The sequence below is a fragment of the Polaromonas sp. DSP2-3-2b2 genome (assembly GCF_049895905.1).
Classification (GTDB): domain Bacteria; phylum Pseudomonadota; class Gammaproteobacteria; order Burkholderiales; family Burkholderiaceae_C; genus Polaromonas.
In genome coordinates this window covers 55616-112178 of the sequence record NZ_JAFCTH010000005.1, presented here as the reverse complement: position 1 = coordinate 112178, position 56563 = coordinate 55616, and the positions used below count along the sequence as shown (strand labels likewise).

Annotated in this window: 57 protein-coding genes and 1 tRNA gene (2 of these 58 cut by a window edge); 7 read left to right on the top strand and 51 right to left on the bottom strand. The window is 60.8% G+C overall.

The features are described from left to right. Nucleotides 1-734 carry the 3' portion of a glutamate 5-kinase gene (proB, locus tag ACP7AD_RS06535; RefSeq protein WP_426145693.1) on the top strand. The gene continues 403 nt to the left of window position 1, outside the view, so the window shows 734 of its 1137 coding nt (coding positions 404-1137); the start codon falls outside the window, past its left edge; its stop codon occupies nt 732-734. Nucleotides 735-777: 43 nt separating this feature from the next. Here proB and ACP7AD_RS06530 read toward each other — a convergent pair whose 3' ends face one another. After that, nucleotides 778-1290, bottom strand: coding sequence for a CNP1-like family protein (locus ACP7AD_RS06530; RefSeq protein WP_426145691.1), 513 nt, complete (start codon nt 1288-1290; stop codon nt 778-780). Continuing rightward, a complete protein-coding gene (locus ACP7AD_RS06525) occupies nt 1287-1994 on the bottom strand; it encodes an RNA pyrophosphohydrolase (protein WP_426145689.1) in 708 nt (235 codons plus the stop codon). The genes ACP7AD_RS06530 and ACP7AD_RS06525 overlap by 4 nt, the downstream gene beginning before the upstream one ends. 102 nt (nt 1995-2096) lie before the next feature. On the opposite strand from ACP7AD_RS06525, the gene ACP7AD_RS06520 reads away from it, so the two are divergent. Then, nucleotides 2097-3839, top strand: coding sequence for a proline--tRNA ligase (locus ACP7AD_RS06520; RefSeq protein ID WP_426145688.1), 1743 nt, complete (start codon nt 2097-2099; stop codon nt 3837-3839). A gap of 27 nt (nt 3840-3866) precedes the next feature. Then, complete coding sequence (locus ACP7AD_RS06515; protein ID WP_426145687.1) at nt 3867-4526, top strand: lytic transglycosylase domain-containing protein; 660 nt, start codon at nt 3867-3869, stop codon at nt 4524-4526. Nucleotides 4527-4547: 21 nt separating this feature from the next. Here the strand turns inward: ACP7AD_RS06515 and ACP7AD_RS06510 are convergent, their stop codons facing one another. The 5 genes from ACP7AD_RS06510 to secA all read right to left on the bottom strand — a co-directional run bounded on the left by ACP7AD_RS06510 (nt 4548) and on the right by secA (nt 11445). Then, nucleotides 4548-5888, bottom strand: coding sequence for a hemolysin family protein (locus tag ACP7AD_RS06510; protein WP_426145686.1), 1341 nt, complete (start codon nt 5886-5888; stop codon nt 4548-4550). 119 nt (nt 5889-6007) lie between these two features. After that, nucleotides 6008-6457: an NUDIX domain-containing protein gene (locus ACP7AD_RS06505; RefSeq protein ID WP_426145820.1), complete on the bottom strand. Its 450-nt coding sequence runs from the start codon at nt 6455-6457 to the stop codon at nt 6008-6010. A 14-nt stretch (nt 6458-6471) separates the two neighbouring features. After that, complete coding sequence (locus ACP7AD_RS06500) at nt 6472-7353, bottom strand: ATP-binding protein (protein ID WP_426145684.1); 882 nt, start codon at nt 7351-7353, stop codon at nt 6472-6474. An 18-nt stretch (nt 7354-7371) separates the two neighbouring features. Then, nucleotides 7372-8613: a bifunctional glutamate N-acetyltransferase/amino-acid acetyltransferase ArgJ gene (gene argJ, locus ACP7AD_RS06495; protein ID WP_426145683.1), complete on the bottom strand. Its 1242-nt coding sequence runs from the start codon at nt 8611-8613 to the stop codon at nt 7372-7374. A gap of 69 nt (nt 8614-8682) precedes the next feature. After that, nucleotides 8683-11445, bottom strand: coding sequence for a preprotein translocase subunit SecA (gene secA, locus ACP7AD_RS06490; RefSeq protein ID WP_426145682.1), 2763 nt, complete (start codon nt 11443-11445; stop codon nt 8683-8685). Between the two features lie 420 nt (nt 11446-11865). On the opposite strand from secA, the gene ACP7AD_RS06485 reads away from it, so the two are divergent. Continuing rightward, entirely contained in the window at nt 11866-12174 is a 309-nt protein-coding gene (locus ACP7AD_RS06485) for a hypothetical protein (protein WP_426145680.1), read from the top strand. A gap of 124 nt (nt 12175-12298) precedes the next feature. Here ACP7AD_RS06485 and ACP7AD_RS06480 read toward each other — a convergent pair. The 6 genes from ACP7AD_RS06480 to petA form a co-directional block, all read right to left on the bottom strand. Further along, a tRNA-Thr gene (locus ACP7AD_RS06480) sits at nt 12299-12374 on the bottom strand. 12 nt (nt 12375-12386) lie between these two features. Next, nucleotides 12387-12938: a ClpXP protease specificity-enhancing factor gene (locus tag ACP7AD_RS06475; RefSeq protein WP_426145819.1), complete on the bottom strand. Its 552-nt coding sequence runs from the start codon at nt 12936-12938 to the stop codon at nt 12387-12389. A 43-nt stretch (nt 12939-12981) separates the two neighbouring features. After that, nucleotides 12982-13593: a glutathione S-transferase N-terminal domain-containing protein gene (locus tag ACP7AD_RS06470; protein ID WP_036806026.1), complete on the bottom strand. Its 612-nt coding sequence runs from the start codon at nt 13591-13593 to the stop codon at nt 12982-12984. 119 nt (nt 13594-13712) lie between these two features. Then, nucleotides 13713-14468, bottom strand: a complete 756-nt coding sequence (locus tag ACP7AD_RS06465; protein ID WP_426145678.1) for a cytochrome c1 — start codon at nt 14466-14468, stop codon at nt 13713-13715. A gap of 16 nt (nt 14469-14484) precedes the next feature. Beyond that, entirely contained in the window at nt 14485-15894 is a 1410-nt protein-coding gene (locus ACP7AD_RS06460) for a cytochrome b (RefSeq protein ID WP_426145677.1), read from the bottom strand. A 107-nt stretch (nt 15895-16001) separates the two neighbouring features. Next, the gene (petA, locus tag ACP7AD_RS06455) at nt 16002-16628 is read right to left on the bottom strand and encodes a ubiquinol-cytochrome c reductase iron-sulfur subunit (protein ID WP_426145676.1); all 627 of its coding nucleotides are present in this window, start codon (nt 16626-16628) and stop codon (nt 16002-16004) included. A gap of 261 nt (nt 16629-16889) precedes the next feature. On the opposite strand from petA, the gene mscL reads away from it, so the two are divergent. Beyond that, the gene (mscL, locus tag ACP7AD_RS06450; protein ID WP_426145674.1) at nt 16890-17306 is read left to right on the top strand and encodes a large conductance mechanosensitive channel protein MscL; all 417 of its coding nucleotides are present in this window, start codon (nt 16890-16892) and stop codon (nt 17304-17306) included. A gap of 71 nt (nt 17307-17377) precedes the next feature. Here the strand turns inward: mscL and pdxA are convergent, their stop codons facing one another. After that, nucleotides 17378-18430: a 4-hydroxythreonine-4-phosphate dehydrogenase PdxA gene (pdxA, locus tag ACP7AD_RS06445; protein WP_426145672.1), complete on the bottom strand. Its 1053-nt coding sequence runs from the start codon at nt 18428-18430 to the stop codon at nt 17378-17380. Next, entirely contained in the window at nt 18427-19191 is a 765-nt protein-coding gene (locus tag ACP7AD_RS06440; RefSeq protein WP_426145671.1) for a Nif3-like dinuclear metal center hexameric protein, read from the bottom strand. The genes pdxA and ACP7AD_RS06440 overlap by 4 nt, the downstream gene beginning before the upstream one ends. Before the next feature lie 193 nt (nt 19192-19384). Between ACP7AD_RS06440 and ACP7AD_RS06435 the strand changes: the two genes are divergently transcribed. After that, a complete protein-coding gene (locus ACP7AD_RS06435) occupies nt 19385-20551 on the top strand; it encodes a S1C family serine protease (protein WP_426145670.1) in 1167 nt (388 codons plus the stop codon). 139 nt (nt 20552-20690) lie between these two features. Here ACP7AD_RS06435 and tatC read toward each other — a convergent pair whose 3' ends face one another. From tatC to ACP7AD_RS06255, 36 genes are all read right to left on the bottom strand, one after another. Beyond that, complete coding sequence (gene tatC / locus ACP7AD_RS06430) at nt 20691-21494, bottom strand: twin-arginine translocase subunit TatC (protein ID WP_426145668.1); 804 nt, start codon at nt 21492-21494, stop codon at nt 20691-20693. 64 nt (nt 21495-21558) lie between these two features. Then, nucleotides 21559-22026, bottom strand: coding sequence for a Sec-independent protein translocase protein TatB (gene tatB / locus ACP7AD_RS06425; protein ID WP_426145667.1), 468 nt, complete (start codon nt 22024-22026; stop codon nt 21559-21561). Nucleotides 22027-22082: 56 nt separating this feature from the next. After that, nucleotides 22083-22337, bottom strand: a complete 255-nt coding sequence (gene tatA / locus ACP7AD_RS06420) for a Sec-independent protein translocase subunit TatA (RefSeq protein ID WP_426145665.1) — start codon at nt 22335-22337, stop codon at nt 22083-22085. Nucleotides 22338-22463: 126 nt separating this feature from the next. Continuing rightward, entirely contained in the window at nt 22464-22823 is a 360-nt protein-coding gene (locus ACP7AD_RS06415) for a histidine triad nucleotide-binding protein (protein ID WP_426145663.1), read from the bottom strand. Continuing rightward, a complete protein-coding gene (locus ACP7AD_RS06410; RefSeq protein WP_426145661.1) occupies nt 22820-23200 on the bottom strand; it encodes a DUF4870 family protein in 381 nt (126 codons plus the stop codon). Before ACP7AD_RS06410 ends, ACP7AD_RS06415 begins: the two co-directional genes overlap by 4 nt. A 15-nt stretch (nt 23201-23215) precedes the next feature. Then, nucleotides 23216-23596: a phosphoribosyl-ATP diphosphatase gene (locus ACP7AD_RS06405; protein ID WP_426145659.1), complete on the bottom strand. Its 381-nt coding sequence runs from the start codon at nt 23594-23596 to the stop codon at nt 23216-23218. A gap of 15 nt (nt 23597-23611) precedes the next feature. Then, nucleotides 23612-24001 carry a phosphoribosyl-AMP cyclohydrolase gene (gene hisI / locus ACP7AD_RS06400; RefSeq protein ID WP_426145657.1) on the bottom strand — a complete coding sequence of 130 codons (390 nt, stop codon included), beginning with the start codon at nt 23999-24001 and terminating at the stop codon, nt 23612-23614. A gap of 109 nt (nt 24002-24110) precedes the next feature. Continuing rightward, entirely contained in the window at nt 24111-24890 is a 780-nt protein-coding gene (gene hisF, locus ACP7AD_RS06395; RefSeq protein ID WP_426145655.1) for an imidazole glycerol phosphate synthase subunit HisF, read from the bottom strand. A 149-nt stretch (nt 24891-25039) separates the two neighbouring features. Continuing rightward, complete coding sequence (hisA, locus tag ACP7AD_RS06390) at nt 25040-25780, bottom strand: 1-(5-phosphoribosyl)-5-[(5-phosphoribosylamino)methylideneamino]imidazole-4-carboxamide isomerase (RefSeq protein ID WP_426145654.1); 741 nt, start codon at nt 25778-25780, stop codon at nt 25040-25042. Between the two features lie 81 nt (nt 25781-25861). Continuing rightward, the gene (hisH, locus tag ACP7AD_RS06385) at nt 25862-26542 is read right to left on the bottom strand and encodes an imidazole glycerol phosphate synthase subunit HisH (RefSeq protein WP_426145652.1); all 681 of its coding nucleotides are present in this window, start codon (nt 26540-26542) and stop codon (nt 25862-25864) included. A gap of 102 nt (nt 26543-26644) precedes the next feature. After that, on the bottom strand, nt 26645-27283 hold the full coding sequence (gene hisB / locus ACP7AD_RS06380) for an imidazoleglycerol-phosphate dehydratase HisB (RefSeq protein WP_426145651.1): 639 nt from the start codon (nt 27281-27283) through the stop codon (nt 26645-26647). Next, nucleotides 27280-28377, bottom strand: coding sequence for a histidinol-phosphate transaminase (gene hisC, locus ACP7AD_RS06375; RefSeq protein ID WP_426145649.1), 1098 nt, complete (start codon nt 28375-28377; stop codon nt 27280-27282). Before hisC ends, hisB begins: the two co-directional genes overlap by 4 nt. Further along, complete coding sequence (gene hisD, locus ACP7AD_RS06370; protein ID WP_426145647.1) at nt 28374-29720, bottom strand: histidinol dehydrogenase; 1347 nt, start codon at nt 29718-29720, stop codon at nt 28374-28376. Before hisD ends, hisC begins: the two co-directional genes overlap by 4 nt. Before the next feature lie 13 nt (nt 29721-29733). Then, on the bottom strand, nt 29734-30387 hold the full coding sequence (hisG, locus tag ACP7AD_RS06365; protein WP_426145645.1) for an ATP phosphoribosyltransferase: 654 nt from the start codon (nt 30385-30387) through the stop codon (nt 29734-29736). Next, nucleotides 30384-31658, bottom strand: a complete 1275-nt coding sequence (gene murA, locus ACP7AD_RS06360; protein WP_426145644.1) for a UDP-N-acetylglucosamine 1-carboxyvinyltransferase — start codon at nt 31656-31658, stop codon at nt 30384-30386. Before murA ends, hisG begins: the two co-directional genes overlap by 4 nt. A 10-nt stretch (nt 31659-31668) precedes the next feature. Continuing rightward, nucleotides 31669-31914 (bottom strand): BolA family protein, encoded by a 246-nt coding sequence (locus tag ACP7AD_RS06355; RefSeq protein ID WP_426145642.1) that lies wholly within the window; start codon nt 31912-31914, stop codon nt 31669-31671. Between the two features lie 142 nt (nt 31915-32056). Continuing rightward, nucleotides 32057-32812 carry an ABC transporter permease gene (locus ACP7AD_RS06350; RefSeq protein ID WP_426145641.1) on the bottom strand — a complete coding sequence of 252 codons (756 nt, stop codon included), beginning with the start codon at nt 32810-32812 and terminating at the stop codon, nt 32057-32059. Beyond that, on the bottom strand, nt 32809-33738 hold the full coding sequence (locus tag ACP7AD_RS06345; RefSeq protein ID WP_426145639.1) for an ABC transporter ATP-binding protein: 930 nt from the start codon (nt 33736-33738) through the stop codon (nt 32809-32811). Before ACP7AD_RS06345 ends, ACP7AD_RS06350 begins: the two co-directional genes overlap by 4 nt. Nucleotides 33739-33828: 90 nt before the next feature. Further along, nucleotides 33829-34122: an STAS domain-containing protein gene (locus ACP7AD_RS06340; RefSeq protein WP_426145637.1), complete on the bottom strand. Its 294-nt coding sequence runs from the start codon at nt 34120-34122 to the stop codon at nt 33829-33831. Nucleotides 34123-34136: 14 nt separating this feature from the next. Beyond that, nucleotides 34137-34772 (bottom strand): MlaC/ttg2D family ABC transporter substrate-binding protein, encoded by a 636-nt coding sequence (locus tag ACP7AD_RS06335; RefSeq protein ID WP_426145635.1) that lies wholly within the window; start codon nt 34770-34772, stop codon nt 34137-34139. Between the two features lie 161 nt (nt 34773-34933). Further along, nucleotides 34934-35704, bottom strand: a complete 771-nt coding sequence (locus ACP7AD_RS06330) for an MlaA family lipoprotein (RefSeq protein WP_426145633.1) — start codon at nt 35702-35704, stop codon at nt 34934-34936. Then, nucleotides 35701-36210: an outer membrane lipid asymmetry maintenance protein MlaD gene (mlaD, locus tag ACP7AD_RS06325; RefSeq protein WP_426145631.1), complete on the bottom strand. Its 510-nt coding sequence runs from the start codon at nt 36208-36210 to the stop codon at nt 35701-35703. The genes ACP7AD_RS06330 and mlaD overlap by 4 nt, the downstream gene beginning before the upstream one ends. 86 nt (nt 36211-36296) lie before the next feature. Then, a complete protein-coding gene (gene mlaE / locus ACP7AD_RS06320) occupies nt 36297-37079 on the bottom strand; it encodes a lipid asymmetry maintenance ABC transporter permease subunit MlaE (protein ID WP_426145630.1) in 783 nt (260 codons plus the stop codon). Next, nucleotides 37076-37921 (bottom strand): ABC transporter ATP-binding protein, encoded by an 846-nt coding sequence (locus ACP7AD_RS06315; protein ID WP_426145628.1) that lies wholly within the window; start codon nt 37919-37921, stop codon nt 37076-37078. Before ACP7AD_RS06315 ends, mlaE begins: the two co-directional genes overlap by 4 nt. A gap of 54 nt (nt 37922-37975) precedes the next feature. Next, complete coding sequence (locus ACP7AD_RS06310) at nt 37976-39442, bottom strand: glutamate synthase subunit beta (RefSeq protein WP_426145626.1); 1467 nt, start codon at nt 39440-39442, stop codon at nt 37976-37978. Between the two features lie 120 nt (nt 39443-39562). Continuing rightward, a complete protein-coding gene (locus ACP7AD_RS06305; protein WP_426145624.1) occupies nt 39563-44305 on the bottom strand; it encodes a glutamate synthase-related protein in 4743 nt (1580 codons plus the stop codon). A gap of 231 nt (nt 44306-44536) precedes the next feature. Then, nucleotides 44537-45235 (bottom strand): transposase, encoded by a 699-nt coding sequence (locus tag ACP7AD_RS06300; protein ID WP_426145623.1) that lies wholly within the window; start codon nt 45233-45235, stop codon nt 44537-44539. A 188-nt stretch (nt 45236-45423) separates the two neighbouring features. Then, nucleotides 45424-46623 (bottom strand): deoxyguanosinetriphosphate triphosphohydrolase, encoded by a 1200-nt coding sequence (locus tag ACP7AD_RS06295; protein WP_426145621.1) that lies wholly within the window; start codon nt 46621-46623, stop codon nt 45424-45426. Nucleotides 46624-46708: 85 nt separating this feature from the next. Further along, on the bottom strand, nt 46709-47830 hold the full coding sequence (gene aroB, locus ACP7AD_RS06290) for a 3-dehydroquinate synthase (RefSeq protein WP_426145619.1): 1122 nt from the start codon (nt 47828-47830) through the stop codon (nt 46709-46711). An 89-nt stretch (nt 47831-47919) separates the two neighbouring features. Next, on the bottom strand, nt 47920-48447 hold the full coding sequence (locus ACP7AD_RS06285; RefSeq protein ID WP_426145618.1) for a shikimate kinase: 528 nt from the start codon (nt 48445-48447) through the stop codon (nt 47920-47922). Between the two features lie 4 nt (nt 48448-48451). Next, complete coding sequence (locus tag ACP7AD_RS06280) at nt 48452-50212, bottom strand: hypothetical protein (protein ID WP_426145616.1); 1761 nt, start codon at nt 50210-50212, stop codon at nt 48452-48454. A 36-nt stretch (nt 50213-50248) separates the two neighbouring features. Then, entirely contained in the window at nt 50249-52387 is a 2139-nt protein-coding gene (gene pilQ, locus ACP7AD_RS06275) for a type IV pilus secretin PilQ (RefSeq protein WP_426145614.1), read from the bottom strand. Then, entirely contained in the window at nt 52384-52935 is a 552-nt protein-coding gene (locus tag ACP7AD_RS06270) for a pilus assembly protein PilP (RefSeq protein ID WP_426145612.1), read from the bottom strand. Before ACP7AD_RS06270 ends, pilQ begins: the two co-directional genes overlap by 4 nt. Further along, nucleotides 52932-53609 carry a type 4a pilus biogenesis protein PilO gene (locus tag ACP7AD_RS06265; RefSeq protein WP_426145611.1) on the bottom strand — a complete coding sequence of 226 codons (678 nt, stop codon included), beginning with the start codon at nt 53607-53609 and terminating at the stop codon, nt 52932-52934. Before ACP7AD_RS06265 ends, ACP7AD_RS06270 begins: the two co-directional genes overlap by 4 nt. 21 nt (nt 53610-53630) lie before the next feature. Continuing rightward, a complete protein-coding gene (locus ACP7AD_RS06260) occupies nt 53631-54239 on the bottom strand; it encodes a PilN domain-containing protein (protein ID WP_426145609.1) in 609 nt (202 codons plus the stop codon). Beyond that, nucleotides 54236-55315 carry a pilus assembly protein PilM gene (locus ACP7AD_RS06255; protein WP_426145607.1) on the bottom strand — a complete coding sequence of 360 codons (1080 nt, stop codon included), beginning with the start codon at nt 55313-55315 and terminating at the stop codon, nt 54236-54238. The genes ACP7AD_RS06260 and ACP7AD_RS06255 overlap by 4 nt, the downstream gene beginning before the upstream one ends. A gap of 260 nt (nt 55316-55575) precedes the next feature. Between ACP7AD_RS06255 and ACP7AD_RS06250 the strand changes: the two genes are divergently transcribed. Further along, nucleotides 55576-56563: the 5' portion of a penicillin-binding protein 1A gene (locus ACP7AD_RS06250; protein WP_426145606.1), read on the top strand. Its footprint extends 1430 nt past the window's final position; the window shows 988 of its 2418 coding nt (coding positions 1-988); its start codon is at nt 55576-55578; the stop codon falls past the right edge of the window.

Here is a 56563-nt window from a genome sequence, read left to right as displayed (position 1 = left end):
AGCTCGGCGTGGTGCCGGTGATCAACGAGAACGACACCGTCGTCAATGACGAGATCAAGTTTGGCGATAACGACACCCTGGGCGCGCTGGTGGCCAACCTGGTCGAAGCCGATGCGCTCATCATCCTGACCGACCAGAAGGGCCTGTACACCGCCGATCCGCGCAAAGACCCTGCGGCGCAGTTCGTGCATGAAGCCAAGGCCGGCGATGTGGCGCTCGAAGCCATGGCGGGCGGCGCCGGCTCCAGCATTGGCAGCGGCGGCATGATCACCAAGATTCTGGCGGCCAAGCGCGCGGCGGGCTCAGGCGCCTCGACGGTGATTGCCTGGGGCCGCGAACCGCAAGCCTTGATCCGGCTGACCCGGGGAGAGGCGATTGGCACGCTGCTGGTCGCCCAGACCCAGAAAATGCAGGCGCGCAAGCAATGGATGGCCGATCACCTGCAATTGCGCGGTTCGGTCACGGTGGACCCGGGCGCTGCCCGCATGGTGCAGATCGGCGGCAAGAGCCTGCTGCCTATTGGCATGACCGGCGTTCAGGGTGATTTTTCACGCGGCGACGTGATTGCCATCAAGGATGCCGATGGAACTGAAATCGCGCGCGGCCTTGCCAACTACTCCAGTTCGGAAGCCCGGCTGATTTGCCGCAAGGTTTCGTCGGAATTCGAACGGTTGCTGGGTTACACAGGCGAATCCGAAATGGTTCACCGCACCAACCTGATCCTCAGCCGTTAAGCGGGGCGCACGCACTGCCAGCACGGGCTGGCTGCCCCCTGGCTTATGGCGTTACCCTGGAGTTCGGGTTTTTCAGCCGGCTCACTATCTCCTTGACCGAGCTTGCCGGCGCGGCGTTGTCGCACGCGCCGGCCTTCGCCAAACGCAAGGGATGTTTTGACGGCATATTGCCAAACATCGAGCGCCATTGCGGATCGCTGACCATGCTCCACTTCCCGTCGGCAGAGTAGCGGGCATACGTCTTGAATTCGCCAGTCGAGCAGCGTATGCCTTCGTACATCACGTTGCGCGCCCCGCTGGCACTGGTTGCCACCATCACATAACGCACTACGCCGTCGCTTTGGGTGATGCTGATGGACGCAGGGTCGACGCCGTAAGCCAGCAACGAATTGGGGGATACCTCCAGGCCGACCAGTTTACTGGCATCAAAAGCGGGCGGCGGCGGTATCGCGGATTCTTTCCAGTCGGGTTCGTCGGCGGCGAACTGTGACCAGACCGAAGTGCTCAAACCCAGTAGGAGCACACTGGCAAATATCGAAGCTGACTTGAATTTCATGCTTTTTTCGTGGGTGCATTCAGGCCGAAACTGGTCTGCGGATCAGGCTCGAAAGTGGCGCCCGGGGGCAATTCAAAAGGAACTCCCGGCCGGCTGGCGAAAGAAGGAATCCCGCCCCCTGCGAGAAAAGTTGCCGACTCCGCAGGCTGGCCAGCCATCAGGTCCCGCTGGTGCAGGCCGCCGCGCAAAAAGCGGTTGCGCTGCTCCGGACGCGCATCAAAGCGGAATTCGCAACGCGGCACGAACCGGGACAACTCGGTCAGCGCCATTTCGTACACACCGCGCTTGAACTCGACCACGACATCGAGCGGCACCCAATAGTCATTCCAGCGCCAGGCATCAAACTCGGGATGGTTGGTGGCGCGCAGGTTTAAATCCCAGTCATGGCCGACGAGTTGAAGCAGGAACCAGATTTGCTTCTGGCCTTTGTAATGTCCGCGCGCATCGCGCCGGATGAATCGGTCAGGCACCTCATAGCGCAACCAGTCTCGGGTACGGGCCAGCACCTGAACGTGCTGCGGGTGCAGTCCGACCTCTTCATGCAACTCGCGGAACATGGCTTGCTCGGGGTTTTCGCCCCGATCAATGCCACCCTGCGGGAATTGCCATGAGTGGGTACGGATGCGTTTGCCCCAAAATACCTGACTTCTCTGGTTGAGCAAGATGATGCCGACGTTGGGCCGAAATCCGTCCCTGTCAAGCATAATCAAACCTCAAATTTTTAAACTGAGTCCATTATGCACAGCGAAGGCGCACCCGCCAAGCGCCCGGCCGGACGACAGTCTCCAAACCCAGAAAAATAGCCCATGAAAGCCTCCCAGTTCTTCATTTCCACCCTCAAGGAAGCTCCCGCCGACGCCGAAATCGTCAGCCACCAACTGATGATGCGCGCCGGGCTGATCAAAAAACTGGGCGCCGGCATCTACAACTACATGCCCATGGGCCTGCGCGTGATCCGCAAGGTGGAAGCGATTGTCCGGGAGGAAATGAACCGCGCCGGCGCGATTGAAATGAGCATGCCGGTGATCCAGCCCGCCGAACTCTGGCAGGAAACCGGCCGCTTCGAAAGCATGGGGCCTGAACTGCTGCGCATCAAGGATCGCCACGGCCGCGATTTCGTGGTGCAGCCAACCAGCGAGGAAGTCGTCACCGATGTGATGCGCCAGGACATCCGCAGCTACAAGCAATTGCCGAAGAACCTCTACCAGATCCAGACCAAGTTCCGCGACGAGCGCCGTCCGCGTTTCGGCCTGATGCGCGGCCGCGAATTCATCATGAAGGACGCCTACAGCTTTGACCGCGATGCCACCGCCGCCAAGGTCAGCTACCAGAACATGGCGCAGGCCTACCGCAAGATTTTTGACCGCTTCGGCCTGACCTACCGCGCTGTGGCGGCCGACAGCGGCGCCATCGGCGGCGACCTGAGCGAGGAATTCCAGGTGATTGCCGCCACCGGCGAGGACGCCATCGTCTATTGCCCGACCAGCGACTACGCAGCCAACATGGAAAAGGCCGAAGCACTGGCCCCCGCCGGCCCGTGCCCGGCTGCCTCGCGAGACATGGTCAAAACGCCAACGCCCGGCAAGGCGACCTGTGCCGATGTCGCCGAACTGCTCGGCATCCCGCTGGAAACAACCGTCAAATCGCTGGTGCTTGCCACAGACCAGACCATTGACGCCGGCGAAGTCGTCAAGACACAGGTCTGGCTGCTGCTGCTGCGCGGCGACCACAACATGAACGAGATCAAGGTTGGCAAGGTGGCCGGACTGGAGGGCTTTCGCTTCGCCACCCTGGCCGAGATCGACGAGCACTTTGGCTGCGAGCCGGGCTACCTCGGCCCGCTGGGCCTGAAAAAACCGGTCAAGCTGGTGGTGGACCGCGAGGTCGCCGTGCTGGCCGACTGGGTCTGCGGCGCCAATGAAGCTGACTTTCACATCACTGGCGTCAACTGGGGCCGGGATTTGCCCCAGCCCGACCTGATTGCGGACATCCGCAACGTGGTGGCAGGCGACCTGTCGCCCGACGGCCAGGGCATGCTGGCCATCGAGCGCGGCATCGAGGTCGGCCATGTGTTCTACCTCGGCACCAAATACAGCCGGGCCATGAACGCCACCTTCCTGGGCGAGAACGGCAAGCCGCAGTTCCTGGAAATGGGCTGCTACGGCATCGGCATCACCCGCTTGCCGGCCGCAGCCATCGAGCAGAACCATGACGAGCGCGGCATCATCTGGCCGGACGCGATTGCTCCGTTCACGCTGGTGATCTGCCCGATCAGCCCGGACCGCTTTCCCGATGTCAAGTCGGTTGCCGATAAGCTCCATGCGGAGTTGTTGGCAGCCGGTGTCGATGTGATGCTGGACGACCGCAACGAGCGGCCAGGCGCCATGTTTGCCGACTGGGAACTGATCGGCGTGCCGCACCGCATCACCATTGGCGACCGGGGCCTGAAGGAAGGCCACATCGAGTACCAGCACCGCCGCGACACGGTTGCCAGCAAGATTAATGCGACGAACGTGTTCGACTTCCTCAAGGACAAACTGGCTTTGTGAAGGCTGGCATACCGTCTTGATCTGCGCATGTCCGTGCCCACCACAGAAACCCCAGTGACTTTTTCAAGAAGAAAATGGCTTTTCCGCATATCCGGTGGGGGGTTTTCGCTATTATTTTCGCAGCAATCCAGTGCCGGAGGGCAGCTGGAGGAACCGCTGATGGACTCGGTGCGCACGGCACTGGGCTCGGCCATTGCCAACCAGGCACCGCCCGTTCCCGAATTCGCAAGCACCGACAGCAAGCTGGCGTATCTGCGCTGGCTGGGCTCCATGAGCGAGCGCCTGAAACGCAAAATTCCCGAATTGCAGATTCGCCAGGAGTTTTTGCAAACGGTCTGGTACGAAAGCAAGCGCGCCGGGCTAGACGTGACCCTGGTCATGGGCCTGATCCAGGTCGAAAGCAACTTCCGCAAGTTTGCCGTCAGCAGCGTCGGCGCGCGCGGCTTCATGCAGGTCATGCCCTTCTGGACACGCGTGATTGGCGATGGCGACCCGGGCAAGCTGTTTCACATGCAGACCAACCTGCGCTTCGGCTGCGTGATTCTTCGCCATTACCTGGACCGCGAGCGCGGCAACCCTTTTCTGGGCCTGGGCCGCTACAACGGCAGCCGGGGCCGGGCGCCCTACCCCGAAGCGGTGTTTGCCGCGCAGCGCAGCTGGCTGCCAGGGGACCGCGCCGTCGGCTGAAGCCCACAAGCTGCCAGCGCGTCAGGACGAAGCCGGACCGGCATCCGCAGCAGCCAGAGCCGTGCCCGCAGCGCCCTCGGCCAGCCGCGACACCATGACTTGGTCGATACGGTAGCTGTCAACGTCGAGCACCTCGAACTTGAAACCGCCCCAGCTCACGCTGTCGGTGCGCCGGGGCACGCGGCGCAGCATCACCATCAGGAAGCCGGCCAGGGTTTCGTAATCCTCGGCATGCGGCAGATGGTCGAGCCCCAGTGTGCGCAGCACGTCCTCGATAGGCGTGACGCCGTCGATCAGCCAGGAATTCTCGTCGCGCCGCACGATCAGTTCTTCATCAAAAGGCGACACCAGGTCGCCCATCACCGTGCTCATCACGTCGTTGAGCGTGACCACGCCGACCACCATGCTGTATTCGTTGACGATGACCGCAAAGTCCTCATGGACCTGCCGGAACTGCTCCAGCACTTCGGACAGCGTCAGCCGGTCGGGAACGATCAGCACCTTGCGCACCAGGCTGTCGTCGGCCAGGGAAATCGGCTGGCTGTTGAGCACGCGCTGGAACAGGTCCTTGGCATCGACATAGCCGACCACATGGTCAATGTCGCCCTCGCACACCGGATAGGTCGAAAACGGTTCGGCCGCGATGCGCAGCCGGATCACCGAGTCCAGGTCATCGCGCAAAAAGAAGGCGATCCGGTCGCGCGGCGACATGGCGCTGCCCACCGTGCGGGTGTCGAGTTCAAACACATTCGTGATCACCTGCTGCTCGCGCGCGGCCAGCACACCGGCCACCGCGCCGGCTTCCATCATGGCCAGGATATCGTCCGAAGTGATGCGGTCGTCGCGCAGCGAGGACAGGCCGAACAGGCGAAACAGGGCATCGGCCAGGCGGCTGTAAAACCACACCAGGGGTCGCATCAGCATCATGCAGACCGTCATAGGCTGCGACACGCGAATCGCCAGCAGCTCGGGCGTGGCCATGCCCAGGCGCTTGGGAAACAGGTCGGCGAACACAATGAACAGCGACGTGACGATGAGGAAGGAGCTGAGAAAGCCCAGGGTCTGTGCTGTGGGAATTGCCAGCCATAGTTCAAAAAAGGCGCTGAAATGCGGGCTCAGCGCGCCCTCGCCCACAATGCCGCCCAAAATAGCCACGGCATTCTGGCCGATCTGCACCACGGTGAAATAGTCGCCCGGCTGCTCCTGGATGCGCAGCACACGCTCGGCCTGCAGGTTGCCATCATCGGCCATCTGGCGCAGGCGCAGGCGGCGCGAAGCCGCCAAAGAAATTTCCGACACGGAAAAAAACGCGCTGGCCGCGATCAGCAGGCCAATCACAAAAAGGCTTTGGTAAAGGGTCATGGAACGTCCATCATGGGCCTCAAGGCAGTCGGACTGTTTTTTGCTACTGAATTTATAGCTACTTATGTAGACCAACCGTGCGCCATAGGCCTATTTGATGCTGAAAATTCGTTGGCGGATTAAAACGCGGCTGTCTGAGTATCACGCTCCTGCGCAAACCACGCCAGAACCGGAACCGTTCCCGGGAGCACAGGCGCGACCTGCACCGGCAGGGACTGCCATGAAAACATCTGGCCTTCGTGCATCTGCAACTCGCCCTGCCAGTCGAAGACTTTGCAGAAGTTCAGGCGGACCAGCGCATGCGGGTAATCGACCATTTCGACCTTCCAGGGATGGACGGCGCCGATGGTGATGCCGATTTCTTCCTGAAGCTCGCGTCGCAGCGCTTCTTCAACGCTCTCGCCAGATTCCAGTTTGCCCCCGGGAAATTCCCAATAGCCGGCATAGACCTTGCCGGGCGGGCGCGAGGTGAGCAAAAACTGGCCATCGGGCTGGATCAATACGCCCACTGCCACCTCGACCACCTTGCGGTTGACGCCGCCTTCGCGAGGCGCGGCCGCATCCGCCATCAGCACTGATGTAGTCAATGAACCGGGGCCGCATGCTGGCCGGCATAGTCGCGCGCGAACTGGTAGGCCACGCGGCCGCTGCGCGAGCCGCGCTCCAGCGCCCAGACCAGCGAGGCCGGGCGTGCCGCTGCGATGGCCTCGGCACCCACGCCAAACGACGACAGCCACTGGGCCACGATGGTCAGGTATTCGTCCTGGCTGAACGGGTAGAAACTGACCCACAGGCCAAAACGCTCGGACAGGGAAATCTTTTCTTCCACGACCTCGCCCGGATGGACTTCACCATCCTCGGTGTGCGTGTAGGTCAGGTTTTCCATCATGTACTCGGGCAGCAGGTGGCGGCGATTGCTGGTGGCGTAGATCAGCACGTTCGGCGTGGCGGCGGCAATCGAGCCGTCCAGAATGGACTTCAGCGCCTTGTAGCCGGGCTCGCCTTCTTCAAAGCTGAGATCATCGCAAAAGACAATGAACTTCTCGGGCACGCCGGACACCACATCGACGATGTCGGGCAAGTCGGTCAGGTCGACCTTGTCCACCTCGATCAGGCGCAGGCCACGGGCCGAATATTCGTTCAGGCAGGCCTTGATCAACGACGATTTTCCGGTGCCGCGCGAGCCGGTCAGCAACACGTTGTTGGCGGGCTGGCTGCTAACGAACTGCTCGGTGTTGCGCCGGATTTTTTCCTTCTGGCCGTCGATTTCCTTCAGGTCGGCAAACTGCAAAGTGCCCAGGTGCCGGACCGGCTCCAGCGACGCATGGCCGGAACCGCGCTTGCGGTAGCGGTAGGCCACGGAAACGCTCCAGTCGGGCGCGGACAAGGGCTGCGGCAGGACGGACTCGATGCGCGCCATCAGCGACTCGGCCCGCGCCATCAGGCGTTCAAACTGTTCGTTCATGCGCAATCACCTGGTGGTTCAGCTGCGGTAGTCCGCGTTGATCTTGACGTAGTCATAGGACAGGTCGCAGGTCCAGACGGTGTCAACCGCTTCGCCCCGGCCGAGCACGACGCGCACCATGATCTCGCTTTGCTTCATCACGCGCTGGCCGTCGGCCTCGGCATAGTCGGGGTGCCGGCCGCCGTTCTTGGCCACCAGCACGTCGTCCAGGAACAGGTCGATCTTTGTCTGGTCCAGGTCGGCAATGCCGGCATAACCAACCGCTGCCAGAATACGGCCCAGATTCGGGTCACTGGCGAAAAATGCCGTCTTGACCAGCGGCGAATGGGCGATGGCATAGCCGACCTGGCGGCATTCCTCGCCGGTTTTGCCGCCTTCGACCCGGATGGTGATGAACTTGGTCGCGCCTTCGCCGTCGCGCACGATGGCCTGCGCCAGTTGCTGCGCGATGCCCATCATGGCCGAGCGCAATATCTGCCCTTCCGCGCTGTCGAGCGACGTGATGGGCGCGTGCGCGGCCTGGTTGCTGGCAATGACCACGAACGAGTCGTTGGTCGAGGTATCGCCGTCAATCGTGATGCGGTTGAACGACGCATCGGCCAGCTCTTTGGCCAGTTGCGCCATCAAGGCCTGCGACACGCACGCATCGGTGGCCAGGAAGCCCAGCATGGTCGCCATGTTGGGGCGGATCATGCCCGCGCCCTTGCTGATGCCGGTGATGGTGACTGTAGCGCCGCCCAGCTTGACGCGGGTCGAGAACGCCTTGGGCACCGTGTCGGTGGTCATGATGGCTTCGGCGGCGCTGGCCCAGTTGTCGGCCCTAGCATCGGCCAGCGCGGCGGGAATGCCCGCCCCGATCCGGTCATGCGGCAGGGGTTCCATGATGACGCCGGTTGAAAACGGCAGGATCTGCTCGGGCGACAGGTTCAGCGCGCGGGCCAGTTCGATGCAGGTGGACTGCGCGCGGATCAAGCCGTCGTGGCCGGTGCCGGCGTTGGCATTGCCGGTGTTGATCAGCATCGCCCGGATGCCGTGGTTCTGGCCTGCATTGGCAGCCAGATGCTCGCGGCAGATTTGCACCGGAGCGGCGCAAAACCGGTTCTGGGTAAAGACCGCGCCGACCGACGCGCCCTCGTCCAGCAGCAGCACAGCCAGGTCCTTGCGGTTGGCCTTGCGGATGCCAGCTTCGGCAATGCCCCAGCGCACGCCGGGCACGGGATAAAGGTCGGCGGCGGGCGTGGCCATCAGGTTGACAGGCATGGATTGACTCCAGTAAGACAGGGTTGGGACGCCGCGGGCGCCCATGAAATGCTCAAGTCGTGCAGGCGATCAGCTCAGCTTGCCGTGGCAGAGCTTGTATTTTTTACCTGAGCCGCAAGGGCACGGATCATTGCGACCGACACGCGGCATGGAGGTAGCAGGAATGGCCTGCCGCCGCCGCGTCGCTTCATCGACTGTTGTTTCCGTTTCGCCCGTTTCAGTCGGTGCGGTGTAGGTCACGTTGCTGATGTTTTCCGCCCGACTTTCGAGCGCTTCGGCCGCCTGACCCAGTTGCTCGCTCGACTGGACCTGGACCGTCATCAAGGTCTTGGTGACCTCGTTCTTCACGCTGTCGAGCAGTTGCCCAAACAGCTCGAAGGCTTCGCGCTTGTATTCCTGCTTGGGCTGCTTCTGGGCATAGCCGCGCAGATGAATGCCCTGGCGCAGATAGTCCAGCGCGCTCAGGTGCTCACGCCAATGGCTGTCGATGCTTTGCAGCAGCACCACGCGTTCGAACTGCGTGAAATTTTCCTTACCAATCTTTTCGAGTTTTTCGGCAAAGGCGGCTTCAGCGGCGGCGCTGACTTTTTCCAGCACTTGCTCGTCGGTGATGGCCGTGGCGGCTTCGATTTCCTGGCGCAGCGCCAGTTCGATATGCCAGTCGTCGCGCAACGTTTTTTCGAGGCCCGCCACGTCCCACTGCTCTTCGACGCTTTCCACCGGCACATACTGCCGCGTCAGGTCGGTGAAACAACCTTCACGCAGCGAAGCGATTTGCGGCTGCAGGTCGCTGGCGTCCATGATGTCGTTGCGCTGCTGGTAAATCACCTTGCGCTGGTCGTTGGACACATCGTCATATTCGAGCAGCTGCTTGCGGATGTCGAAGTTGCGCGCCTCGACCTTGCGCTGCGCCGATTCGATGCTGCGCGTGACGATGCCCGCTTCGATCGCCTCGCCATCGGGCATCTTGAGGCGCTCCATGATGGACCGGACCCGGTCGCCGGCAAAAATCCGCATCAAGGGGTCGTCCAGGCTCAGGTAAAAGCGCGACGAACCCGGATCGCCCTGGCGGCCTGAACGGCCTCGCAGCTGGTTGTCGATGCGGCGCGACTCATGGCGTTCGGTAGCAATGATGCGCAAGCCGCCCAGCGCCTTGACCTGCTCGTTTTCCTGCTTGCACTCGGCCTGCGACTGGACAATCCTGGCTGCCTTGACGGAGACATCGAGCGACTCGTCCGCTTCGACCGCTTCAATCAGTTTTTCCACGTTGCCGCCCAGCACGATGTCGGTGCCGCGTCCGGCCATGTTGGTGGCGATGGTGATCATCTTCAGCCGGCCGGCCTGCGCGACGATGTCGGCTTCGCGTGCATGTTGCTTGGCGTTCAGCACCTGATGCGGCAGGTTTTCCTTGATCAGCAACTCGTCGATGATTTCGGAATTTTCGATCGAAGTCGTTCCGACCAGTACCGGCTGGCCGCGCTCGTAACATTCGCGAATGTCCTTGATCGCCGCTTCGTATTTCTCGCGCGTGGTCTTGTACACGCGGTCCAGCTGGTCTTCGCGCTTGCTGATGCGGTTGGGCGGAATCACGGTAGTCTCTAAACCGTAGATTTCCTGGAACTCGTAGGCTTCGGTGTCAGCGGTGCCGGTCATGCCGGACAGCTTGCCGTACAGGCGGAAATAATTCTGGAAGGTGATCGAGGCCAGGGTCTGGTTCTCGGCCTGGATCTGCACGCCTTCCTTGGCTTCCACCGCCTGGTGCAGGCCATCGCTCCAGCGGCGGCCTGACATCAGGCGGCCGGTGAACTCGTCCACGATCACGACTTCACCGTCCTGCACCACATAGTGCTGGTCGCGGTGGTACAGCAGGTTGCCGCGCAATGCTGCATACAGGTGATGCATCAGCGAAATGTTGGCCGGGTCGTAGAGCGTGGCGCCTTCCGGAATCAGGCCCAGATCGAACAGGATCCGTTCGGCGCTTTCATGGCCTTGTTCGGTCAGGAACACCTGGTGCGTCTTTTCATCAATCGTGTAGTCGCCGGGCTTGGTCACACCCTCGCCCGTTCGCGGATCGGCTTCGCCTTCCTGGCGCGTCAGCGAGGGAACGACCTTGTTGATCGCCAGGTACATCTCGGTGTGGTCTTCGGCCTGGCCGCTGATGATGAGCGGCGTTCGCGCCTCGTCAATCAGGATCGAGTCCACCTCATCGACGATGGCAAAGTTCAGTCCGCGCTGGACGCGGTCGCCGACTTCATACACCATGTTGTCGCGCAGGTAGTCAAAGCCGAACTCGTTGTTGGTGCCGTAGGTAATGTCGGAGTTGTAGGCCGCCTGCTTTTCCTCGCGCGACATGTTGGGCAGGTTGATGCCGACACTCATGCCCAGAAAGTTGTACAGCTTGCCCATCCAGCGCGCATCGCGACTGGCCAGATAGTCATTGACCGTGACCACATGCACGCCCTTGCCAGTCAGGGCATTGAGGTACACCGGCAGCGTGGCGGTCAGGGTCTTGCCTTCACCGGTGCGCATTTCGGAAATCTTGCCGTTGTGCAGCGACATGCCGCCGAGCAACTGAACGTCGAAATGGCGCATCTTCATGATGCGTTTGCTGCCTTCACGCACGATGGCAAAAGCCTCGGGAAGCAAGGCATCCAGGGCTTCGCCAGCGGCTACCCGATCCCTGAACTCCTGCGTCTTGCCGCGCAACTGCTCATCGTCAAGCTTTTCGTACTGCGTTTCCAGCGCATTGATTTGGTCTACGGTTTTGCGGTAGGTCTTGAGCAGCCGATCGTTGCGGCTGCCGAAAATTTTGGTCAGGATATTGGAAGCCATAAATGCGAAGCCGCTATTGGCCGCTCCCCTGAGCTGGCAATGCGGCCAAAATCCCTTATTGAGTACGGAACTTAGGTGTGGGCACAAACAGTTAGTTCAACCGTGCGCAAACCGCAGATTTTAGCGCTGCCAGGAAAACAGCTATTCGTGTGCGCCAAACGGACAAGGTATCTGGGCCGCAAGGTGAAAAATTTCAAACGCATGAATATTGACAGTCGCTTGAAAACAATGACGATGGGTCAATTCGGCAGTAGTCCTTGCGAGGCTGAACCCTTTTTTTAGCTGGCTTTCGCCGAGCCTCCTGCTGGAATATCGGGGCTTGCCTCAATTGGGAAGCTGATCATTGCCTTCGAGAGAAAAACCAAGATTTGGCATCCACGATAATCAAATCGCCATGTTTAAATCCTTCAATAACTGACCATGCACAGACGCCTGCAATCCGCAGTAAGTTTGCACCAGGCCGCTGGCAACTCGCCGTCCCTCGCGCGGCTCGCTGATTTGGTCCGGGAATCCAACCAACGATTGAAAGCCGTTGAAACGCTGATTCCAGTCGCTCTGCGATCAGCCGTCAAGGCTGGGCCAATTGATGGTGAAAACTGGTGTCTTTTGGTGAATGGCAATGCAGCTTCGGCAAAAGTCCGGCAACTGGTCCCGCTCATCCAGTCGAGCCTGCTGCGCCAAGGCTGGAAGGTCAAGTCGATCCGATTGAAAATATTGATCGCCAGGTAACCTTGACGGTGACCCGATACAGCGAGGTCTGGATGCGATATTGCTGCGTTAAGCTATAGTATCTATAGCAATAAACAGTTGACCAGCATGCGCTTGCCGGGATTTTTACTCACAAACTGTTGAATGGTGCCGCTTGTCGGAATCGAACTGACGACCTACCGCTTACAAGGCGGTTGCTCTACCAACTGAGCTAAAGCGGCACAAATCGTATTCTACTTCACGCGCTTGAGTGACGGCCGTGGCCGTGTTGGCGGTTTTGGAGGCTCAGGCGCATCAGTTTTTTTCTGCTTGCCTTTGCCGCCAACCTGCATGTCCGGTACGTTTTCCACCAGTTGCATGATCTTGCTGTCCGGCGTTTCCGAAGAGGAGTGGACATTTTCAAGAGCGTTATGAACCGGCGCAACAACGCGTGATTCAGAGGTGCCACCGGCTCCATTGGAAGGAATTTCCAGAGGAAAAGCCATGCCCTGCCCATTTTCCCGGGCATAGATGGCGACCACATGGCTGATAGGCACCAGGATTTCTCGCGCGCTTCCGCCAAAACGAGCCTTGAATTCAATAAACTCGTTTCCCAGGGTCAGAGAACTGGTGGCATCAAACCCGATGTTCAGCACGATCTCGTTATTCTTCACATATTCACGTGGCACTTGCACGGTGTTGTCCACCGATACGGCCACATAAGGGGTAAAACCGTTGTCGGTGCACCATTCGTACAATGCACGAATCAGGTAAGGACGGGTTGACGTGGCGTTCGGTGCGTTCATGAATTCGGCCAAGTTGCTGATTCCGTTCAATTCGATGCGGCAGTTACTTGCGCATCACTTTCTCGGAAGGCGTCAATGCTTCAATATAGGCGGGACGGGAAAAGATACGCTCGGCATACTTGAGCAGCGGTGCCGCATTTTTTGACAGGTCGATGCCGTAATAATCTAGGCGCCAAAGCAAGGGTGCAATGGCCACGTCAAGCATCGAGAAGTTATCCCCCAGCATGAACTTGTTCTTCAGGAAAATGGGGGCTAGCTGCGTCAGACGGTCGCGGATATGGGCGCGTGATTTTTCCAGTGCTTTTTCGTTCCCCTTGGAAGCACGGGATTCGAGGGCGCTGACATGAACAAACAGCTCTTTTTCAAAGTTCAGCAGGAACAGCCGAACCCGCGCCCGGTCAACCGGGTCGCCGGGCATGAGTTGCGGATGCGGGAAACGCTCGTCAATGTATTCATTGATGATGTTCGACTCGTACAGGATCAGGTCGCGCTCGACCAGAATCGGTACCTGGCCGTAGGGGTTCATCACATTGATGTCTTCAGGCTTGTTGTACAGGTCTACGTCACGAATTTCAAAATCCATGCCCTTTTCAAACAATACGAAACGGCAGCGATGCGAGAAAGGGCAGGTTGTACCTGAATAAAGGACCATCATGATTCGGAACTCCTAAAAGCAAAAGAGTGGAAGGCTAAGATTCAAACCTTAGAACCGTCCACTCCGAAGGTGCCAATGTGCACCAGGGCAGGCCCTGGGAACATTAATCGGCACAAAAACTATTTGACGTCTTTCCAGAACGCCGCGTTGAGGCGCCAGGCCACAAAGGTCAGGCCAAGCAGAAACAGCAGCACCCATACGCCGATGCGAACACGGGTATTTTGCACAGGCTCTGCCATCCACTGGAGATAGCCGACAAGATCGCCCATGGCCTGGTCATATTGCAACGGGGTCATCGAACCCGGAGTGACCTGTTCCCAGCCCTTGAAAGTGGCAACCTTGTGGCCGTGTTCTTCTTTATTTTCATACACAGGCTTGCGCACGCCCTGCAGATCCCAAAGCACATGCGGCATTGCCACGTTAGGGAAAGCAAGATTGTTCCAGCCCGTAGCCTTGGTTTCGTCACGGTAGAAAGTACGCATGTACGTGTACAGATAGTCTGCACCCGAGCCGCCAGCACCGGCGCGTGAACGGGCGATCACGGTCAGATCGGGCGGGGTTCCGCCAAACCAGTCCTTGGCCTGTTTCGGATCAATCGCCGACTTCATGGTTTCGCCGACCTTTTCAGTCGTGAACAACAAGTTGTCCTTGATCTGCTGGTCGGTCAGGCCAATGTCTTTCAGGCGATTGAAGCGCATGAAGGCGGCCGAGTGGCAGTTCAGGCAGTAGTTGACGAAAAGCTTGGCGCCGTTTTGCAGCGCCGCCATGTCGTTGGTCTTGTTGGGCGCCTTGTCCCAGGCAAGACCACCGGTTGCAGCTTGCGCACCAGTTACCAAACCGACCGCTGTGATCAAAGCGAAAAAGATTTTTTTCATGGTGATGGTTTCCTGCTCAGTGGGCCGCAAAAGTAACGCGATCGGGAACGCGCTTGAAGGTGCCCAACCGACTCCACCACGGCATCAGCAGGAAGAAACCGAAGTAAAACAGGGTTCCGACCTGCGAAACACGTTCGCCGATGGCTGAGGGTGGTTGAACACCCAGGTAGCCCAGGATCAGGAAGTTGATCACAAAGATACCGTAGAGGTATTTGTTCCAGCTTGGACGGTAGCGGATCGACTTGACTTCACTGTTGTCCAGCCACGGCAGGAAAAACAGGATGACGACGGCCCCGCCCATGACCACGACGCCCCAGAATTTGGCATCAATCAACAGCATTGCACCGACCAGCGCCACGGCTGCGCCGACGATGATGAGCTTGAACAAGTTGGCGATTTTGGCTTTGAGCACGCCCAGCACTGCACCGGCCAGCACGCAGGCAATGAGGGCATACATCATTTCGCCAGTGATGGCGCGCAGCATCGAGTAGTAAGGCGTGAAGTACCAGACCGGGGCGATGTGCAGCGGCGTCTTCAGCGGGTCGGCGGGAATGAAGTTGTTGTACTCCAGGAAGTAACCGCCAAACTCGGGCGCGAAGAAAATGATGGCGCTGAAAATCATCAGGAAGATGCTGACGCCAAAAATATCGTGCACCGTGTAGTACGGGTGGAAGGGGATGGCATCCAGCGGATGGCCATTGGCATCGCGCGGCGCGTTAGGACCCTTGACCTCAACACCATCGGGGTTGTTCGAGCCGACTTCGTGCAGTGCAATGATGTGCGCCACGACCAAACCGAGCAGCACCAGCGGCACGGCAATCACGTGGAAGGCGAAGAAGCGGTTCAGCGTTGCATCGCCAACCACATAGTCGCCACGGATCAGCAGCGCCAGGTCAGGGCCGATGAACGGGATGGCGGCAAACAGGTTCACGATGACCTGGGCGCCCCAGTAGCTCATCTGCCCCCAGGGCAGCAGATAGCCCATGAAGGCTTCGGCCATCAGCGCCAGGAAAATCGCACAGCCGAACACCCAGATCAGTTCGCGCGGCTTGCGATAGCTGCCATAGATCAGTCCACGGAACATATGAAGATAAACCACGACGAAAAAGGCCGAAGCGCCAGTGGAGTGCATGTAGCGGATCAGCCAGCCCCAGGGCACGTCGCGCATGATGTATTCGACCGAAGCGAAGGCGAGCGACGCCTCGGGCTTGTAATTCATCGTCAGGAAGATGCCAGTGACGATCTGGATGACCAGCACCAGCAGGGCCAGCGCGCCAAAAACATACCAGAAGTTGAAGTTTTTGGGCGCGTAGTACTCGCTCATGTGCTCTTTGAAGAGCTTGCTGGCGGGAAAACGGTTGTCGACCCAAGTCATCGCCTTATCGGCGAACGGGGCATCAGGGGAAATTTCTTTGAATACAGCCATGACTGATCCTGGTTCGGTGAGTTTCTTTAGCCTTGGATTGATACGGTGCGGAACGGCAGGGTTTCAAGCGCAGGCGGCAGGGTCTTTTGAAAAGAGGTAGCGGGCCTTCAGGCCTTCTTGTCTTCACCAATTAGCAGCTTTGCATCCGACAGGTACATATGGGGGGGCACTTCAAGGTTGTCGGGCGAAGGCTTGTTCTTGTACACGCGGCCAGCCAGGTCAAACGTCGACCCATGACAAGGGCACAGGAAGCCGCCGTGCCAGTCATCGGGTAGCGATGGCTGCGCGCCGGTCTGGAACTTGTCGGAAGGCGAGCAGCCGAGGTGCGGGCAAATGCCCACCACGACCAGGGTGTCGGCCTTGATGGAACGGGTTTCATTGCGCGCGTATTCAGGCGTCCATTCGGGCAGCTTGCGCTCGGACTTTGGATCTGCCAGCATGCCGTCAACCTGGGCCAGGGCGGCCAGTTGCTCGGGCGTGCGTTTGACGATCCAGACCGGTTTACCACGCCACTCCACAGTCATCTTCTCGCCTGGCTTCAAGGCGGAAATATCGACCTCGACCGCAGCACCTGTAGCCTTGGCTCGTTCAGACGGCTGGAAAGTGCTCACGAACGGCACAGCCACTGCGGCAACGCCCGCTCCGCCTACGGCACAGGTGGCGACGATCCAGTTTCTTTTATCTTTATCGACAGGCGCGCCGTGCGGCGCGCCCATTACGCTTGCTTGGGTCATGAAAGTCCTTCAAGAACTGGCTTGAAAAAGGAATAGTGGGGGGTCAACCCGCGATTGTAGCGGAGCAGGAAGTGATATTTGAAGGCTTCGCAATGGTTTGAGGTCATCCTGGCCCACCCCTTTGCGATTGAAGTGCCAGCATGATTTGTTGCAAGACAGCCTCTAAAGCAACTTGTCAATTCATGCCAACACAGCATAATTATTTGCCGTAGGCCGCCTTGCGGTGCAGGCATAACAACCACAAGAAACCGGAGTAAAACCATGGGAGTGATTCAGGAATTCAGGGAATTTGCCGTCAAGGGCAATGTGATGGACCTGGCCGTCGGCGTAATCATTGGCGGGGCTTTCGGCAAAATCGTCGATTCCATCGTCGGCGACCTGATCATGCCCCTGGTCAGCAAGATTTTTGGCGGGCTTGACTTCTCAAATTACTATGTTGCCCTGGCCGGGCAGGCCGCCGGACTACCGCTGGTCGAGGCCAAGAAGGCTGGCGCCGTCTTCGCCTACGGTAACTTCATCACGGTGGCGCTGAACTTCATCATCCTGGCCTTCATTATCTTCATGATGATCAAGCAGATGAACCGCATCAGGAAACCCCGCCCGCTTGCCGCTCCAGCACCGGCGGAAGACATTGTGCTGTTGCGTGAAATCCGCGACAGCCTGAAGCACCAAGCTTGATTACCGTCATCAGTGGGTGTGAATCAGCGCAGAGCTGATTCGGCGACAAGCAAAATTCCCCTCAACATTGGCTACGCAGCCTGCTGGCGCGCCATCCGGATCGCGGCCAGCAGGCTGGACGCGTCTGCGCGGCCGGTGCCGGCGATGTCGAAAGCCGTGCCATGGTCCGGACTGGTGCGCACCAGCGGCAACCCGAGCGTGACGTTGACACCCTGCTCCACTCCCAGGTATTTCACCGGAATCAGGCCCTGGTCGTGGTGCATCGCCACCACCACGTCAAACTCGCCGGGCTTCGATGCAGTGTTGCGCGCCCGCATGAACACGGTGTCCGGGGCAAAGGGGCCCCGCACATCCAGGCCTTCGCGCAAGGCGGCGGCGATGGCCGGCGCAATGATCAATTGCTCCTCCGTGCCAAACAGTCCGCCTTCGCCGGCATGCGGATTCAGGCCCGCCACGGCGATGCGCGGGGGCCGTCCCAGCCCGGCACTGAGGGCCTGGTGCGCAATGCGCAGGGTCAGCAGCACGTTGTCAAAGGTCACGGCGTCAATTGCATGCCTGAGGGACATGTGGATGCTCACCAGCACGGTCCTGAGTTCGTCATTGGCCAGCATCATGCGCACCGGAACTTCGTTCACCGGTTTGCCCAGGAACGAGGCGGCTTCGGCCTGCAGCATTTCGGTATGGCCCGGGAAACGCGCAGCCCAGCCACCGGCGGCGAACAAGGCTTCCTTGTGGATCGGCGCAGTGACCATTGCGGCAGCCTCGCCCGCCAGCACCGCACGGGCAGCCCAGACGATGCACTCTGCCGCTCCCCTGCCGGCCAGGCCACTGATCTGTCCATAGGGAACCAGACCAGGCAGTGCGCACTTCTGCAGCACGCCGATGCAGTTCGGCGGCACTGCCGCCAGATCGGCCAGCGAATCAAGTTCGGCCACCGGCATCGCCGGATTTCCGGATGACGTAGCAACCAACGCGGCAGCGCGGCGCAGCGTCGGCACGTCGCCGACCACCACGCAGCCCGCCAGTTCCTGCGATGACTGGGCAAAAGCCTTGGCGATGATTTCAGGGCCGATGCCGGCGGCATCGCCCATGGTGATGAGGAAAGGGCCGGATTGGGTGGTCATGCAGGGTTGTCGATATCAATGAACTGGTGATGAATGCCGAATTGCGCCGCGACATGCGATGCAACGGCCGGCGCGCCGTAGCGCTCCGAGGCATGGTGGCCGCAGGCGATGAACGCCACGCCCATTTCGCGCGCATGGTGCGCCTGCGGCTCGGAAATCTCGCCGGTGATGAAGGCATCGGCGCCGGCGGCAATGGCAGACTCGAAATAGCTTTGCGCGCCGCCACTGCACCACGCTATTTTTTTAATAGCTGTGTACGCAGGTCCCACATGCGTGACAGGCCTTTTTAACGTATTTTCAATGAGCCGGGCCAGATCGCTGGCCGTGGCAAAGCTGCCGCCATCACTTCGCCCGCCCAAAAACCCCAGACCCTGCTCGCCGAAGCAGCTACTGGCCGTCAAGCCCAGTTGCCGCCCCAACTGCGCATTGTTGCCCAGCTCAAGATGCGCATCGAGCGGCAGGTGATAGGCAAACAGGCTGATGTCGTGGGCCAGCAGCAGCGCCAGCCGCTGCTTCATCCAGCCTGTCACGCAGCCATCCTGGCCGCGCCAGAACAGGCCGTGGTGCACAAAGATGGCGTCGGCCTGCGCGCCAATAGCTGCTTCAATCAGCGCCCGGCTGGCGGTGACCCCGGAAACGATCCGGCGCACCTGCGTTTTTCCCTCGACCTGAAGGCCGTTGGGGCCGTAGTCCTTGAAGCGCGCCGGCTGCAAAAGCGTGTCGAACGCTGCCAGCAGGTCCTGTCTCGTTGTGCTGTTCATGCCCGGATTGTCTCAGGCAAGTCCTGCCTGACGCGTATTTTGGATTTTTTTCCAGCCTTGACGACTTTCCAGTGGCATCCGTCCCGCGCAGAGGCGCCGCGCATCAAGCACAATACGTCAAGAGCGGCCTGCAGACGGACTGCTTCGCACACCCCCGTTCTTATTCCACGCCAGCCAACTCCTTTTTTGACCCATGAAGCGCACCTGGCTCCTGTTTTCCCAAACCGTCACTGTTTTGGTGGCGGCCTATTTCGTCGTCGCCACGCTCCAGCCGCAGTGGTTGAACAGACGCGCCACGATTGGCGGTGTTTCAGTCATCGAGGCGCCCGCCAGCAGCCTGCCGCGTGCCGTCGGTACGGCCAGCACCAGTGGCAGCTTTGCGCAGGCAGCAAAAATTGCGTCGGCGGCCGTGGTGAGCATCAACACCAGTAAGGCCGCCGTCAATAACCCGCAAATGAACGACCCGTGGTTCCGGTTTTTCTTTGGCGACCAGAACCCGGGCGAAGCACAGGCAGGCCTGGGCAGCGGCGTGATCGTGAGCTCAAGCGGCTACATCCTGACCAACAACCATGTGGTCGAAGGTGCCGATGAAATCGAGGTCGTTCTCAACGACACCCGCAAGACCCGGGCGAAGGTGATTGGCACCGATCCCGACACCGACCTGGCCATTCTCAAGATCGATCTGGACAAGCTGCCGGTGATTGTCTTGGGCAACTCGGACGAGCTTCAGGTGGGCGATCCGGTGCTGGCCATCGGCAATCCGTTTGGCGTGGGCCAGACCGTGACCGGCGGCATCGTCAGCGCCTTGGGGCGCAACCAGCTGGGCATCAACACCTTCGAAAATTTCATCCAGACCGACGCGGCGATCAACCCCGGCAATTCCGGCGGCGCGCTGGTCGATGTCAATGGCAACCTGCTGGGCATCAACACCGCCATCTATTCGCGCTCGGGCGGCTCCATGGGCATCGGTTTTGCCATTCCCGTGTCCACTGCCAAGCAGGTGCTCGAAGGCATCGTGACCGAAGGCCAGGTGACGCGCGGCTGGATTGGCGTGGAGCCGCAGGAACTCAATGCCGAACTGATCGAGGCCTTCAAGCTCAAGCCGGAAGCGGCCAAGGCCGGAGGCGTGATCATCACGGGCGTGCTGCAGAACGGCCCCGCCGCCCTGGGCGGCATCCGGCCGGGTGACGTGATCATGGCCGTCGATGGCCAGCCGGTCCGCAATGTCAGCCAGTTGCTGACGGCGGTTGCCGCGCTCAAGCCCGGCACGCCCGCGCCGCTAAAGGTGCTGCGCGGCGACAGTCCCGTGGATATTTCGGTGACACCGGCCCAGCGCCAGCGGCCCAGAGTGCAGCGCTGAAGGCGCGCTGTTTGTTCATGGCGACGGCTCGGGTCTGAGCCTGTCGCATTGAATACCCGTCATTTGCCATCAAATCAATAGCTACAAGTGCTTACGGCAGTTGCGCAAACGGCCATATTTATTCGAAACTGGCCAGACTTCAGGATTTGGCGACTTCCGAGTCGGTGTCGGGCGCCTTGGTGCTCTTGAGGAACATCTGCGCGGCCAGGATGCCCACTTCGTACAGCCCGCCCACCACCGCCAGCAGCATGATCATCGACCCTGCATCCGGCGGCGTGACCAGCGCGGTGCCAATGGCGGCAGCCACCCAGAAGTAGCCGCGGTATTCGCGCAGCTGGGCCACCGTCAGCACGCCCATGCGCACCAGCAAAATGACCGCGATCGGCACTTCGAAAGCCAGCCCGAAGGCCAGGAACATGCCGAGCACGAAGTTCAGGTATTCCTCGATATCCGGCGCTGCGGTGATCGACTTGGGCGCAAAACTCTGGATGAACCTGAACACCTGCCCGAACACCACGTAGTAGGAAAACGCCACACCGATGAAAAACAGCAGCGTGCTGGACACCACCAGCGGCATCACCAGCTTTTTTTCGTGCGAATACAGGCCAGGCGCTACGAAAGCCCACACCTGGTAAAGGACCACCGGCAGTGCGATCATGAAGGCCGCCATGAAGAGAATCTTGATCGGCACGACAAATGGCGACACGACGTTGGTGGCGATCAGGGTCGCGCCCTTGGGCAGGCTGGCCACCAGCGGCGCGGCCATCAGGTCGTACAGCGCGCCCGGCCCGGGAAAGATGGCCAGGATGCCCGCCGCAATGCCGATGGCAATCACGGCCTTGATCATCCGGTCGCGCAGCTCCATGAGGTGCTGCACGAAAGGCTGCTCGGTGCCTGCGAGCTCGTCGGGCTTGTCGCCGCCGGTGGGGTTGGGATCGCTCATGAAGGAAGTTTGCGCTGTGTGAATTGCGCCGGTCTGCGCGCAAAGAAAAATTCAGGGGAATGCTTCATGCCTTGCGGCTGGGCTGCGGACGAAATCGTGCCACCCGGGCCGCGCCGGACTGGGCTTTGGTGCGAACGCCCGAGCGGGCCTTGAACCATTGCGGCGTGGCGCCGCGCTTGAGCCGCCACTTCTTTTTCGGATGCCGGTATTCGGGAAAGACTTCGAAGCCGGACAAGTTGTCGGGCGAGGTGGATGTCGCCGTGTCTGACCATGATTTTTCAAAATCAGTGGCGCCGGTACGGATCGAGCCCTCGACATCGCGGGCCGCTTCCTCGACGGTTTCCTTCATTTTGCGGAACTCGTCGAGTTCCATGGAACGGTTCACTTCCTGCTTGACGTCGTTGACATAGCGCTGCGCCTTGCCCAGCAAGGTGCCTATGGTACGCGCCAGGCGCGGCAGTTTTTCAGGCCCGATGACGATCAGCGCAACAGCGCCGATCAGGGCGATTTTTGAGATGCCGAGGTCAATCACGGCAGATCAGCACCGGGAAGCATTGAACGCGGAAAAAAAGAAAGTTCCAGCATGCATCAGGGCTTTTGCCGGGCTTCGACGTCAATCGTGTTGCGCTCCGACGTGGCCTTGGCCTGGGCATTGGTCACCTGGCTGGCGGGGACCACCGGCTTTTCATCCTCGGGCGACTGGCCGCCATCCTTCATGCCATCCTTGAAACCCTTGACAGCGCCGCCCAGGTCACCGCCCATGTTCCGGAGTTTTTTGGTGCCAAATACCATCACCACGATCAACAGCACGATCAACCAGTGCCATATGGAAAATCCACCCATGTCCATCTCCTAATCTGAAAACAGTCGATTGACTGCCATGTTTACAACAAAGCCTGATTCTAAAGGCGCCATGTGACAGCGCCTATGACCCTGCAAGCCTGCAGGGTAGTTAACAAGCCAGCCCGTTCAGCCCCGGAGCCACGGTCGGGGGCCGCCCATGACGTGCAGGTGCAGGTGCTGCACTTCCTGGCCGCCTTCGGCACCGGTGTTGGTGACGATACGAAAACCGCCTTCAGGGTAGGGGTTGCAGCCCTGTTCAATCGCCAGTCGCGGCGCCAGCACCATCATGCGCCCCAGCAGCGCCGCATGCTCCGGACCGACCTGCGCCATCGACGCAACATGCGTCTTGGGAATGATCAGGAAATGCACCGGCGCCCAGGGATGGATGTCGTGAAAGGCGAACAGCTCATCGTCCTCGTACACCTTGCGGCTCGGAATGGCGCCGGCGGCGATCTTGCAGAAAATGCAGTGGTCCGGATGGCTCATGCGGCCTCCACCGAGCGGCCGGCGTTCATGCGCACCATGCCCTTGACGATGCGGTACAGGAACCAGACCGAGATCAGGCCCCAGGCGATCCAGCCGGGCACGATGAACAGCAGCCAGAGCCAGGAGGTCAGCAGGTAGAGCACGCCGGCCCAGATTACGGAGCGAATCCGCCAGCTGAAGTGCGATGCCTGCCAAGTGTTGTCTGCATCGCCGCGCTTGACCAGGTCAATAACCAGCGCCACCACCAGCAGGGCGATCGAGACCTGTGCACCCGGCAGCACGGCGGCCACCGCGACAACAAGGTGAAGCAGGTAGCTGACCCAGCCCCAGGTTTTCAGCCCTTCGTCGGGCTCTATCGTCACGATGTCATTGTTCACGGGTAGCTCCCTTTCTCAGTCGTTGGTGGCTTCACGGTGCTGCGCCTTGCGCAGTGCCTTTTCCTCGATGCCGCTGGTGCCTTCGCGGCGCTCCAGTTCGGCCAGCACATCGGCAGGGCGCAGGTTGTAGTGCGCCAGAGCGATCAGCGAATGAAACCACAAATCGGCCACTTCGCCGACCAGCTTGCCGTTCAGTTCGGGCGTGGGGCCGCCGTGGTCGATGTCCTTGGCGGCCATCACGGTCTCGGTGGCTTCCTCGCCGATTTTCTTCAGGAAAGCATCGGGGCCCTTGTGCAGCAGGCGCGCCACATAGCTCTTGTCAGGGTCGCCGCCTTGTCCAGGCTTGCGGGTTTCGATGATGCGCGCCAAGCGCTCAAGGGTTTCATTGGAATTCATGATGTGCATTACAGGCTATTTATAGATACTGGCAGGGTCTTTCAAGACCGGCTCCGTCGCAACCCACTGTCCGTCCTGGTAAAGACTGAAAAAGCAGCTGTGGCGGCCGGTGTGGCAGGCTATTCCCGGCGCATGGCCGAGCTGCGTGATCTTGAGCAGCACCACGTCGCTGTCGCAGTCGAGCCGGATTTCATGCACCACCTGGAAATGGCCGGACTCCTCGCCCTTGTGCCACAAACGATTGCGAGAGCGGCTGAAATACACCGCCTGGCCGAGCTCGGCAGTTTTTTCGAGCGCCTCGCGGTTCATCCAGGCAAACATCAGCACGTCGCCGCTGCCGGCTTCCTGCGCAATGACGGGCACCAGGCCCTTTTCGTCCCAACGGACCGTGTCTAACCAATTCATGGGGATATTGTCCGCGATGCTGACGCGCCGAAGCGCACTAAAATTACTATGAAATCAATAGCTGTTTGCGCCCGTCCAGCATGCGCAAACAGCCAAAAAGACTTGAAAACTAGAGCCGGACGGGAATCCCGCGCCCGGCCATGTGCCGCTTGGCCTGCCCGACGGTGAATTCGCCGTAGTGAAAGATGCTGGCCGCCAGCACCGCATCGGCGCCACCCAGCTGCACGCCATCGGCCAAGTGGTCGAGGTTGCCGACGCCGCCGGAGGCGATCACCGGCACGCTGACGGCATCGCTCACGGCGCGCGTGAGTTCCAGGTCGAAGCCCGACTTGGTGCCGTCGCGGTTCATGCTGGTCAGCAGAATTTCGCCCGCGCCGCGCCGCGCCATGTCAACAGCCCAGGCCACGGCGTCCAGCCCGGTGTTCTTGCGGCCGCCGTGGCTGTAGACATCCCAGCCCGCGCCGCGCACCAGGGCGTCTTCGTCGCTGCGGCGCTTGGCATCAATCGCCACGACGATGCACTGGGCGCCGTATTTGGCCGAGGCGTCGGTGATGACCTGCGGATTGGCCAGCGCAGCCGAGTTGAAGCTGGTCTTGTCGGCGCCGGCGTTGAGCAGGCGGCGAACGTCCTCGACGGTGCGCACCCCGCCACCGACTGTCAGCGGGATGAACACCTGCGACGCCACGGCCTCGATGATGTGCAGGATCAGGTCACGCCCGTCGCTGGTGGCGGTGATGTCGAGAAACGTGAGTTCGTCGGCGCCCTGGTCGTTGTAGCGCGCGGCAATTTCCACCGGGTCGCCGGCATCGCGCAGTTCCAGGAAGTTGACGCCCTTGACAACCCGGCCGCCGGTCACATCAAGGCAGGGAATTATTCTTTTAGCAAGCATGTTGGTATGGCGCCGCTAAGACAAGATAAATGCAAGGGGCGGCTCTGCAATGAGCAAGGGCCACGGAACCGGCTTCGCCGGGCCGTAGGCGCAGCGGCCCCCTCGGGGGGCAGGAAGCCACACGCAGTGGGCGACCGTGGGGGCAACATTCATCCGTTCAACTCGTCGGCGCGGTCTTGCGCCGCTTCAAAATCCAGGTCGCCGCTGTAGATCGAGCGGCCGCAGATCACGCCCTGGACACCCTCGTCCTCGACGGCGCACAGTGCTTCGATGTCGGCCATGTTCGACAGGCCGCCCGAGGCAATCACCGGAATCGTCAGCGCCTGCGCTAGCCTGACGGTGGCTTCCATGTTGATGCCGCTGAGCATGCCATCGCGGCCGATGTCGGTGTAGATGATGGATTCGACGCCATAGTCCTGGAATTTCTTGGCCAGATCGACCACTTCATGGCCGGTCAGCTTGCTCCAGCCGTCGGTGGCGACCTTGCCGTCCCTGGCATCCAGGCCGACGATGATGTGGCCGCCAAACGCCGTGCAGGCATCCTGCAGAAAACCCGGATTCTTCACGGCGGCGGTGCCGATGATGACGTAGCGCAAGCCGGCATCGAGGTAGCGCTCTATGGTGTCGAGGTCGCGAATGCCGCCGCCCAGCTGTACGTCGATTTCGCTGCCCACCTCGGCCAGAATGCGCTTGATGGCGGCTTCATTCTTGGGCTTGCCCGCGAAGGCGCCGTTCAGGTCCACCAAGTGCAGACGGCGCGCGCCCTTGCTGACCCAGTTGCGCGCCATGGCCGCCGGGTCTTCGCTGAAAATGGTGGACTGGTCCATGTCGCCTTGTTTCAGACGGACGCAGTGACCGTCTTTGAGGTCAATCGCGGGGATGAGGAGCATGTTGGGCTAAGAAAAAGCAGTTAGTGAGGTTAAAAATAGATGCGCCCTTGCATGAGCGCATCCGGGGAAGCAAAAAGCGGTTCAGGGGTTCCAGTGCAGGAAATTGCGGTACAGCGCCAGCCCCTGGTCGGCGCTCTTCTCGGGGTGGAACTGGGTAGCAAAAATATTATCGCGCGCTATCGCCGCTGCAAAGCGCCCGCCGTAGTCTGCCTCGCCCGCGATGTGGCGCTTATCAGACGGACAGGCGTAAAAGCTGTGTACAAAATAGAAATACGAGCCGTCGGGCACGCCGTCCCAGACCGGGTGGGCTTTGGCGCCGTCAGGATGCGCCTGGTACACCTGGTTCCAGCCCATCTGCGGCACCTTGTAGCGGCTGCCGTCGGGCTGCAGTTGTCCGGCCAGGTCGAACTTGACGACCTCGCCGTGGATCAGCCCCAGGCCAGGCGTGGGAGCGCCGTCCAAGCCTTCATGGCTGTTGTCCAGCAGCATCTGCATGCCGACGCACACGCCGAACAGCGGCTTGCTGGCGGCGGCATGCAGCACGGCGCCGAGCATGCCCGAGCGTTCGAGCGCGAGCATGCAGTCATGCATCGCGCCCTGGCCGGGCAACACGACGCGCTCGGCATTGAGCACATCCTGCGGGTGGGACGTGACCAGCACCTCGTAGCCCGTGCCCTGCACCACATGCCGGACCGCCTGCGAGACCGAACGCAGGTTGCCCGAACCGTAATCGACCACTGCCACCGTTTTCAATTTGGACATTCGGGGGAAACTTATATTGCTATTGATTGAATAGCTGCTTACGCAAGCCAGACGTGCGCAAAAGGCCTAAAACATGCCTGAACAGCAGTGAAATCGTGTGGGTTACAGCGAGCCCTTGGTCGAAGGAATCACGCCGACCGAGCGCGGATCGATTTCCAGCGCCATTCGCAGGGCCCTGGCAAAGGCCTTGAACACGGTTTCAGCCTGATGGTGGGCGTTTTCGCCCTTGAGGTTGTCGATGTGCAGCGTGACGAACGCATGGTTGACGAAGCCCTGAAAGAATTCGTAGGCCAGCTGGCTGTCAAAAGTGCCGATCATTCCGCTCTTGAACGGCACGTTCATCACCAGCCCCGGACGGCCTGAAAAATCGATGACCACGCGCGATAGCGCCTCATCAAGCGGCACATAGGCGTGGCCGTAGCGGCGCAGTCCCTTTTTGTCACCGACGGCCTGCGCCACGGCCTGCCCGAGCGTGATGCCGACATCCTCGACCGTGTGGTGGCCGTCGATGTGCAGGTCGCCCACGGCGTGAATGTCGAGGTCAATCAACCCGTGGCGGGCGATCTGGTCGAGCATGTGATCAAAAAAGCCGATGCCGGTTGACAGTTTGGCCCGGCCGGTGCCGTCCAGGTTGACCTTGACGGTGATCTTGGTTTCGGCGGTGTTGCGCGACACCTCGGCGGTGCGCGGCAAGGGCAAGGGCAAGGGCAAGGGCAAGGAGGCAGTAGTGGAAGTCGTCATAGGGATTGTTCAAGCGCGGCCAGCAACTGCGCGTTTTCATCAAAGGTGCCGACGGTCAGGCGCAGGCAGTTGGCTAGCAAGGGATGCATTTTAGAAATATTTTTAACCAGAACCTTGCGATTTCGCAAGCCGTCGAAGGTGCGCGCCGCGTCAGGCACACGGATCAGGATCATGTTGGCGTCGCTACGCCAGGCCTTGACGCCCGGCAAGGCGCCGAGCGCGTCGAACAGCAGGCCGCGCTGGCTGATCAGTTCCTGCGCCTGGGCTTCAAACACCTCCCGGTGTTCGAGCGCGAACAGTGCGCATTCGTAGTTCAGCACGCTGATGTTGTAGGGCGGGCGCACCTTGTCGATCTCGGCAATCAGTGCTTTCGGCCCGATCATGTAGCCGAGGCGAACGCCGGCCAGGCCGAACTTGCTCAGCGTGCGCATCAGCAATACATGGCCGTGCCGGGTCATGCGGCTGGCGTAGCTCTTGCCGGCGAACGGCTGGTAGGCCTCGTCCATCACGACCAGGCCGCCCTGCTCGCCGACGGCTTCAATGATTTTCTCGATCACCGCGTCGTCCCACAGGTTGGCCGTCGGGTTGTTCGGATAGGCCAGGTAGGTGATGGACGGCTTGTGCGCGGCAATGGCAGCGAGCATCGCCGCTTCGTCGAGTTCAAAGTCAGGGGTCAGATCGACACCGATGAACTTCAGGCCCTGCAACTGCGCGCTCATGGCGTACATCACGAAACCGGGCAGTGGCGCCAGCACCGAACCACCGGGCACGTCGCAGGCCAGCGCCAGCAGCGCGATCAGCTCGTCCGAGCCATTGCCCAGCATGATGTCGAAGCCCTCGGGCATCTGCGCATAGTCGGCCAGCGCCTTGCGCAAGTCGTTGACGCGGCCATCCGGGTAGCGGTTCAGGGCCAGCGCGCCCAGGCGCTGGCCCAGGTGCGCCTGCAGGGCGGCGGGCAGCCGGTGCGGATTTTCCATGGCGTCGAGCTTGACCATGCCGCTGGATTCCTGGATGGCGTAGGCGTGCATCGACTGCACATCCTGGCGAATTAATTTTTTCAGTTTCGGATCGAGGGTGGAATCAGGCGCGGTCATTTATTGGCTTTTCTCATGGCGGGCACGGTATTCAGGCGCAGTTCGGCGGCGCGGGCATGCGCCTGCAGGCCTTCGCCATAGGCAAGTTCGGCGGCAATGGGGCCGAGGACTTGCGCGCCGGCCTGGCTGACCTCGATCAGGCTGGAGCGCTTCTGGAAGTCATACACCCCCAGCGGGCTGGAAAAGCGCGCGGTTCCGCTGGTCGGCAGCACATGGTTGGGGCCGGCACAGTAGTCGCCCAGGCTTTCGCTGGTGTAGGCGCCGAGGAAGATCGCGCCGGCGTGGCGCAGCAGCGGCTCCCAGCGGTGCGGGTCGCGGCTGGAGACTTCCAGATGCTCGGGCGCGATGCGGTTGCTGATCTCGCAGGCTTCTTCCATGCTGCGGGTCAGGATCAGCGCGCCCCGGTCGCTGAGCGATTTGGCGATGATGGCGGCGCGCGGCATCAAGGGCAGCAAGCGATTGATGGCTTCCTGCACCGCGTCGATGTAGGCGGCGTCGGGGCACAGCAGGATGCTTTGCGCCAGCTCGTCATGCTCGGCCTGGCTGAACAGGTCCATCGCCACCCAGTCGGCAGGCGTCGTGCCGTCGGCCAGCACCAGGATTTCAGACGGGCCGGCGATCATGTCGATGCCCACCGTGCCGAACACGCGTTTCTTGGCGCTAGCCACATAGGCATTGCCGGGGCCGGTGATCTTGTCCACCTTGGGAACCGTCGCCGTGCCGTAGGCCAGCGCGGCCACAGCTTGCGCGCCGCCGATGGTGAAGGCGCGGGTGACGCCGGCCACATAGGCTGCGGCCAGCACCAAGGCGTTTTTCTCGCCCTTGGGCGTGGGCACGACCATGATGATTTCAGCCACGCCGGCGACATGCGCGGGAATGGCGTTCATCAGCACCGACGACGGATACGCCGCCTTGCCGCCCGGCACGTAGATGCCGACGCGGTCGAGCGGCGTGACCTTCTGGCCCAGCAGCGTGCCGTCCTCGTCGCGGTAGCTCCAGCTTTCGCCGCTGGCCTTCTTCTGCGCCTCGTGATAGGTACGCACGCGGCGGGCAGCGGCCTGCAGGGCATCGCGCTGGGCGGCGGGAATCGACTCGAACGCGGCCTTCAGCTCGGCCTGCGTGAGTTCGAGTTCGGCCATCGACGCGGCGCTCAGGCCGTCGAAGCGCGCGGTGCACTCCAGCACGGCGGCATCGCCGCGCTCCAGCACGTCGGCCAGGATGTCGGCGACGCGCTGCTCGATGGCGGCGTCGGTATCGGCCGACCAGTGCAGCCTGGCCTTGAATTGAGCCTCAAAAGTGGCTTGTGCGCATGACAGTCGGGCGGGAGTAGCTAGTAAATTCATAGCGTTTTAAATTTTACTGTTGTAGAGCAGCCAGCGCGCAGGCCGAGGAGAAAGCATCAATCAGCTTGCGGATCGGCGCCTGCTTGAGCTTGAGCGCGGTCTGGTTCACGACCAGGTGCGAGCTGATGTCCATGATGCGTTCGACCTCGACCAGATGGTTGGCCTTGAGCGTGTTGCCGGTCGAGACCAGGTCGACAATCGCGTCGGCCAGCCCGGTCAGCGGCGCCAGCTCCATGCTGCCGTAGAGCTTGATCAGGTCAACGTGCACGCCCTTGGTGGCAAAGAAGTCGCGCGAAATCTCGACGTATTTCGTCGCCACCTTCAGGCGCGAACCCTGTTTGACAGCAGCCGCATAGTCGAATCCCTCGCGCACCGCCACGCTGATGCGGCATTTGGCGATCTGCAGGTCCAGCGGCTGGTACAGGCCCTGGCTGCCGGATTCGAGCAGCGTGTCCTTGCCGACCACGCCGATGTCGGCGCCGCCGTACTGCACATAGGTCGGCACGTCGGTAGCGCGTACCAGCACCACGCGCAGGTCGGGCTGGTTGGTGTCCAAAATGAGCTTGCGGGACTTTTCCGGATCGTCGAGCACCTCGATGCCGGCGGACCTGAGCAGTGGCAGGATGTCGTCGAAGATACGGCCTTTGGATAGAGCGAGCGTGATCATGCCTTCAGTCTTTCAATGTCAGCGCCAATGCCGCGCAATTTCATTTCCATCTGGTCATAACCCCGGTCGAGGTGGTAGATGCGTTCGACAAAGGTTTCGCCGCTGGCGACCAGGCCGGCAATCACCAGGCTGGCCGAGGCGCGCAGGTCGGTGGCCATGACGGTGGCGCCCGACAGCCTTTCAACCCCTTCGATGACACAGACCTTGCCTTCGATCTGGATTTTGGCGCCCAGCCGAACCATTTCATTGACGTGCATGAAGCGGTTTTCAAAGATCGTCTCGGTCACCGTGCTGGTGCCCAGCGCGATGGCGTTGAGCGCCATGAACTGCGCCTGCATGTCGGTCGGGAAACCCGGGTATTCGGTGGTGCGGAAGGACTGCGCCTTCATGCGGCCGCTGGCCTGAATGCGGATGAAGCCCTCGCCCGCCGTGATGGTGGCGCCGGCTTCGCGCAGCTTTTCAATCACCACGTCGAGGTGGTCGGCGCGGCCATGGTTGAGCACCACGTCGCCGCCCGCCGCCGCCACCGCGCACAAGAATGTGCCGGTCTCGATGCGGTCAGCCACCACCTGATGCGTGCAGCCATGAAGGCGCTCGACGCCCTGGATGCGGATTCGGCGCGTGCCGTGGCCTTCGATGTTTGCGCCCATCTTGATCAGCATCTCGGCCAGGTCGCCGATTTCGGGCTCCTGCGCGGCGTTTTCAAGAATGGTTTCGCCGTCGGCCAGCGTGGCGGCCATGAGGAAATTCTCGGTGCCGGTCACCGTCACCATATCGGTGGTGAGGTTCGCGCCCTTCAGGCGTGTCTGGCCCTTGGGCAGCTTGGCCAGCATGTAGCCGTGCTCGACGGTGATGTCGGCGCCCATGGCCTGCAGGCCCTTGATGTGCTGGTCCACCGGCCGCGAACCGATGGCGCAGCCGCCGGGCAGCGACACCGTGGCTTCGCCAAAGCGCGCCAGCAGCGGCCCCAGCGCCAGCACCGAGGCGCGCATCGTCTTGACCAGTTCGTAAGGTGCTTCGGGGGAACTCAGCGGGCCGGCATTGAGGGTGACGGTGCCGGGAACGCTTGCGCTGCGCTCAACCAGGGCGCCCATGTTGCGGATCAGCTTGAGCATGGTCGTCACGTCCTGCAGGCCGGGAACGTTTTGCAGCGTGACCGTGTCGGCGGTCAGCAGGGCCGCGCAAAGTTCAGGCAATGCTGCATTTTTGGCGCCCGAGATTTCGACCGAGCCGGCCAGGGACTTGCCGCCCTTGATGCGTAGTTTGTCCATGATTCTTTGCTTATTTCGCGCTGTTGGCTGCCCATTCGGCGGGCGTGAAGGTTTTCATCGACAGAGCATGGACCTCGCCGGTATGGATCCGGTTGCCCACCGTGGCATAGGCGCGATGGTGGCGCTGGATCCTGCCCAGGCCTTCAAAGGCGCTGGAAACGATGGTGGCATACCAATGGCTGCCGTCGCCGGACACTTCGAGGTGCTCACAGGGCAGGCCGGCGGCAATGATGGATTGGAGTTCTTCAGTGGTCATAAATATTTTTCAAAAAGAGCAGGCGTAGGGACGATCTCCCCATACCAGCGGGGGCCGCGGGACCGGCTTCGCCGAACCGCAGGCGCAGCGGCCCCCTCGGGGGGCAGTACAGTACGCGAAGCGACAAGCGTGGGGGCCATATTCAGTGCCGAATTTTGTAGCCGGTGCGCAGCATGTTGACGGCTACGGCGCTGATGATCAGAAACGCTGACGTCACCAAACCCAGGCTGAGCCACGGCGAGACATCGCTGACGCCGAAAAATCCGAAGCGAAAACCGTCGATCATGTAGAAAAACGGGTTCAGGTGGCTGATCTTTTGCCAGAACGGCGGCAGCGAATGAATGGAATAAAACACGCCGCTCAAAAATGTCATCGGCATGATGATGAAGTTCTGGAACACCGCCATCTGGTCGAATTTCTCGGCCCACAGGCCGGCAATCACGCCCAAAGCGCCCAGCATCGCCGAACCCAGCACGGCAAACACCACAATCCACAGCGGCGCCACAAAACCGGGCTGGCCAAAATACACCGTCACCACGAACACGCCGGCGCCAACCATCAGGCCGCGCACCACTGACGAGCCGACATAGGCGAAAAACCAGTGCCAGTGCGACAGCGGCGTGAGCAGCACGAACACCAGGCTGCCCATGATCTTGCTCTGGATCAGCGACGACGAGCTGTTGGCGAACGAGTTCTGCAGCACGCTCATCATCACCAGGCCGGGCACCAGAAAGGCGGTGTAGCTCACCTTGCCATAGACCAGCGCCTGGCCCTGCAGCACATGGCCGAAGATCAGCATGTAGAGCACGGCCGTCAGTATGGGCGCGCCGACGGTCTGGAAGCCGACTTTCCAGAAGCGCAGGATTTCCTTGTAAAAAAGGGTTTGCCAGCCGGTCATGCTGCTACTTCCGGGTTCTCGTTCATCACTGCGAGAAAAACGTCTTCGAGGTCGGCCTTGCGGATTTCAACGTCCTCGGCCACCAGGCCGGCCTCACGGACGGCGGCCAGGTACTGCTCGATTTCGCGCGCATTGTGAGCCGGAAACTGCACGATTCTGCCGGTAATGCGGGCCTGATCAGCAAGGTGCGCAGGAAGGACGCTATCAATTTTAAAGCGCAGCACATTGCTCGAAGCCGCCTTGAGCAGCTCCGAAGTCGAGTCCAGCGCCACCACCCTGCCCTGCTTGAGCATGGCGATGCGGCTGCACAAGGCCTCGGCTTCCTCCAGGTAATGGGTGGTCAGCAGCACCGTGCTGCCCTGCTTGTTGAGCTTGGCAATGAACTGCCACAGGGTCTGGCGCAGTTCGACATCGACGCCGGCGGTCGGCTCGTCGAGCACGATGACCTGCGGCTTGTGCACCAGCGCCTGCGCCACCAGCACCCGGCGCTTCATGCCGCCGGAAAGCTGGCGCATGTTGGCATTGGCCTTGTCGGCCAGTCCCAGGCTGGCCAGCAGCTCGTCGATCCAGTCGTCGTTGCGCTTGATGCCGAAATAGCCCGACTGGATGCGCAGCGCTTCGCGAACGGTGAAGAAAGGGTCGAACACCAGTTCCTGCGGCACCACGCCGAGCTTGCGCCGGGCGTTGGCATAGTCGAGCAGCACGTCGCTGCCATGCACCAGCACACGGCCACTGCTGGCATGGGACAGTCCCGCCAGAATGCTGATGAGGGTGGTCTTGCCGGCGCCGTTGGGTCCGAGCAAACCGAAGAATTCGCCCTGCTGGATGTCGAAGCTGACATGGTCCAGGGCTTTGAGTCCGGTGCCGGGTTGGTTTCGCGGGGGAGGATAGGTTTTGCAGACGGACTGGAATGAGATGGCTGGCATGAGCCCGCTATTTTAGGGGCTGATGGCTTTCTTGCCCGGAGCCACCCCCCAAGGCCCTGCCAGCCGTCGCACGGCAGACGCAGCAGGCCCTCAGGCGGCCACGGCTGTGGGTTGTGGCGGCGAAACGGGAATCAGCGCGGCAACGCCATAGACGTCGGCCAGTTGCAGCAGCTGGCCGGACGCGCCCTGCACCAAGAAACCCTTGCCCGCCGCCAGCGCCTGCCGGCGGCATTCGAGCAGGATGGCCAGCGCCGACGAGTCGAACTGGCTCAGCGCGCTGGCGTCCACGACCACGTCGCCGGGCATCGAAAGCACTTCCTTGGCGACAGTGTCGAAAAAGCCGCAGGCAGCGGCATGGGTCAGGACGGCAGGAAGTTTCAGCATGGCAGTCGGCCGGTTCAGGACTTGGCGCCGCCTGCATTGGTCTGGTTGCGCTGCGACATCGACGCGATCAGGCCGTCGATACCCTTGGCGCTGACTTCCTGCGCAAACTGGGTGCGGTAGGTTTCCACCAGCCAGACGCCCAGCACGTTGAGGTCATAGATTTTCCAGCCGGTCGGCGTTTTTTCCATGCGGTAATCCAGCTGGACCGGATCGCCGCGCCCCAGCACTTCGGTACGCACCGTCACCTCGGTGTCGCCAGCGGCCGCGCGCAGCGGCTTGACGTTGAGCTTCTGGTCATTGACCTGCGACAGTGCACCGGAATAGGTACGGATCAGGAGCGTCTTGAATTCTGCCTGCAGCCGGGCTTTTTGCTCCGGCGTGGCCTGGCGCCAGTTGCGGCCGACCGCAGAAGCCGTCATGCGGGTGAAGTTGACGTTGGGCATGACCTTGGTGTCCACCAGCGCCAGCACGCGGTTCGTTTCGCCCGCCTGAATGGCCTTGTCGGCCTTGATGGCGTCCAGCACTTCGCTGGAAACGCGCTTGATCAGCGCATCCGGGGCCTCGTCGGCTGCGCGAACCAAGGGGGCCGAAGCCAGCAGGGCCAGGCTGAGCGTGGCGGTCAACAAACGTCCGAGAGTTCTACGGTTCATGGTTTTTCTTTCAAAGTCAAAACAGGTGGCTGCCGGCAGCGCCATGGACGAATTCATTGGCGCCGTGGCGACAAGCCATGTGCGATTGGCTATTTTGCAGGCTGGTTCGGGGACAGCCGATGAAGTTATAAAACGCCTGGGTAAAGCTTGTTACCAAGGCTTTACTGCGGATTCGGCATCGGGGCTGCGGGCGGCGCTTCAGGCAGGTCGAAGCGTTCTTCGGGTTCGGTGCGCTCGTTGCCGCCAATGAGGCTCTTGCGGCGCTGCAAATAGGCATCGCGGGTAAAGGCGTATTTATCGAGCGCGGCCTGGTCAAGCAGATCGCCGGCACGCAGCAGATTGGCCCGCGTATCGACCAGGTCCAGGGCTTTCAGGGAATTGCGCGCCGGGACATTGTTGGACTGCGACACCAGGTCGCCCTGCATGTCCACCGCCAGGCCCGCCGTGTCGCGCACGCTGGACGAACCAAACAGCGGAAGCACGACATACGGGCCGGACGCCAGCCCCCAAGTGCCCAGGGTCTGGCCGAAATCTTCCTTGTGCTTGGGAATTTTCAGTTCGGTGGCGACATCAAAGATGCCGCCCACGCCCCACAGCGTGTTGGTCGTGACGCGAAACAGCGAATCGGCCGCCTCGGCCGGCTTGGCCTGCAGCACATTGTTCACGAAGGACCAGACATCCGAGATGTTTTCAAAGAAATTCGTGACGCCGGTGCGCACCGGCGAGGGCGTGATGTTCTGGTAGGCGGTGGCGACGGGCTTGAGCACGGCGCGGTCCAGCCCTTCATTGAAGCTGTAGACGCCGCGGTTGAACGGCTCCAGCGGATCGACAGGATTCGCCTGGGGACCGCTGGCGCAGCCCTGCAGCAGGGCGATGGTCAGGGTGGCTGCGGCCCAGCCCGAAACTTTTTCAAGATGGATGGCTTGCTTCATTTTTTTTCTGTCGCTCCGGTTGCTGGCAGGGGAAGAGCCGTTCCTGAACTTTCATCGGCAGTCTTGCTGAACAGGAACTGCCCGATGAGGTTTTCAAGCACCACGGCGGATTGGGTCTGCCGGATCACATCTCCGGCGGCGAGGTTGTTTTCGTCACCGCCCGCCTGTATGCCAATGTACTGCTCTCCAAGCAGGCCGCTGGTGAGGATTTTGAGCGAACTGTCCTTCGGAAAGGAATAGCGGCTTTGCATTTCGAGCGTGACCCGCGCCTGAAAGGTCTGGTCGTTGAAGCTGATGTCCTCGATCCGGCCGACAATGACGCCGCCGCTGCGCACCGACGCCTTGGGCTTGAGCCCGCCGATGTTGTCGAATTCGGCCGTGATCTTGTACGTCGGCTGAAAATTCAGGTTCAGCAAATTGGCTGCCTGCAATGCCAGAAACAAAATGGCCACGGCGCCCACCAGCACAAACAGGCCGACCCACACATCAATCTTCGAGCGTTGCATCAATACTTCCTTACAAACATTTAGGGACAGCGCCCATCCGGCAACCGCACAGCAAAAGCCTGTCCTGCGAATTTTTTTTCAAGTGATCACTTCGTGAACATCATCGCGGTCAGGATGAAATCCAGGCCCAGCACCGCCAGCGAAGCCACCACCACCGTGCGCGTCGTGGCGCTGGCCACGCCTTCGGGCGTGGGTTGCGACTGGTAGCCCTGGAGCAGCGCCACGAAGGTCACGGTGAAACCGAACACGATGCTTTTGATGATGCCGTTGCCCACATCTTGCCAAACGTCGACGCTGCCCTGGATCTGGCTCCAGAACGAGCCGGCGTCGATACCGATCATCAGCACGCCGACCACCCAGCCGCCAATCACACCCATGGCGCTGAACACGGCCGCCAGCAGCGGCATGGCAATCACGCCGCCCCAGAAGCGCGGCGCCAAGATGCGCTGGATCGGATCGACAGCCATCATTTCCATCACGCTGATCTGTTCGCCGGCCTTCATCAAGCCGATCTCGGCGGTAAGCGAAGTGCCGGCCCGGCCGGCAAACAGCAGCGCCGTGACCACCGGGCCGAGTTCGCGCACCAGCGTGAACGTGACCAGCTGGCCCAGCGCCTCGGTCGAGCCAAAGCGCACCAGCGTGTAGTAGCCCTGCAGGCCGAACACAAAGCCGACGAACAGGCCGGAAATGGCAATGATGACCAGCGAATAATTGCCCAGGAAATGAATCTGGTCGCGCACCAGGCCAAAGCGCTTGAGGCTGGAGCCGAAAGAGGCCAGCAGCCGCAGGAACAGCCGGGCGCCATAGCCCAGGTTGGCCAGCCAGCTGCGGGTGGCGAATCCAACGTCCGCGGGCTTGTACCAGCTCATGAAAAGGCTCCGGATTTCAGGGATGCAGGCGTCACTTCGGGACCGAAATCCTGCTCGACGGTGACGCCGGGATAGTCAAAACGCACCGGGCCGTCCGGCAGCGCATGCACATACTGGTAGACCAGCGGATCGGTGCTCTGGCGTACTGCGTCGGGCGTGCCCTCGGCGGCGACCTTGCCATTGGCCAGGATGATGACATGGTCGGCAATGGCAAAGGTCTGCTCCAGCTCGTGCGACACAAACAGGCTGGTCAGCCCCAGGCTGTCGTTGAGATGGCGAATCAGGTTGGCCGCCGTTCCCAGCGAAATCGGGTCGAGTCCGGAAAAAGGCTCGTCGTACATCACCAGCTCGGGGTCCAGCGCAATCGCGCGGGCCAGCGCAATGCGCCTGGCCATGCCGCCCGAGACTTCGCTCGGCATGAGGTCACGCGCACCGCGCAGGCCGACGGCATTGAGCTTCATCAGCACGATGTCGCGGATTAGCGCTTCGGGCAGGCCGGTATGCTCGCGCAGCGGAAAAGCGACGTTTTCAAACACGCTCAAATCGGCAAACAGCGCGCCGAACTGAAACAGCATGCCCATGCGCCGGCGGACTGCATAAATCTGTTCCTGGTTCATCGGCGTGACGTCCTGGCCGTCGAACAGCAACTGGCCTGATTGCGCCCGGTTCTGGCCGCCGATCAGGCGCAAGATGGTTGTCTTGCCGCCGCCCGACGCGCCCAGCAGCGCCGTGACCTTGCCCCGGGGGACCGACAGCGAAATATCGTCCAGAATGACACGTTCGCCATACCCAAAAGTCAGGTGGCGCAGTTCGACAAGGGAAGCGTTGGAAGATGGGGGCATAGAAAAGACAAAAGCCGGGGATTCCGGCTTCTGGATCATAAGGGATGACGCCAATTAACGTGGCAGGTCGCTGTAGCCCATCAGGAACTCATCGACCGAGCGCGCGGCCTGGCGGCCTTCACGAATCGCCCACACCACCAGGCTCTGGCCGCGCCGGATGTCACCGGCGGCAAAAACCTTGGGCACGTTGGTGGCATAGCCGCCGATGAAGTCGGTGCCGGCCCTGGCATTGCCCCGGTTGTCTTTTTCGATGCCGAAGGCATCGAGCACCGAAGCCACCGGCGACACAAAGCCCATGGCCAGCAGCACCAGGTCAGCCTTGAGGATCTGCTCCGAGCCGGGGACTTCGACCATCTTGCCGTCTTTCCATTCGACGCGGACGGTCTTCAGGCCGGTGACCTTGCCCTTTTCGCCGATCAGCTCCTTGGTCGAGATGGCGAACTCGCGCTCGCAGCCTTCTTCATGGGAGGAAGAGGTGCGCAGCTTGATCGGCCAGTAAGGCCAGGTCATGGGCCGGTTTTCCTCGACCGGCGGCTCGGGCATCAGCTCGAACTGGGTCACGCTGGCCGCGCCGTGGCGGTTGCTGGTGCCGACGCAGTCGGAGCCGGTGTCGCCGCCGCCAATCACGATGACGTGCTTGCCTTCGGCGCGCAGCTGGCCCTTGACCTTGTCACCGGCGTTGACCTTGTTCTGCAGCGGCAAAAATTCCATCGCAAAATGCACGCCGTCCAGATCGCGGCCGGGAACCGGCAGGTCGCGCGACTGCTCGGCGCCGCCCGTCAAGACCACGGCGTCGAAGTCTTTTTGCAGCTGCTCGGGCGTGATGGTTTCCTTGGCCCAGTTGATGACCTTCGAGCCCTTGGGCAGGTTGCCGATCATGACGCCGGTGCGAAACACCACGCCCTCGGCCTGCATCTGCTCGACGCGGCGGTCGATGTGGATCTTTTCCATCTTGAAGTCGGGAATGCCGTAGCGCAGCAGGCCGCCGACGCGGTCGTTCTTCTCGAACAGCGTCACGTCATGGCCGACGCGCGCCAGTTGCTGGGCGGCGGCCATGCCGGCGGGGCCGGAGCCGACCACCGCCACTTTCTTGCCGGTCTTGTGCCTGGCCGGCCGGGGCTTGACCCAGCCCTCGGACCAGGCGCGGTCGATGATCGCGTGCTCGATCGACTTGATGCCGACCGCGTCGTCGTTCACATTGAGCGTGCAGGCCGCCTCGCACGGCGCGGGGCAGATGCGGCCGGTGAACTCGGGGAAATTGTTGGTGCTGTGCAGCGTGTCAATCGCGTTTTTCCAGTCGTTCCTGAACACCATGTCGTTGAAGTCGGGAATGATGTTGTTGACCGGGCAGCCGCTGTTGCAAAACGGCGTGCCGCAGTCCATGCAGCGCGCCGCCTGCACATTCGCCTGCTTGTCGTCCAGGCCGATGACGAATTCCTTGTAGTTCTTCAGGCGCTCGGGAACAGGCTTGTAGCCCTCTTCGATGCGCTCGTATTCCATGAAGCCGGTGATTTTTCCCATGATCGATTCCTGTGCAATTTTTTAAGCTTTTTAGGCCGTTTGCGCATATCCAGCGGGCGCAAGCAGCTATAAATATAATAGCAAAATGATGACCAGGCCGTTGTGCCGGCCCGGCCCGGCTTACTTGGCGGCCACTGCTTCCCAGTTCGTCGCCACCTGCGCGCTGGTGGTTTCGGTCGCGGCTTCGAGCCGGCGCTCCTTGCGCTCGATCAGGGCGCGCTTGTACTCGTTCGGGAAGACCTTCACGAACTTCAGGCGCGACACGTTCCAGGTGTCGAGCAACTCTCTGGCGCGCTTGCTGCCGGTCCAGCGGTTGTGGTCCTGCAGCAGGCGCTTGAGCTGCTCCTCGTCGCTTTCGCCGCCGTGCCAGTCGGAATGGTCATGGGTGTGCTGCTCGGCCGTTAGCACGACCTTGTCCATCGACACCATGGCCGTGTTGCAGCGCGTCGCAAACAGCCCATCCTCGTCGTACACATAGGCCACGCCGCCGCTCATGCCGGCGGCAAAGTTGCGGCCGGTCTTGCCCAGCACCGCGACCGTGCCACCGGTCATGTATTCGCAGCCATGGTCGCCCGTGCCTTCGACGACCGCCGTGGCGCCCGACAGGCGCACCGCGAAGCGTTCGCCGGCGACGCCGCTGAAATAGGCTTCGCCGGTGGTCGCGCCGTACAGCACGGTGTTGCCGACGATGGTGTTCTTCACCGCCTCGCCCCGGAAGTCGATGCTCGGGCGCACCACGATGCGTCCGCCCGACAGGCCCTTGCCGGTGTAGTCGTTGGCGTCGCCAATCAGGTACATGGTGATGCCCTTGGCCAGGAAAGCGCCAAACGACTGGCCGCCCGTGCCCTCCAGCTGGATGCGCAGCGTGTCGTCCGGCAGGCCTTCGGGGCGCAGGCGCGTCAGTTCGCCCGACAGCATGGCGCCGACGGTGCGGTTGACGTTGCGCGTCACCTCGATGAACTGGACCTTCTCGCCCTTTTCCAGCGCGGCCTTCGATTTCTCGATCAGGCGCACATCGAGCGCCTTTTCCAGGCCGTGGTCCTGGTTCATCACATGCAGGCGCGGCACGTCGGCCGGCACCTGGGGCTGATAGAACAGGCGGCCAAAGTCCAGGCCGCGTGCCTTCCAGTGTTCAATGCCTTTTTGCATGTCAAGCAGTTCGGGACGGCCGATCAGGTCGTCGAACTTGGCGATGCCGAGCTGCGCCATCAGCTGGCGGGCTTCCTCGGCAACAAAGAAGAAATAGTTGACGACATGCTCGGGCTTGCCGCTGAACTTCTGGCGCAGCACCGGGTCCTGCGTGGCGACGCCGACCGGGCAGGTGTTGAGGTGGCATTTGCGCATCATGATGCAGCCCTCAACGACCAGCGGCGCGGTGGCAAAGCCGAACTCGTCGGCGCCGAGCAGCGCGCCAATCACCACGTCGCGGCCGGTCTTCATCTGGCCGTCGGCCTGCACACGGATGCGGCCGCGCAGGCGGTTGAGCACCAGCGTCTGCTGGGTTTCGGCCAGGCCGATTTCCCACGGCGATCCGGCATGCTTGATCGACGACCAGGGCGAAGCGCCCGTGCCGCCGTCATGCCCGGCAATCACCACATGGTCGGCCTTGGCCTTGGCCACGCCGGCGGCAATCGTGCCGACGCCGGTTTCGCTGACCAGCTTGACGCTGATGCTGGCACGCGGGTTGACGTTCTTCAGGTCGTGGATCAGTTGCGCCAAATCTTCGATGGAGTAGATGTCGTGGTGCGGCGGAGGCGAGATCAACCCCACGCCGGGCACCGAAAAGCGCAGCTGGCCGATGTATTCGCTGACCTTGCCGCCGGGCAGCTGGCCGCCCTCGCCCGGCTTGGCGCCCTGCGCCATCTTGATCTGGATCTGGTCGGCCGACACCAGGTATTCGGCGGTGACGCCAAAACGGCCCGACGCGACTTGCTTGATGCGCGAACGCAGCGAGTCGCCGTCTTGCAGCGGCAGATCGACTTCAACAACTTTTTCGCCGATCACGCTTTTGAGCGTGTCGCCGCGCTTGATCGGGATGCCCTTGAGTTCCTGGCGGTAGCGGTTGGGGTCTTCGCCGCCCTCGCCGGTGTTGCTCTTGCCGCCGATGCGGTTCATGGCGACGGCCAGCGTCGCATGCGCCTCGGTGCTGATCGAGCCGAGCGACATGGCGCCGGTGGCAAAGCGCTTGACGATTTCCTTGGCTGGCTCGACCTCGTCGATCGGGATGGCCTTGCTCGGGTCGATCCTGAACTCGAACAGGCCGCGCAGCGTCATGTGGCGGCGGTTCTGGTCGTTGACCAGCTGGGCGAATTCCTTGTAGGTGTTCCAGTTGTTGGCGCGCGTCGAATGCTGCAGCTTGGCAATCGTGTCGGGCGTCCACATGTGGTCTTCGCCGCGAACGCGCCAAGCGTATTCGCCGCCGGCGTCCAGCATGTTGGCCAGCACTGGGTCGTCGCTGAAGGCAGCCTTGTGCATGCGCAGCGCTTCTTCGGCAATGCCGAACACGCCCATGCCCTCGACCTGGCTGGCCGTGCCGGTGAAGAACTTGTCAACGGTGTGGCGGTTCAGGCCGATGACCTCGAACAGCTGCGCGCCGCAATAGCTCATGTAGGTCGACACGCCCATCTTGGACATGATCTTGGACAGGCCCTTGCCGACCGCCTTGGTGTAGTTGTAGACGGCCTTTTCAGTGCTCAGGTCGCCCGGCAGGCCCTTGGACAGTTCGGCCAGGGTTTCCAGCGCGAGGTAGGGGTGAACCGCCTCGGCGCCGTAGCCGGCCAGCACCGCGAAGTGATGCACTTCCTTGGCCGAACCGGTTTCGACCACCAGCCCGGCGGTGGTGCGCAGGCCTTCCTTCACCAGATGCTGGTGAATCGCCGACAGCGCCAGCAGCGCGGGAATCGCAACCTGCGTGGCGTTCAGGGCGCGGTCGCTGACGATCAGGATGTTTTTGCCGGTCTTGATCGCATCGACCGCTTCGGCGCACAGCGACGCCAGCTTGGCCTCGACACCTTCGCTGCCCCAGGCCAGCGGATAGGTGATGTCCAGGGTGTAGCTCTTGAACTTGCCCTGGGTGCGGATATCGATGTCGCGCAGCTTTTGCATATCCGCGTTGTTCAGCACCGGCTGGCTGACTTCGAGCCGCATCGGCGGATTCACCTGGTTGATGTCCAGCAGGTTGGGCTTGGGGCCGATGAAGGACACCAGCGACATCACGATGGCTTCGCGGATCGGGTCAATGGGCGGGTTCGTCACCTGCGCGAACAGCTGCTTGAAGTAGTTGTACAGCGGCTTGTTCTTGTTGGACAGCACGGCCAGCGGGCTGTCGTTGCCCATCGAGCCGGTGGCTTCCTCGCCGTTGGCGGCCATCGGCGAGAGCAGGAACTTGATGTCTTCCTGGGTGTAGCCGAAAGCCTGCTGGCGGTCCAGCAGGGACAATTCGGGCGCCACGGGAGCCGCTGGCGCGCTTTCTTTCGTCTTGCCGGCCACGTCGTCGAGCCGGATGCGCAGGTTCTCGATCCACTGCTTGTAGGGCTTGCTGTGCGACAGCGTGGCCTTAATTTCCTCGTCATCGACCATGCGGCCCTGCTCCAGGTCGATCAGGAACATCTTGCCGGGCTGCAGGCGCCATTTGCGAATGATCTTGTGTTCGGGAATCGGCAACACGCCGGATTCGGAGGCCATGATGACCAGGTCGTCGTCGGTGACGCAGTAGCGCGACGGGCGCAGGCCGTTGCGGTCCAGCGTGGCGCCAATCTGGCGGCCGTCGGTGAAGACGATGGACGCCGGGCCGTCCCACGGTTCGAGCATGGCGGCGTGGTATTCGTAGAAAGCCTTGCGGCGCTCATCCATGGTGGTGTGCTGTTCCCACGGCTCGGGAATCATCATCATCACGGCCTGGCTGATCGGGTAGCCAGCCATGGTCAGCAACTCCAGGCAGTTGTCGAAGGTGGCGGTGTCGGACTGGCCGGGAAAGCTGATCGGGTAGAGCTTTTGCAGGTCGGCGCCCAGCACTGGCGAGGACATCACGCCTTCGCGCGCCTTCATCCAGTTGTAGTTGCCCTTGACGGTGTTGATCTCGCCGTTGTGCGCAACATAGCGGTACGGGTGCGCCAGCGGCCACTCGGGAAAGGTGTTGGTGGAAAAGCGCTGGTGCACCAGGCCGAGCGCGGAAACGCAGCGCGCATCCAGCAGGTCCATGAAGTAAGTGCCGACCTGGTCGGCCAGCAGCAGACCCTTGTAGACCACGGTGCGGCTGGACATGCTGGGAACGTAGTATTCCTTGCTGTGCGTGAGCTGCAGGCGCTGAATGGCGGCGCTGGCGGTCTTGCGGATCACGTAGAGCTTGCGCTCCAGCGCGTCCTGCACGATCACGTCGTTGCCGCGGCCGATGAAGATCTGGCGCAGGATGGGTTCTTTCTTGCGCACGGTCGGCGACATGGGCATGTCGCGGTTCACCGGCACATCGCGCCAGCCGAGCAGCACCTGGCCCTCGGCATTGACGGCGCGTTCCAGCGCCTGCTCGCAGGCCATGCGCGAGGCATGCTCCTTGGGCAAAAACACCATGCCCACGCCATATTCGCCCGGTGGCGGCAAGGCAATGCCCTGCGCGGCCATTTCTTCGCGGTACAAAGCGTCGGGCAGTTGGATCAGAATGCCGGCGCCATCGCCCATCAGCTTGTCAGCCCCCACGGCGCCCCGGTGGTCGAGGTTTTCAAGAATCTTCAGCGCTTGCGCGACGATGGCATGGCTCTTGTGGCCCTTGATATGCGCCACGAAGCCGACTCCGCAAGCATCGTGCTCGTTGGCGCCCGCGTACAAACCGTGTTGTTCAAAATGCTTGATTTCAGCAGCCGTGGTCATGGCAATTCCTTGTCAGTGGGGAAGCAGGAGGCGTGGATCGAAACGCGAGCCCTGCTCGCCGGGTGTTTCAATTTTTAAAAAGACGAGCATAGTACATGCCAGAGCGCATGACAAATTTTTAAATCGGGGTCAGATTCCAATTAATCCGAGCTTCGGCTCAGGGTTAAAAATATAGGGACATATCAAAATAAATAGCAAACTATCAATTACAGTCAAGCGCAAACCCCGTTTTTAATCCAGTTTATTGACCGATACAGGCCGTCCGGCCTTGGTTTTCACGACGCGGCGGCTGGTCTGCTTTTGCAGATTCGCGACAAAGCGTTCATCGCCCAGCGCCCACCCCCCCAGCGCGGCACGAGTCAGCGCTTCCTGCTGACCCGGCGCGACGCCTTGGGCGACCAGCGCCGCATAAGCCGCTTCGCGCGAAAATGGGGTGTTGCCCAGCGTCCAGAACAGTGCGTGCGGCGTGACCAGCCGGTCGGCCCGCTGGCCAACATAGTGCGCATGGCTGGACCACGGATAGGCGGCGGCCTCCCTGACCAGCCCGGCGCGCACCGGATTGAGGTCGATGTACGCCATGCACGCCAGCAGGTAGCGGTCGGTGTCGATCACGGTCGAGCGGTACCGCCCTTCCCACAGCGTGCCTGTGCGCCCCTGGCGATCGTTGAAATAACGCACATAGCGCCGGCCCACGGCCTGCATCATCTGCGGCAGGCCTTCGGCGGTGGCCGGCGTGGCCAGCAGGTGGAAATGGTTGTCCATCAGCACATAGGCATGCACCGCGACGCCGAACTTCTGCGCATTTTCATCCAGCAGCGAAAGCAGCATCTGGAAGTCAGCCACCGATGAAAAAATCGCCTGCCGGTTATTGCCGCGCTGGATGATGTGGTGCGGGTAGCCGGGAATGGCTAGGCGGGGAAGACGGGCCATGAGTTGCAATGCCGGAAGTGTGCGTCATGATAATGGGGTTCTGACCCCGAATAGATGATGAAGCTGCCAGGCCGGCGGCAGTTTGCCGACATGCAGCGCGGCCACCACGCCCGCCGCTGTCACATGACGGCAGCGCGCAGCGTATTCGCCGCCTCAAAGCTCTGGCGGCTCGCCACGAACCCGAAGAATCAGACAGAAAAAACCGCATGCCCCATGAGCCGCTCATGCTCCTTGCCGGCAAAGCGGTCGGTCATGCCGGCGATGTAGTCGGCCACCACGCGCTCGGGTTTGGCAGCGGCGGCTTGCGGGCTGTCGCTGCCGTCAAAGCGGTCGATGTGCGCCTGCGGCATCTGCGCCGGATCGGACATGTAGGCATCGAACAGGTCGCGCACCACCTGCTGGGCCGCCTGCGTGGTCTGCGCCACCTGCGGATGGCGGTATAAATTTTGTAGCAGGAAGCGCTTGAGGGACGTGGACTGCAAGGCCATTTGGTCTGAAAAACAGACCAGACCCGCGTGCTGGCGAACCGCCTGAACATCAGCTGGCGCAGCCTGCTGAATCGCCAGCCGGGTGGCATCGATGACATCGTAAACCTGCGCGCTGAGCATGCGCCGTATGGTTTCGAACAGCAGGCGCCGGCCCTGCAGCCGGGGATGAACGGTCAGCGTTTCGCGCCGGTAGCGGCTGAACAGCGGCACGTCTTCGAGTTGCTCCAGGCTCAGCAGGCCCGAGCGCACGCCGTCGTCCATGTCGTGCGCGTTGTAGGCGATTTCATCGGCCAGATTGGCCAGCTGCGCCTCCAGGCTGGGTTGCCGCCAAGCCGGCTCGTGGCCGGGCTGATCGACAAACCGGCGGGCCACGCCGCCCGGCTCTCTGGCCTCGATGTGACGGGCGTTGCGTTTCGAGCAGTGCTTCAAAATGCCTTCGCGCGTCTCGAAGGTCAGGTTCAGGCCGTCGTAGTCCGGGTAACGCTCTTCCAGCGCATCGACGACGCGCAGGCTTTGCAGGTTGTGCTCGAAACCGGCGCTTTCGGGATTGTGATTTTTGAGACAGGCATTCAGCGCATCCTGTCCGGCGTGGCCGAAAGGCGTGTGGCCCAGGTCGTGCGCCAGCGCAATCGCCTCGACCAGGTCTTCATTGAGCTGCAGGGTGCGGGCGATGGAGCGGCCCAGTTGCGCGACTTCCAGCGAATGCGTCAGCCGGGTGCGGAACAGGTCGCCTTCGTGGTTCAGGAAGACCTGGGTTTTATAGACCAGCCGGCGAAACGCAGTGGAATGGACGATGCGGTCGCGGTCGCGCTGGAAGTCCGAACGCGTCGGCGCCACCGGCTCGGGAATGCGGCGGCCGCGCGACAGGGCCGGATCACAGGCGTAGGCAGCCAGATTCATGTTTTATGCATCAAAAAGGCTGATTGCGCAGTATCCACGGGCGCAAGCAGCTATTAATTTCATAGTAGATTGCATAACTTGCTGATCAGGCGCAGCACCCGTCGATTACCTCGCGCACCAGCGCATCGGGCGCGGCGCACACGGTGGCCTTGCCGGGGCCGTCGATCACCACGAAACGTATCTCGCCGGCCTCGGATTTTTTGTCAATGCGCATCAGGTCGAGGTAGCGGCCCGCGTTGTCGGTGCTTGAGAGCACCGGCCCCTTGACCGGTAAACCAGCGCGCTGCACCAGTGCGGTCAGGCGTTCAACAAACGCCGCATCCACCCGGCCCAGCCGCTGCGACAGATGCGCCGCCATCACCATGCCGCAGCCCACGCCTTCGCCGTGCAGCCATTCGCCGTAGCCCAGCCCGGACTCGATGGCGTGGCCAAAGGTGTGGCCGAAATTCAAAATCGCCCGCAAACCCGACTCGCGTTCGTCCTGGCCGACCACCCAGGCCTTGATCTCGCAGCTGCGCTGAATGGCATGCGCCAGCGCGGCCGGGTCCTTGGCCAGCAGCGCGTTGAGGTTGGCTTCCAGCCAGCCGAGGAAAGCCATGTCGGCAATCGGACCGTACTTGATGACCTCGGCCAGGCCGGCGCTCAGTTCGCGGTCGGGCAATGTCTTGAGCGCGTCCAGGTCGCACACCACCAGTTGCGGCTGGTAGAACGCGCCAATCATGTTCTTGCCCAGAGGGTGGTTGATAGCGGTCTTGCCGCCGACCGACGAATCGACCTGGGCCAGCAGCGTCGTCGGCACCTGCACAAACGGCACGCCGCGCATGTAGCTGGCGGCGGCAAAACCGGTCATGTCGCCCACCACGCCGCCGCCGAGGGCAAACAGCACGGTCTTGCGGTCGCAGCCGTTTTCCAGCAATGCATCAAAAATCAATTGCAGCGTCGGCCAGTCCTTGTGCGCCTCGCCATCGGGCAGCGTGACCAGCAGCACGCGAGCATAGTGCGCGCGCAGGGCTTCGGTCAGTTGCGCCGCATACAAGGGCGCCACGGTCGTGTTGGACACCACGAGCGCCGTTGCGGCCTTGGGAAGGTGCTGGTAGGTTTGCGCCTGGCCCAGCAAACCGGTGCCGATCACGATGGGGTAGCTGCGTTCGGCCAGGTTGATGTTGACCTGCGCCGTTGCGGGTGAAAAGAAAGGATTTGCTTGCATCACCGAAGTGTAGAGGCACTTTTCGGCAGGGATTGACGAGCTGCTGTATTACGCGGTGTTGAGGGTCAACACTGCTGAATGACGCGGCTTCATGACCCCGGAACGATGCCCGCCAGTTCGAGCTGCATGGCGATCATGTTGACCAATGTGGACACCGAGGGGCGGCCGGTTTCAATGACGAAATGCGCGGTTTCCCGGTACAGCGGGTCGCGCTGGGCGTACAGGTCGCGCAGGCGGCCAAGGGGGTCGGCAACCTGCAGCAAAGGACGGCTGACATCATGGCGGAGCCGGCGAAACAGTTCTTCAGGCGAAGAACGCAGGTAAACCACATGGCCCCGGTCATGCAGTCGCTGGCGGTTGGCCAGTCGCAGTACCGAACCACCGCCGGTTGAAAGCACTACGCCGTTCAGGCCTGTCAATTCGTCAATGACAGTTTCCTCAACATCACGAAAGCTTGACTCCCCTTCCCGCTCGAAATAGTCGCGAATGGAGCAGCCCAGCCGCTCCTCGATGACGTGGTCGGAGTCGAGGAAAGCAAGTTTCAACCGTCGGGCGATTTGCCGCCCGACGGTGGATTTACCGGAGCCGGGGAGGCCGATCAGAAGAATCGATAACACGGCATCAGAAAGCTTCGCTACAGGAGCCCACACCATAAGGAGGCGTTTTGAACGGCGCACCGACTGCATCATCGCCCACGTTGAAATTGGTTATGAATGCGCGTTCAGCCAAGCCTTGAGATCCGGCGACACTTGTGGTTACTCGTATACGATAAACCTCCCAAGTGGCAACGCTCTGCAAATACGTCACCTTCAACAGTAGTTTCCCCGATGCATTGGTCGTCGCTATAGAAGGATCAGCAAGCGCAATACTGACATCCGCAGCGCGCGGCTCAAGGGTAGGTTGCCCAGCGGTGTCCACACTGAAATTGATGTTCTCGCCTGCATCAACTATTCCATTCCTGTTGATATCTTCATTCGGGCAAAGCACCCGTCTGCCAAATATCACCGGAGTTGTTACCAGGTCAGGAATGGCCTGATTTATAGCGCTTGAAGACAACGAGTACGTGCCGTTATCAGCAAATTGCCCCTTGCCATAGTGCGTAATATCAGCGGAAAAGCTCACTGGCGCGTTAGCCACTGCACGCCCGGCCGAGTCAACAACAGTGACCACCAAGCTCTGAACATATATCCCTGTATCTTTGGCCAATAGGAGGTCATCACCGATAGACACGCTCACAGCTTGCGCGGAAATCGTGAGATTGGCGGTAACAGAATTGGGACAGGCTGCTAGCGCAAAGTCCTTGGTGTCATAGCAGGCCTTAATAAGCACGCCATTGTTCGCGCTTCCAGTCTGACCTGAGATCAAAGCGGAAACAGCGGCCCCAGAAGAACCGCTGTGTACGGTATTGGTACCGGTCACGATGGACGAATCGGTGGAGCCCAGACCTGTGCTGATGATGTCATATCGAACCCGGACATTAGGAATAGGCACGCTGCTCGAATTTACGAAAAGAGTTCGCAATACGGCCTGATTCACCGAGCTTCCATTGCCGTTTGTCGCCAGAACATTCGGAGATATAGAGAACGATGGCGTCACTAGCTGTGTTGCATCCGGGATCAACCCCAAGGTTGACACGGTGATTTGGGTAGAAACTTGCGTACCAGAACCAGTCACATTGATATCGTAAGTTCCGTTGACGGCCGGCGCATTGAATGTCAAAACCGCATTGCCGCTGGCGTCAGTCTTTACCGTCTGGCCTGTGAGTGTTGCTACAGCACCAGAAACCGTAAGTGTCGTACTTGCGATCCCGACCCCAGTTGAGTCCTTTAAACCGATGTTTAGGGTAACCAGCGAGTTCGGTGCCGGAGTACCGGACGACGGAGAGGCTACCAGCTTACTCCCGACTACTTGAAAACCAGTCTGCCTAGTTATGCCATTGACGGTGGCAGACACATTGATCTGCCTATCTGACTTGTCGCTCCCCGTACCAATTGTCGCGACTACAGTCCCGGCGGAGTCCGTCACTGGAGCGCTCTTCACAGTCACTGAACCCGGATCAGAGGTCACATTCACCGTGGCGCCTACGACCACGTTATTGTTCGAATCAAGGGCAATAACGGTTAGTTTGGCAATATCCGAGCCTGTGTTTTTGACAATTGTCTTATCTAAAAATAAAAGCATGTCCTTGACGGTCGCATCAATTGCAGTAGTCGTTGGGGTCGTAGGCGTCGTTGGGGTCGTAGGCGTCGTAGGCGTAGTAGGCGTCGTCGGAGTAGTTGGCGTCGTTGATCCCGGAACCGTACCCGCGCTCCCACCGCCCCCACCGCAAGCCACCAAAGCAACAGCCAGCGCAGCAGCCGATAAATATTTAAAAAACTTCATTTCACTCTTTCGATACTTCAAAGAATACATACCAATTTATCGCGCAGCAGCACGGTCTGTAATCATCTTCGGCGTGATGAACACCAGCATTTCCTGTTTCCGGGACGTGCGCTCACGGCTCTTGAACAGGTTGCCCAGGTAAGGCACATCGCCCAGCAACGGAACCTTGGTTTCATTGTTGGTTTCTTCCAGCGTGAAGATGCCGCCAATCACGACCGTTCCGCCGTTCTCGACCAGCACCTGGGTCTGGATGTGCTTGGTGTCGATAGCGATACCGGCGGCGGTGGTTTCACCACGGCTGTCCTTGTTCACGTCCAGGTCCAGAATGATGTTGCCTTCGGGCGTGATCTGCGGCGTGACTTCAAGCTTCAGGTTGGCCTTGCGGAATGCCAGCGACGTGGCGCCGCTGGAGGTGGCGGTCTGGTAAGGGAATTCGGTGCCCTGCTCGATCAGCGCCTTGACCTGATCCGCTGTAACCACGCGCGGGCTGGAAACAATCTTTCCCTTGCCATCGGCTTCGAGCGCCGACAACTCCAGATTGAGGAAGCGGTTCGCCGCTGCATTGAAAATCGACACCGCGAACGAAGCCGCATTGTTCGCAACGCCGAGCGTTGAAGCGGGAAAGCTGACGAAATTGCCACTGGTGTCAGCAGCCGTCGCGCCGTAGTTGGTGCCCAGCGTGACATTGGTATTGCCATTGGACAAGGCACCGGCCGCGCCAATCATTCCGCCGCCCAGCCTTACGCCCAAAGAGCGGCCAAACGTGTCGGAAGCCTCCACGATGCGCGCTTCAATCAGCACCTGCCGCACGGCGATGTCCAGCTTGCCAATAAAGCTTTGCACCTGCTCCAGCCTGGATGGAATGTCCGTGACGAACAGCTGGTTGGTGCGCGGCTCTGCAATCACGCTGCCCCGGCTGGAGAGTATCCGGGCCGTGTTCGCGCCCGCACCGCCAGCGGAAATCTGCGCGGCAATTTCACTGGCCTTGGCATAGTTGATCTGAAACGACTGCGTGCGAACCGCTTCAAGGCCCTGAATCGCCACGCGTGACTCCAGTTCCTGCTTGTCCTTGGCTGCGAGTTCGTCCTTGGGCGCGATCAGCAGCACATTGCCTGTCTTGCGCATGCCCAGACCCTTGGCCTGCAGGATGATGTCCAGCGCCTGGTCCCATGGCACGTCTTTCAGACGCAAGGTGACTGATCCGGTAACCGTGTCTGAAGTGACCACATTGAAGTTGGTGAAATCGGCAATCACCTGCAGCAATGAGCGGATTTCAATGTTCTGAAAATTCAATGACAGCTTTTCGCCATTGAAGCCCGTTCCCTGGGTCAGCTTGTCAGGATCGACCTTTTGCGGGCGCACTTCCAGCACGAACTGGTTGTCGCTCTGGTAGGCACTTTGCTCCCACTGGCCGGTGGGTTCCACCACCATCCGAACCTTGTCGCCCACTTGCGAGGTGGTGACGATTTGCACCGGAGTTCCGAAATCAGTGACATCGAGCCGGCGGCGCAGCCCTTCGGGCAGTGCGGTTTTCAGGAATTCCACCACCACGGTCTTGCCCTGCTGGCGAATATCCACGCCGACTTCATTGTTCGGCAGGGCAACCACGATGCGGCCCGAGTTGTTGGGACCACGCCGGAAATCGATGTCCCTCAAAGGCAGCGTGTCGCGGTTACGACTTTCGGCGAACGCAGGGGCTGCGGCCGCCGAAGGCGCTGCCACGGCCTGCGAATCCAGAATGATCAGCAAAGACTTGCCTTGCAGCTCGGCCTTGTACGATGTTGGCGTTTTTAAATTAAGCACGACGCGGGTACGCTCGCCGGCCTGGATCACATTGGCTGAGCGCATGTTGCCTAGGTTGATTTCAATCGCCGAGCGGCCCAGTGAATTGCTGACGCCCTGAAAGTCAAGGGCGATACGGGCAGGCGACTGAATGCTGAAACCCGCGGGAACGCTGGCCAGCGGCTCCGCCAGTTCGATCCGGATCACTTCCGAGCCACCCTGCACCGAGCCCGAAACGGCCTGAATGAAATTTTCTGCCCTTGCCAGCAAGGGCATGCTGCCGGCAACCACCATCACACCCAGCAATGCGCGGCGCACGACACGCCCAAGCAAACGCGGCAGACTTTCTTGCGCTCTCGCCTTCACTGCCAATTCCGCTGTCTGCTTGTTCATTTCTTTTCCTCTAGAAGCTGTAAAGTCGCTGGCCGCTCTGTCCACTCGCCTGCTGCGTCCTGCACGATTTCACGCAATACCACGCTGGCTTCGGTCACGGAAGTAATACGGCCATAGTTCTGGCCCAGATAATTGCCGACGCGCACCTGGTAGATCAGGTTGTCAACCCGCACCAGCGCCACGGGCCGCCCGGCTTTTGTCAGGCTGCCAACCATGGCCACGCTGTCCAGCGGCGTGGCCTCCAGCGGCTCCTTGCGCCGGCTCAGTTCCGGCGTGATCAGCGCTGCATTGGAAGTTGCCTGGCTGGAATCGCGTTTGAGCGCCTGCACCAGTTTTTGGTTGCTGAAAGGCTCGATCGATCCTTCCTGGCCGTAGGTTTCAGGCCTGAATTGGGTTGGTTGCTGCAAAGGCGCGACCTTGGGCCGGGTGATGTCGCGCTGGGCGCTCATCCACTGCTGCAACTCTTCCTGATCCGATGAACCGCAAGCGGCCAGCAAAAGCAGGCTGCAGGCCATGGTCAAGGCAAGGGCTTGTCGAGGGACGCTCATTTCTTGGCTCCGTTGGCCGAAGCATTTTTGCTCTGCAAGGCAATTTCTTCGCTGTCCAGATAGCGGAAGGTTTTTGCCGTCGCGTCCATGACCAGGTTGCCGTCTTTTGCCGGTGTGATGGCCATATTGTTCAGCGTCACAATGCGCGAAAGGTTGGCTATATCGGCTGCAAATGCGCCCATGTCGTGGTACTGACCCGTGACCCTGACCGCAATAGGTAATTCGGCGTAGTAATCCTTGACGATCACCTGCCCAGGCCGAAACAGTTCGAACTGAAGGCTGCGGCCCAGGCCGGCCTGGTTGATGTCGGACAGCAAGGCATCCATTTCAGCCTTGCTGGGCAACTGCTTTTCAAGCTGCGTCACGTACTGCTGAACCTGTTCACGCTGCTTCCTCAGCGCTTCCAGATTGACTGCCTGCGTCAGCTTGCCGGTGTAGTCCTGACGGAGCTGGACTTCCTTGGCCTTTTCAGCGGTCAGTTCTTCATCCGCTGCGCTTAGCCAGACAAACCAGAGCGCCACCACCACCGCAACCGTGAGGGCAGCGCACAGAAGGTAGCGCGGAAAAGCCGGCCAGGACGACGGATCGTTCGGGTCCAGGCCGGTGAACTGGTTTTGTATGCGGCTTTGGAAGGCTGCAAAATCAAAGGAGGGTTTGGACGTTTTTTTTGCCATGATCAATTCATTCGTGCCGCATCAGAGCTTGGCTGCGGCAGGTGCCGACGAGGCTGCCTCTTTTTGATCACTGGTCCGTTTGATTTCCATCCGCATCGAGAAATTTGAAACCCGGCGCTGGTCGCGCGGACTCAGCGTCACCGTTCCTGCGGTGATTTCCACCAGCTCGGGCTTGGACAGCCAGGCGCTGTTGTTGGAAACATTGCGCAAAAGCTCCGAAACACGTTCATTGGATTGCGCGATGCCTGTGAGCAACACCGTCTGGTTTTCCTGCTTGAGGCTGTTCACATACACCCCGTCGGGCAGCTGCCTGACCAGTTCGCGCAGCAAATACACCGGCAGATTGCGGTTTCCCTGCAAATCCTCGACGGCGGTCTGGCGCGCCTTGAGCGAGTTGATTTCGGCCTGCAAGGTGGCAATGTCCTTGATCTGTTCGTCAAGGCGTTTGATTTCAGACTGCAAAAAAGTGTTTCTGCCGCGCTGGCTTTCGATCTGCGTCAAATACCAGGAATACGTCACGCTGCAGATCAGCACGCCGGCCAGGGCAGCCAGGCCAAGGGTCACGAAAAAGACTTCACGCCGGCGTTTTCGGGCGGCTTCCCGGTGCGGCAGCAGGTTGATCAGAATCACTGGACAAACCTTCGCAAAGCAAGGCCGCAGGCGGTCAGGTAAGAGGAGGCTTCGCGCCGCATCCTGTTTTCCATGACGCCGCTGCCAATTTCCATTCCGTCAAAAGGATTCACCAGCTGGCAGGCAAAAGCCGTCTGCTTCGTCACCGATTCCGTCAGCCCGCCCAATGAAGAGGAGCCACCGGCGAGCATCACATAATCAACCCGGTTGTAGGGTGTGCTGGTAAAGAAAAACTGGAGCGCACGGCTGATTTCCTGAGTCATGCTTTCGACAAACGGTTTCAGCACACCCAGGGCATAGTCTTCCGGCAAGTCCGCGCCGCGCTTTTTGATTTCGGCCTCTTCAAGCGAGAAACCATATTGCCTGACGATCAGCTGGGTCAGCTGCGCGCCGCCAAATGCCTGGTCACGTTCGTACAGGACTTCATCATTCCTGATGACCTGCATGCTGGTGGTCACGGAGCCGATTTCGAACAGCGCCACCATGGTGTCCACGCCCTTGTTGGGCATGTTCTCGATCAGCCGGGCCGTGGCAAGGCGGGACGCATAGGACTCAACGTCCACCACGATGGGCTTGAGCCCGGCGGCTTCAGCCAAGCCCTGCCGGTCCTGGACCTTTTCCTTGCGCGAAGCGGCAATCAGCACTTCGACATCGCCATTGGACGTTGCACTGGGCCCCAGGACGCAAAAATCAAGGCTGACTTCATCAAGCGAAAAGGGAATGTATTTGTTGGCTTCGGATTCGACCTGAATTTCCAGCTCGGCATCGCTTAGCCCGCCGGGCAGAACGATCTTTTTGCTGATGACGGCGGAGGGAGGCAGCGCCATGGCAACGTTTCGCGTGCGCGTGCCGCTCTTTTTCACGACGCGGCGAAGCACGTCCGCCACCTCATCGAATTTTTCGATGTTGCCATCGGTAACCCATCCGGCTTCCAATGGCTCGATGGCGCAGCGCTCGAGAACCAGACGGCCAGCCTTGTCGCGACTCACCTCGACCAGCGTGACACTGGACGAGCTGATGTCCACGCCCAGCAAAGGGGGTTGTTGACGGTTGAATAACGATCCCAGTGAGATCAAGGGCGCCCCCGGATGTACGGCTACTATGTAACCTATTTGCTTAAAAATCTACCGAATGTTAGCAGCAAGCCCCTGCGGGAGTAATCACTTTTACGCATGAGAACAAGACGTTCGTTGTCAAATTCAGACGAATTTCAGAGATTGCACTGATGTAAAAATTTATCCGTGGGTGTAACAGTGCAATTCACGGCTACATGCCCGACATGCTTGGGCATCAAGAAATTTTTATAATGCGGTTGCGACTCTATTGATTGACCTTGATGCCCTCTTCTTCCCGGACCCCTGATTCCCGATCAAAACCCAGTGCGGTAAAGCGGCCTTCTTCCTGGCTGCGCTCTTTTGCGAAGTTCTTTCTCGGCAGCATTGGCCTGGTGCTGGCCGGTCTTGCCGGCTTGGCGATTTTTCTGGCGGTTGCGCTGGCAGTCGCCTATCCCAACCTGCCTGATATTTCGGCTCTGTCGGACTATCGCCCGAAGCAACCGTTGCGGGTCTACACGGCTGACGGCGTCATCATCGGGGAATTCGGTGAGGAGCGCCGAAGGCTCACGCCTATCGATGAAATTCCGCAGATCATGAAAGATGCGGTGCTGGCTATCGAGGACGCGCGATTTTTCTCGCACGGCGGGGTGGATTATCTGGGCGTGGTGCGTGCAGCGCTGGCCAACCTGGGCCGGGCGAAAAGCCAGGGCGCATCGACCATCACGATGCAGGTTGCCCGCAATGTCTATTTGACGGCCGAGAAGAGCTACACGCGCAAGATTTATGAAATCCTGCTGACATTCAAGCTGGAGCGTTCACTGTCGAAGAACCAGATTCTCGAGATCTACATGAACCAGATTTTTCTGGGAAATCGCTCCTACGGCTTTGCCGCTGCAGCGGAAACGTATTTCGGCAAGCCGCTCAGGGATGTCAGCATTGCCGAAGCCGCCATGCTGGCCGGCCTGCCCAAGGCGCCTTCGACCTACAACCCGATCGCCAACCCCAGCCGCGCCCGGACGCGTCAGCTCTACATCATCGAGCGCATGGAGCAAAACGGCTTCATCAATGCCGAGCAGGCAAAAACGGCTCGGGAAGAAGAACTTCAGATCAGGACCGGACGCGATGCCGGGCGCGTGCATGCCGAATACGTGGCCGAAACCGTTCGCCAGCTTGTGTTCAACCAGTATGGCGAAGAAACCTACACGCGCGGGCTGAATGTCTACACCACTCTCAAGTCCGCCGACCAGACCATGGCTTACAAGGCCTTGC

Bases quoted from the DNA above. Each gene is read 5' to 3' on its own strand.
- ACP7AD_RS06500 (WP_426145684.1), bottom strand. From the start codon at position 7,353: ATGAACGAACAGTTTGAACGCCTGATGGCGCGGGCCGAGTCGCTGATG.
- ACP7AD_RS06405 (WP_426145659.1), bottom strand. From the start codon at position 23,596: ATGAATTCCAATGAAACCCTTGAGCGCTTGGCGCGCATCATCGAAACC.
- ACP7AD_RS06465 (WP_426145678.1), bottom strand. From the start codon at position 14,468: ATGAAAAAAATCTTTTTCGCTTTGATCACAGCGGTCGGTTTGGTAACT.
- ACP7AD_RS06280 (WP_426145616.1), bottom strand. From the start codon at position 50,212: ATGAAGTTTTTTAAATATTTATCGGCTGCTGCGCTGGCTGTTGCTTTG.
- hisB (WP_426145651.1), bottom strand. From the start codon at position 27,283: ATGACGACTTCCACTACTGCCTCCTTGCCCTTGCCCTTGCCCTTGCCC.
- ACP7AD_RS06485 (WP_426145680.1), top strand. From the start codon at position 11,866: ATGCACAGACGCCTGCAATCCGCAGTAAGTTTGCACCAGGCCGCTGGC.
- ACP7AD_RS06305 (WP_426145624.1), bottom strand. From the start codon at position 44,305: ATGACCACGGCTGCTGAAATCAAGCATTTTGAACAACACGGTTTGTAC.
- ACP7AD_RS06510 (WP_426145686.1), bottom strand. From the start codon at position 5,888: ATGACCCTTTACCAAAGCCTTTTTGTGATTGGCCTGCTGATCGCGGCC.
- hisD (WP_426145647.1), bottom strand. From the start codon at position 29,720: ATGAATTTACTAGCTACTCCCGCCCGACTGTCATGCGCACAAGCCACT.
- ACP7AD_RS06295 (WP_426145621.1), bottom strand. From the start codon at position 46,623: ATGAATCTGGCTGCCTACGCCTGTGATCCGGCCCTGTCGCGCGGCCGC.
- ACP7AD_RS06440 (WP_426145671.1), bottom strand. From the start codon at position 19,191: ATGAACAGCACAACGAGACAGGACCTGCTGGCAGCGTTCGACACGCTT.
- hisG (WP_426145645.1), bottom strand. From the start codon at position 30,387: ATGATCACGCTCGCTCTATCCAAAGGCCGTATCTTCGACGACATCCTG.
- ACP7AD_RS06310 (WP_426145626.1), bottom strand. From the start codon at position 39,442: ATGGGAAAAATCACCGGCTTCATGGAATACGAGCGCATCGAAGAGGGC.
- ACP7AD_RS06415 (WP_426145663.1), bottom strand. From the start codon at position 22,823: ATGAGCCATCCGGACCACTGCATTTTCTGCAAGATCGCCGCCGGCGCC.
- murA (WP_426145644.1), bottom strand. From the start codon at position 31,658: ATGGACAAACTACGCATCAAGGGCGGCAAGTCCCTGGCCGGCTCGGTC.
- ACP7AD_RS06355 (WP_426145642.1), bottom strand. From the start codon at position 31,914: ATGACCACTGAAGAACTCCAATCCATCATTGCCGCCGGCCTGCCCTGT.
- secA (WP_426145682.1), bottom strand. From the start codon at position 11,445: ATGGCTTCCAATATCCTGACCAAAATTTTCGGCAGCCGCAACGATCGG.
- hisI (WP_426145657.1), bottom strand. From the start codon at position 24,001: ATGAATTGGTTAGACACGGTCCGTTGGGACGAAAAGGGCCTGGTGCCC.
- ACP7AD_RS06525 (WP_426145689.1), bottom strand. From the start codon at position 1,994: ATGCTTGACAGGGACGGATTTCGGCCCAACGTCGGCATCATCTTGCTC.
- mlaD (WP_426145631.1), bottom strand. From the start codon at position 36,210: ATGCAACGCTCGAAGATTGATGTGTGGGTCGGCCTGTTTGTGCTGGTG.
- ACP7AD_RS06505 (WP_426145820.1), bottom strand. From the start codon at position 6,457: ATGGCGGATGCGGCCGCGCCTCGCGAAGGCGGCGTCAACCGCAAGGTG.
- pdxA (WP_426145672.1), bottom strand. From the start codon at position 18,430: ATGACCACCCAATCCGGCCCTTTCCTCATCACCATGGGCGATGCCGCC.
- ACP7AD_RS06330 (WP_426145633.1), bottom strand. From the start codon at position 35,704: ATGAAGCAAGCCATCCATCTTGAAAAAGTTTCGGGCTGGGCCGCAGCC.
- ACP7AD_RS06270 (WP_426145612.1), bottom strand. From the start codon at position 52,935: ATGAGCGTCCCTCGACAAGCCCTTGCCTTGACCATGGCCTGCAGCCTG.
- ACP7AD_RS06350 (WP_426145641.1), bottom strand. From the start codon at position 32,812: ATGACCGGCTGGCAAACCCTTTTTTACAAGGAAATCCTGCGCTTCTGG.
- ACP7AD_RS06345 (WP_426145639.1), bottom strand. From the start codon at position 33,738: ATGCCAGCCATCTCATTCCAGTCCGTCTGCAAAACCTATCCTCCCCCG.
- aroB (WP_426145619.1), bottom strand. From the start codon at position 47,830: ATGCAAGCAAATCCTTTCTTTTCACCCGCAACGGCGCAGGTCAACATC.
- ACP7AD_RS06475 (WP_426145819.1), bottom strand. From the start codon at position 12,938: ATGAACGCACCGAACGCCACGTCAACCCGTCCTTACCTGATTCGTGCA.
- ACP7AD_RS06340 (WP_426145637.1), bottom strand. From the start codon at position 34,122: ATGCTGAAACTTCCTGCCGTCCTGACCCATGCCGCTGCCTGCGGCTTT.
- ACP7AD_RS06300 (WP_426145623.1), bottom strand. From the start codon at position 45,235: ATGGCCCGTCTTCCCCGCCTAGCCATTCCCGGCTACCCGCACCACATC.
- pilQ (WP_426145614.1), bottom strand. From the start codon at position 52,387: ATGAACAAGCAGACAGCGGAATTGGCAGTGAAGGCGAGAGCGCAAGAA.
- ACP7AD_RS06470 (WP_036806026.1), bottom strand. From the start codon at position 13,593: ATGATGGTCCTTTATTCAGGTACAACCTGCCCTTTCTCGCATCGCTGC.
- hisF (WP_426145655.1), bottom strand. From the start codon at position 24,890: ATGCTTGCTAAAAGAATAATTCCCTGCCTTGATGTGACCGGCGGCCGG.
- ACP7AD_RS06460 (WP_426145677.1), bottom strand. From the start codon at position 15,894: ATGGCTGTATTCAAAGAAATTTCCCCTGATGCCCCGTTCGCCGATAAG.
- argJ (WP_426145683.1), bottom strand. From the start codon at position 8,613: ATGCCTGTCAACCTGATGGCCACGCCCGCCGCCGACCTTTATCCCGTG.
- tatA (WP_426145665.1), bottom strand. From the start codon at position 22,337: ATGGGTGGATTTTCCATATGGCACTGGTTGATCGTGCTGTTGATCGTG.
- tatC (WP_426145668.1), bottom strand. From the start codon at position 21,494: ATGAGCGATCCCAACCCCACCGGCGGCGACAAGCCCGACGAGCTCGCA.
- ACP7AD_RS06435 (WP_426145670.1), top strand. From the start codon at position 19,385: ATGAAGCGCACCTGGCTCCTGTTTTCCCAAACCGTCACTGTTTTGGTG.
- ACP7AD_RS06530 (WP_426145691.1), bottom strand. From the start codon at position 1,290: ATGAAATTCAAGTCAGCTTCGATATTTGCCAGTGTGCTCCTACTGGGT.
- mscL (WP_426145674.1), top strand. From the start codon at position 16,890: ATGGGAGTGATTCAGGAATTCAGGGAATTTGCCGTCAAGGGCAATGTG.
- mlaE (WP_426145630.1), bottom strand. From the start codon at position 37,079: ATGAGCTGGTACAAGCCCGCGGACGTTGGATTCGCCACCCGCAGCTGG.
- hisA (WP_426145654.1), bottom strand. From the start codon at position 25,780: ATGCTCCTCATCCCCGCGATTGACCTCAAAGACGGTCACTGCGTCCGT.
- ACP7AD_RS06520 (WP_426145688.1), top strand. From the start codon at position 2,097: ATGAAAGCCTCCCAGTTCTTCATTTCCACCCTCAAGGAAGCTCCCGCC.
- petA (WP_426145676.1), bottom strand. From the start codon at position 16,628: ATGACCCAAGCAAGCGTAATGGGCGCGCCGCACGGCGCGCCTGTCGAT.
- hisH (WP_426145652.1), bottom strand. From the start codon at position 26,542: ATGTCCAAATTGAAAACGGTGGCAGTGGTCGATTACGGTTCGGGCAAC.
- ACP7AD_RS06515 (WP_426145687.1), top strand. From the start codon at position 3,867: ATGTCCGTGCCCACCACAGAAACCCCAGTGACTTTTTCAAGAAGAAAA.
- ACP7AD_RS06265 (WP_426145611.1), bottom strand. From the start codon at position 53,609: ATGGCAAAAAAAACGTCCAAACCCTCCTTTGATTTTGCAGCCTTCCAA.
- ACP7AD_RS06315 (WP_426145628.1), bottom strand. From the start codon at position 37,921: ATGCCCCCATCTTCCAACGCTTCCCTTGTCGAACTGCGCCACCTGACT.
- hisC (WP_426145649.1), bottom strand. From the start codon at position 28,377: ATGACCGCGCCTGATTCCACCCTCGATCCGAAACTGAAAAAATTAATT.
- ACP7AD_RS06335 (WP_426145635.1), bottom strand. From the start codon at position 34,772: ATGAACCGTAGAACTCTCGGACGTTTGTTGACCGCCACGCTCAGCCTG.